The sequence below is a fragment of the Castellaniella hirudinis genome (assembly GCF_047468865.1).
GTDB lineage: Bacteria > Pseudomonadota > Gammaproteobacteria > Burkholderiales > Burkholderiaceae_B > Castellaniella > Castellaniella hirudinis_A.
The window spans coordinates 1-56,450 of the sequence record NZ_JBLGTV010000017.1 but is presented as its reverse complement, the minus strand read 5'-3'; the positions used below and the strand labels follow the sequence as shown (position 1 = coordinate 56,450).

Below are 56,450 nucleotides of genomic sequence, written 5' to 3'. Positions count from 1 at the left end.
GGCCCGTGCCGCTGTCTTCCAGGCGATCCAGCAAGTGCCGCAAAATCCGAAAACTGGAGGGCACCACCCCGCTGGAATCCCCCGAATGCACGCCTTCGTCCAGCACCTGGACTTCCAGCGTCCCCGTGACCAGGCCGCGCAGCGAATTGGTCATCCACAGCTGGTCGTAATTGCCCGCCCCCGAATCCAGGCATACTACCAGGGCCACCCGCCCCAGCCGGTCGCGCAGGCTGTCGATATAAGGCAGCAGGTCGTAGCTGCCGGATTCTTCGCAGGTTTCGATCAGCCCCACGCAGCGCGGGCGCGGCACGCCCTGGCGATCCAGCGCTTCGATGGCGGTGAGCGAGGCGTACACAGCATAGCCATCGTCAGCCCCGCCGCGGCCATACAGCTTGCCCTCCTGCATGACCGGCTGCCACGGCCCCAGGCCGGCCCGCCAGCCGGAAAACTCGGGCTGCTTGTCCAGGTGACCGTACATCAAGACCGCCTGGCCGTCATCCCGGCGCGTGGCGGGGGCCTCGAAGTACAGAACCGGCGTGCGGCCCGGCAGGCGCAGGATCTCGACCTTCAGCCCGGCGACCGGACGGCTTTCCAGCCACTGGGCGGCATCGCGCACCACGCGGTCGATGTGGCCGTTCTTGGCCCAGTCCGGGTCGAAGGCCGGGCTCTTGGCGGGAATCGAAATATAGCGCCGCAACGCGGGGACAATTTCGGCGTCCCATTGTTCGTCGACGAAATCCCGCAGCCGTTGAGGGTCGAGGCCGACGGGCGGGGTGGATGAAGGCATGTCCATGGCGAAATCCTTGGCGGCCGGCAGGGCCGGCCCGATGAAAACACAAGCGTCCATTCTACGCCGCCCACGTTGGGAATATCCCCACGCGACTGCGGCCCCCGGGTGCAAAACGCCCTGTTTCATGCCATGCTTGCACGACCCCAACCCTCAAGGAGGATCACATCATGGCAGACACCTGGCTGACCACCCTGATTACCGCCACCCCCCAGGAAGGCTACGAACTGGCCATCAAACTGTCGCGCATGGGCGTCAAATACACCCAGCCCTCGGCCGAGGTTCGCGACAAGCTGCGGCCAGTCTATGGCGAAGACGCCAACGCCCTGATCGCCTCGTCCCAAGTGGTGGCCCTCAACTTCCAGACCGTCGCCGCCGCCAACCACTACTGGAAATAACATGCGGTTTCCCTGTCCTTCCCATCCCGCCTGTACCCGATGCCCCAGGTAGACGCTTTAGTCCGGGCCGCCATGAGTCGCTGGCCTCAAGTGCCGGCGGCCTATGGCTGGCTGTCGCTGTCGCGCCGCGGCCAATGGCTGTTGCACCCGCGCGGCCAGGGCTGGGGCGTCCCCGGCACCGAGCCCGGCGAACCCATCACCAACGCGCAAATCACCAGCTTCATCGGGCGCAACTACCTTGCCGACGCCCACGGCCGGTGGTTTTTCCAGAACGGCCCGCAACGGGTATTCGTGGGCCTGGACGGCGCGCCCTGGGTTCTGCATACCCGGCCCGGGCTCGATGGTCGGCCGCAGCTGGCCACCCATAACGGCTTGGCCTACGCTTCGCCCACGCACTGGTGGATCAGTCCCGACGGGCTGCTGTATGTCCAATCCCCCCAGGGGGCCGGCCTGATCCGGGATCGTGACCTGGCCCAGGTCATCGAGCACCTGCGCCTGGCGGACGGCCAGCCACTGGCCGATTACCTAGACGCACAACCCGCCCGGCGGTCCACCGTCACCGTCCGCTTCGGGCCGGATCCGGCCGTCCCCCTGGCCTGGCTGGACGGCACGACGCCCGATCGCGCGCTGGGCTTCGTCCGCCATCCCCGGCCCGACGCCCCGGCCTGATGCGCGCCACCGTCCGATAGCGTCCGGCCCGGCCCCATTTGGCACACCAGTGCTTTAAAATCGCAGGATGAACCAGCCCGCCCCCAATTTCTACCACCCGGCGCCCCGCAGCCAACAGTTCTGTTCGCAGTGCGGCCATCCGCTCACACGCGAGACCCCCCCGGACGACAACCGCATCCGCGACCTCTGCACGCATTGCGGGGCGGTGCATTACCAGAACCCACGCAACGTGGTGGGGGTGGTGCCCATCCTGGGCAACCAGGTTCTGCTGTGCCGCCGCGCCATCGAGCCCCGCTACGGCAAGTGGACCTTGCCAGCCGGGTTCATGGAACTCGGCGAAACCACCGAACAAGGCGCCCTGCGCGAAAACCAGGAAGAATCCGGCGCCCGCATCCAGGTGCAGTCCCTGTATACGGTGGTCGATGTGCCTTCGGTCAACCAGGTGCACTTGTATTACCTGGCCCAGGTGCTGGGGCCGGAGCTCGACCCGGGCCCCGAAACCCTGGAGGCGCGGTTTTTCGACCTCGACCGCATCCCCTGGAACGAGCTGGCATTCCGCACCGTCAGCACCACATTGCAACATTATGTAAAAGATTGCCAACAGGGCCTGTTCACCACCCGGCACTACGCCATCGACATCCGGTTCCCGGACTGAGCCGGCAGGCGAACGCCCATGCCGACCGACCAGCCCGCCCTGACGATCCCCTGGCTCGACCCGGACAGCGCACTGCCCGACGCCAGCCAGGCCCTGCCGGGCGGCCTGCTGGCCGCCGGCCTGGACTTATCCCCCAGGCGCCTGCGAGAAGCCTACGGCAAGGGGGCCTTTCCCTGGTACAGCCCCGGCGAGCCCGTCCTGTGGTGGAGCCCGGATCCCCGGATGGTGCTGCAGTGCAACGACTTTCACATCAGCCGGTCACTGGCCAAGCGCATGCGGCAATTCCGCCACAGCGTTACCCTCAACCAGGCTTTCCCCCAGGTCATCGCCCACTGCGCCCGCCGGGGGACACCCCGGCTGCCGGTCGGGGCGGCCCGCACCGGCCAGGCCTGGCAAGCCCCCGGCCCCGCCGAAGGGCGGGACGCCACCTGGATCACGCCCGACATTGCGGCAGCCTACACCGCCTGGCACCGGCAGGGGCGCGTGCACAGCGTGGAGACCTGGATCGACGGGCGGCTGGCGGGCGGCTTGTACGGCGTCAGCCTGGGGCAGTGTTTTTTCGGCGAATCCATGTTCAGCCTGGCTGCCGACACCAGCAAGGTCGCCCTGGCGTTCCTGGTGCGCTACCTGCAGGCGCACGGCGTGCCCTGGATCGACTGCCAGCAGGAAACCCCCCACTTGGCCAGCCTGGGGGCCAGACCCATCCCCCGGGCGCGTTTCCTGGCCCTGCTGGCCGCCGGGCGCGACGCGCCCGCTCCGCCCTGGGGGGCGGGGCGTCTGGGCCTCGACGGACAGTGCCAGGCCATCGACCCGCCCGTGTGATCGCCACCCGCCGGGCCGGCCTGCGGCGATCACACGGGCGTCAAGAGCCGCCCGGTTTCCTGCCAGGCCACCAGATTATCCACCACCAGCCGGGACATTTTGTCCACTGTTTCACGCGTGCCGCTGGCGGCGTGCGGCATCAGCACCACCCGGTCGATCCCGGCCAGCGCGGCGGGCACCTCGGGCTCGTGTTCGAAGACATCCAGGCCCGCGCCTCCCAGCGCGCCAGATTGCAGCAAGGCGACCAGCGCGGCTTCATCGACCACAGACCCCCGGGCGATATTCACCAGAACCCCTTGAGGGCCCAAGGCCCGCAGAACATCGGCATCCACCAGATGACGCGTCCCGGCGCCCCCCGGGCAGGCCACGACCAGAAAATCGGCCCATTGCGCCAAATCCACCAACGCATCCGCATAGCCCCAGGCGGGATCCACCCCCGCCACCGGGCGCCGATTGTGATAGCGCAGCGACAGGCCGAACCCCTGGGCCCGCCGGGCAATCGCCTGGCCGATGCGGCCCAGGCCCAGCACCCCCAGACGCTTGCCCCAAACCTGGGTCGTCAGGGGAAACTTGCCCTGCGTCGCCCACTGCCCGGCGCGGACATAGCGATCGCCCGCCGGAATCTGCCGGGCCGCCGCCAGCAGCAGCCCCCAGGCCATGTCCGCCACACATTCACTGAGCACATCCGGGGTGTTGCTGACGGCAATCCCCCGCGCCCGCGCGGCATCCAGCGGCAAGGCATCGCAACCCACCCCCCAGCTGCATATCGCCTGCAGGCGCGGCAACCGCGCCACGGCCCGGGGGCTCAGGCCCACCCGGGCGGAGGTGACCACCAGGCGGATATCGGCGGCCTGTTGCAGCCACCGGCCATCGGCCCCGCCGTCCCGATAGACCGGGATGACGGGCCAGCGCGCCGCCAACCGGGCGTCGCAGTCCGCCCCCAGGGAGACCAGTTGCGCCAACGCCCCATCCGTTTGTTCCATGCGATGCTCCGATTTTTCATCCAATCCATGTTGTACGACAACTAAGCACCAAGCGTCCACTGGTTTTCCGCCACACGCGGTGTCACAATAAACCACATGAGCAAACCCAGCGAATCCGTATTCCAACGTCTGCAGTTCTACACCACCGCGGCCTACCCCTGCAGCTACCTGCCGGGCCGGATGGCGCGCTCCGAAGTCGCAACCCCAGCCTATCTGGTCGACGACGCGGCCTATTCCCGCCTGATCGAGCAGGGCTTCCGGCGCAGCGGCCTGTTCACCTACCGGCCTGCCTGCGGCGACTGCCAAGCCTGCATCCCCCTGCGGGTCGACACCCAGCGCTTCCGGCGGGATCGCACCCAGCGCAAACTGTGGCAACGCATGCAGGCCACCCTGTCGGTCAAGATCAACATCCTGCACTGGGACGCCCAGCATTTCCAGCTGTACCAGCGCTACCAGCAGCAACGCCACCCAGGGGCTGGGATGGATCAGGACGACCAGGCCCAATACACCCAGTTCCTGCTGACCAGCCGGGTGCGCACCGAAATGGCCGAATTCCACGACCCGGACGGTGTCTTGCGCATGGTGGCCATCATGGATCGCATCGACCATGGCATCTCGGCGGTGTATACCTTCTACGACCCCGACTGGCAAGGCAGCCTGGGCACTTACGGGATTCTGTGGCAGCTGGACTACTGCCGCCGCTTGGGGCTGCCTTGGCTGTATTTGGGCTACTGGATCGCCGAAAGCCGTAAAATGGCTTATAAATCCAGGTTCCAGCCCCACCAGATATTAAAAAACGGCACTTGGATGGACGCCGGCCCGACCCCGCCCGCCCAACCGCAACGCTAGTGTCGTGTTTGATTCATTCGCCCCTTTTTTCGACGCCCGGACTCGCCCCGCCGCGCAGCCGGCCGCCGCGCCACTCGCCGGCGGCGGCCCCACCCGCCGACTCCGTTTTTGACCACGACCGCCTATGTCTCTACTATTCAAAGCCTATCCGCTGGCCCGCCGCGCCTTGTTCTCGATGGACGCCGAACAGGCGCACGACTGGACGCTGAAAGCCCTGCAGCACAATCACCACTGCCGCGTCACCCGGCTGCTGACCAGCAGCCACCAGCCCACCCTGCCCGTCACACTGATGGGCCTGCCGCTGCGCAACCCGGTGGGCCTGGCCGCCGGCCTGGACAAAAACGGGGCCTATATCGACGCCCTGGCTGCCCTGGGCTTCGGCTTTATCGAAGTCGGCACCGTCACCCCCCGCGCCCAGCCGGGCAACCCCAAGCCCCGGATGTTCCGCCTGCCCCGCGCGCGCTGCCTGATCAACCGCATGGGCTTCAACAACGACGGCCTGGACGCCTTCGTGGCCAACGTGCAGCGCAGCCAGTGGCGGCGCCAGGGCGGCATCCTGGGGCTGAACATCGGCAAGAACGCCGCCACCCCCATCGAACACGCGGTGGACGACTACCTGCGCTGCCTGGACGGCGTCTATCCGCACGCCGACTACATCACGGTCAACATTTCGTCGCCCAACACCAAAAACCTGCGCAGCCTGCAAAGCCACGACGCGCTGGACGCGCTGCTGGCCGCCCTGCAGGCCCGCCGCCTGGCGCTGGCCGACCAGCACGGCAAGCGCATCCCGCTGGCCGTGAAAATCGCCCCCGATCTCAGCCCCGATGAAATCGACGCGGTGGCCGATCTCATCCCCCGCCACGGCATCGACGGCATCATCGCCACCAACACCACGCTGTCGCGCGACGCCGTGCGCGGCCTGCCCTACGACGACGAAGCCGGCGGGCTGTCCGGCCCCCCGGTGCATGCGCTGTCCCTGGCGGTCATCCAGCGGCTGCGGCGGCGGCTGGGCCGCGACACCGCCATCATCGGCGTGGGCGGCATAGAATCCGGCAGCCAGGCCCTGGAAAAAATCCAGGCCGGGGCCGATGCCGTACAGCTGTACACCGGGCTGATCTACCAAGGGCCCGGGCTGATCCGCGATTGCGTGCGGGCCCTGGACGGGGCCGCCGCCGCTTGACGGATCGGGCACACCCGGCGCGCAGACGGATCGGCTCACCCCATTGAACGATTGAGCAATCCAATCAGGCGGCTGTCCCGCCCTCGGGGCCGGTCAGTCCGCCGACCCGGGCAGGGGTTTGCGCCGACGCCGCACCCGCAGCCGGCGTGCCTGCTTCAACGCCCGGCCCCGCACATACGCGTGGTGCATCCGATCCAGGTACAAATACACCACCGGGGTGGTATACAGCGTCAGCACCTGCGACACGATCAAGCCCCCCACCATGGTATAGCCCAGGGGCTGGCGCAGCTCGGATCCCGCGCCCGATCCCAGCATCAGGGGCAGCCCGGCAAACAAGGCGCACAGCGTCGTCATCAAAATAGGCCGAAACCGCAGCAGGCAGGCCTGGTAAATGGCCTCGCGCGGGCTCAGGCCCTGTTCGCGCTCGGCGACGATGGCAAAGTCGATCAGCAAGATCCCGTTTTTCTTCACGATCCCGATCAGCAGCAAAATGCCGATCAGGGCGATGACGCTGAAATCCATGCCGCTGACCATCAGGATCAGCAAGGCCCCCACCCCGGCGGCGGGCAGCGTGGACAGGATCGTCAAGGGGTGGATATAGCTTTCGTACAACAGGCCCAGGACGATGTACACCGCCACCAGGGCGGCCAGAATCAGGTACGGCTGGGACGCCAGGGATTCCTGGAACGCCTGTGCCGTGCCCTGGAACGCCCCCTGCACCGAAATCGGCACGCCCATGTCGGCCTGCGCCCGCTGGATGGCGTCCACCGCCTGCCCCAGCGAATAGCCTTCGCGCAAGTTAAAGGAGATCGTCACCGCCGGGAACTGCCCCTGGTGGTTGATCGACAGATAGCCGGTGCCCGACGTATCCACCCGCACCAGGCTGTCCAGCGGCACCTGCTGGCCCGTTAGCGGCGACGTGATATACAGATGGGAAAACACATCGGGGTCGCGCTGCCATTCGGGGGTGATTTCCAGCACCATGTTATAGCTGTTGATCTGGGTATAGAACTGCGCCACCTGGCGCTGGCCCAAGGCGTTGTAGATCGTGCTGTCGATCAGCGCCGGGCTGATGCCGAACATCGCCGCGCGCGCCCGGTCGATGGTGACGACCGCCGTATTGGCGCGATTCTGCTGGTCGGTGGCCAGGTCGGTCAGGGGCGCCAGATCGGCGAAGCGTTCCAGCAGCCGGGGCGCCCAGGTGTTCAGTTCGTCCAGGCTGGCGCTGGTCAGCGTGTACTGATATTGGGTGCGCGACAGGCGCCCGCCCACATTGATGTCCTGGCCCGCCTGCAAGAACAGCCGTACCCCCGGCACCTGAGCCAGCTTGGGATTCAGACGGCGGATCACCGCGTCTGCAGAGGCCTTGCGCCCCTGGCTGCGCGGAACCAGACTGATGAAGAACCGCCCGGTATTGAAAGTGGGCGCGTTGCTGGTCATGCCAAAAGCCATGACGTCCGGGTCCTGCCGCAAGACATCGGCCAACGCCATCATGCGGCCGTTCATGGCCTCGAACGAACTGTCCTGGGCGGATTCGGCCAAGCCGAAAATGGCCCCCGTATCCTGCTGCGGGAAAAAGCCCTTGGGGATGGCGACCAGCAGCGCCACCGATGCGGCCAGCGTCGCCAGAAAGACACACAGGGTGGCCAGGTGATGCGTCAGCACGACATCCAGACTGCGTCGATAGGCCCCCAGCAGGGCCTCGAAGCCGCGCTCGAAGCGCTGCGACAGCCGCCCGCGCGGGGCATGCTGCAGATCCCGCAGGTAGCGCGAGCACAGCATGGGGGTCAGCGTCAGGGTAACGAGCACCGAGATCAGGATGGTCATCACCACGGTCACGGCAAACTCACGAAACAGCCGCCCCACGATGCCGCCCATCAGCAGCAGGGGGATGAACACCGCCACCAGCGACACCGAGATCGAGACAATGGTAAAGCCGATTTCACGCGCGCCCCGCAAGGCGGCCTCCATGGGCCGCATACCTTCTTCGATGTGGCGCCAGATGTTTTCCAGCATCACCACGGCATCGTCCACGATGAAGCCCACGGAAATCGTCAAGGCCATCAAGGACAGATTGTCCAAGCTGTAGCCCGCCAGGTACATCAGGGCGAATGTGCCCATCAGGGCCAGCGGCACCGTCACACTGGCGATCAGGGTGCCGGCCGTATTGCGCAGAAACAGGAAGATCACCAGGATCACCAGGGCAATCGACAGCAGCAGCGTGAATTCCACCTCGTGCACGGACGCCTTGATGTTTTGCGTCCGGTCGATCAGCGTGCTGACCTGGATGCTGGCCGGCATCGACGCCATCAGCGCGGGCAACGCGGCTCGGATACGGGCCACGGTGTCGATCACATTGGCCCCGGGCTGCTTGGTCACCCCCACCACCAGGGATCGGCCATCCAGCACGGCGTCGCCCGGCCCCGCCCCCTGGCCGGCGAACGCCCAGGCGGCCTGCTTGGCGTCTTCCGGCCCCGGCACGGCCTGGCCGATGTCGCGCACCCGCACTGGCGCCCCCTGGCGCCAAGCGATGATGGCATCGTTCCACTGCGCGACGCTGTCCAGTTGATCGTTGGTGTACACCGTGAAGCTTTGCCGCGCCCCGTCCACCGTGCCTTTGGGCTGGCTGACCGTGGTGGTGGCGATCACCCCCCGGATGGATTCCAGATCCAGCCCCAGGGCCGCGATCTTGCGCGGATCCACCTGAATGCGGATGGCCGGCTTCTGCTGGCCGAAAATATTCACCTGGCCCACGCCCTCCACGCGGGAGAGCTGCTGGGCCAGGATATTGTCGGCATAGTCATTGACCACCGTGATCGGCAGGACATCCGACTGCACCGACAGGATCAGAATGGAAAAATCCGCCGGATTCACCTTGCGGAACGTCGGCGGGCTGGGCATGGACGCGGGCAGTTGCCGGGTAGCTGCAACAATCGCCGTCTGCACGTCCAGCGCAGCGCCATCAATATTGCGATCCAGATCGAACTGCAAGGTGATGCGCGACGAGCCCAGCGCGTTTTCCGAACTCATCTGCACCAGGCCGGGGATGGTGGAAAATTCGCGCTCCAGCGGCTGGGCCACACTGGTGGCCATGGTTTCCGGGTTGCCGCCGGGCAGCTTGGCCGTGACCTGGATGGTGGGAAAATCCACCTGCGGCAAGGGGGCCACCGGCAGCAGGGGAAACAGCGCCAGGCCCAGCAGGAAAATCGCCACCGCCAGCAAGGTGGTGCCAATGGGCCGCAGGATGAAGGGCGTGGAAATATTCACCATGAACGCCCGTCAGGAAGCCGGCGATGCGGCGCGGCCCGCCGCAGCCTGATCCGCCTCGGCACCCTGAACGGCGGCCGGCGGCACGGCGGGCGGGGCATCGGCCGGCGCTTCGGCGTCCCGTATCTCGGCCACCAACGCGCCGGGCTTCAGCCGGTACTGCCCATCGACCACCACGCGGTCGCCCGCCGCCACGCCCTGGCTGATCAGGCTGCGGCCATCCTGGGACAAGGCCACCCGCACCGGCTGCAGGCGCACCCGGTCATCGGCCCCCACCACATACACGAACAGGCCATCGGCCCCGCGCTGCACGGCGGCGTCGGGCACCACCAGCGCCCCGGCGTGTTCACCCAGAATCAGGCGGACATCCACCGTCTGCCCCGGCCACAAGGCCAGGTCGGGGTTGTCCAGCCGCGCCTTCAGGCGCAGCGTGGCGCTGCTGTCGTCGATCTGGTTATCCACCAGCACCAGCGCGCCCTGGCCCAGCAGACGAGGCTGGCCCTGGGCCCGAACCTGAACGGGAATCTCCGCGGCGGACGGCGTCGCCAGCGCCGCGCGCACCTGATCGTAAGCGGTATCCGGCACGGTAAAACTGACCGCCACCGGATCCACCTGATTGATGACCACCAGGCCCTGCGCATCCGCTGCGCGCACCTGGTTGCCGACATCGACCAGCAAGGCCCCGGTGCGGCCGGTCAGCGGCGCCGTGATGCGGGCGTCGTCCACCTGCACCTGGGCGGCCTGCACCTGGGCCTGATCGGCCTGCACTGTGGCTTGCAGAACCGCCACCTGAGCCTGTTGGGCATCCAGAACCTGGCGTTCGATGGCCCCATGACGCGCCAGTTCGGTATAGCGCTTCAGATCCTGACGCGCGTTGTCCAGTTGCACCTGGCTGCGGCGCTGCTGGGCGATGGCCTGGGCCAACTGCGCCTGCGGGGCGCGGTCGTCCAGCTGCGCCAGCAACTGCCCCTGCTGGACGACATCGCCTTCCTGGAAGCCCACGGCCAGCAGCTGGCCGTCCCCGCGCGAGCGCACCGTGACGGTTTGCCAGGGCTGCACGACGCCGATGCCGGATAAGCGGATAGGCACGTCCAAGGCCTGGACCAGCCTGGTGTGCACCCGCACGGATTGACTGGCCTCCGGAGCAGAGGGGGCGGCCGCCGGGCGGCTAAGCCACCAGACGGCCAACAGCAACAGCACAAAAACAGGCAAGCCAACAGATAGCAAAATACGGCGCGTGGAAGACATAAGACCGGAGCATTTCCAGAGGGCTACGCGAACGCGCAGGGTTCCCGGCAAGTATACGGGGAAATCCAGGGTGAACAGGCCCTGGCCAACCCAGGAAAGGCGCGCCTCAGTTGCGCTGGCCGCCGGACGGCGAGGCTGCCGGGTCCAGGGGGAACGGGTCGCGCCGCGGCGACAGCGCCCACACCGCAAACACCAGCAGCGCCAGGCATATCCCGATGCTCAGGATGTTCGTCCCCGCCCAGCCCGGCCAGGACAGCAGAAAAGCCGGGGCGAACGCGCCCAGCGTCGCCATCATCGAAACGCCCAGATCATTCAGGCCCTGAATCTGGACGGCGGAACCCGGCATGCGCTCCAACCCCTGCGCCAACAAGGCGCTGCCGCCCACGTAGGTGAAATTCCAGCCCAGCCCCAGGATGACCAACGAGGCGACCAGGATCGCATAATCCTGCGTGACCAGATTGATGAGGCCGCTCAGGAGCAGCAGCACGATGCCGCCGAACACGATGACCCGCAGCCCAAGCGCCTGCACCAGGACACCCGTGAAGAACGACGGCGCGAACATGGCCAGCACATGCCACTGAATGGCGGCGCTGACATCGGAAAAATGCACCTGCATGCCCGCCATGAACATGGACGACTGGATCATCAGCAGATTCATCAGGCCATAGCCCGCCGCCGCCACCAGGATGGCCAGGGCGACCGTCTTGTTTTTCAGCGCCAAACGCCAGCCGCCGCCCCGCCCCGCCGATCCCTGGGCGGCGCGCCGCCGGACGGGGGCGGCCTTGATGGACAGATGCAGCACCAGGGAGACCAGCGCCAGGCCCACGAATGCGGCATAGCAGGCGGCAAACGCCGGCAGCGCCCCGAAGTCCTTCAGGCCGGCGGTCAGCAGCGGCCCGGTGATGGCCGCCAGCACGCCGCCGGCCACCACCAGTGAAATCGCGCGCGGCTTCAGGGACGCGGCCACATTGTCGGTGGCGGCAAAGCGGTTGAAATTGGCGAACGCGATATAGACCCCAAGCAGGACATGCGCGACCACCAGCAACAGGAACACCCGCATTTCAACCGCCAGATAGCCCGCAACCCCCGACCCCGCCAAAGGGACAGTCGCCCACAAGAATGATTTTTTCCTGCCGATGATCGTCATCAGCCGGGCCGCCGGATAGGTCGCCAGCATGACGGACAGGAACTGAAAGCCGTAAGGCACCGTGGACATCCAGGGTTCCGGCGCCAGGACTTCGCCCACCAGGGCCGCCATGGTCACCGACATGACCGCCGCCGTCAAATTGACCGACTGCGCCAGAAAATAAATATAAGTTTCAAAAGGTAAACGTTCTTTCATCTTGAAGTCCACTGAATTCCACTTGCCGCTTGCCACTCGTTGGTTGCTGGTTGCCAATCGCCAATCGCCAATCGCCAATCGCCGGTTGCCGGTTGCCGGTTGCCGGTTGCCACGCCCACATTCTGCGGCCGATCTCCCGCGCCTGTCTCGCACAGCGGCTGTGATATGCTGCAAACTGTTTGCTTATTTTTTCAAACAGTACGAAAGGGGGCCTATGGACTTCTTCGCCCAGGCCAAGGCCGCCATTCTGCGCGGCGAATGGACGGCGGGGCAGCGCTTGCCGTCCATCCGGCAAATGGCCGCCCTCAAGCGGGTCAGCCATCACACCGTGGTCAGCGGCTATGCGCGGCTGGTGGGCGAAGGGCTGCTGGAAGCCCAACAGGGCCGGGGCTACTTTGTGTCCCGCTGGGCCTGCGCGGCGGATCCCGCGCCCCCGCCCGAGGCCAGCCCGATGGCCGACCCGCTGTACAGACTGCTGCAGGCCACGCCCGACAAGATCAAGCTGGGATGCGGCTGGCTGCCGCCATCCTGGCGGGACACCGAAACCCTGGCCAGGGCGATCCGCAAGACCGCCCGCTCGGGGCAAAGCGCGCTGGTGGAATACGGCGACATCCAGGGCTACCCGCCGCTCAGAAAACAACTGTCGGCCCACCTGCGCAGGACGGCCCGCATTGAGGTCGCCCCCCAGCACATCCTCACCACGCTGGGCGCCACCCAGGCGCTCGACCTGATCCTGCACCGGCTGGTCCGGCCCGGCGACCACGTCCTGGTGGACGAGCCCTGCAACGGCAACCTGATCCAGCTTATCCAACTGCACCAGGGCATTCCGCTGGGTGTCCCCAGACGCCGGGACGGCCCGGATCTGGACAGCCTGGACAGGCTGCTGCAAGCCCGCCCGATCAAGGCATTTTTTTGCAACAGCACCTATCACAACCCCACCGGCGCGGGCCTGAGTCCGCAATCCGCCTTCCAGGTGCTGAAACGCGCCATCGAGCACGATTTCATCATCGTGGAGGACGACGTCTACGGCGACTTCCAGCATGGCCCGCGCCAGACTTTCGCGCAGCTGGACGACTTGGATCACGTCATCTACATCGGCAGTTTTTCCAAATCGCTGTCCGCCTCGCTGCGCATTGGCTACATCATCGGCGCCCGGCCCCAGGTCGACGCCCTGATCCAGTTGAAACTGCTGACGTCGGTGGCGGTGCCCGGGTTCTGCGAGCGCTTCGTCAACACCATCCTGGCCGACGGTTCTTATGCCCGGCATATCCAGGACATCCAGCGCAAGCTGATGACGCGGCAAAGGCTGGCCCAGGCCTTGCTGAAACGACACGGCTGGGCGTTCGACATCCAGCCGGACGGCGGCATGTTCCTGTGGGCCGGGCACCCGGATCTGCCGAATCTTTCAGGCTATATCCGGCAGGTCGAACAACAGGGCGTCCTGCTGCTGCCGGGCAGCGCATTCTCGGTGTCGGGGGGCTTCCAGGACAAAATCCGCATCAACGTGGCCCACCTGGGCCGGGATGCCGCGCCGTATCTGGATGTCCAGCGCGCCAGCCCGTCTGCCCCGCCCCGCCAAGCCGCCCAGCGGCGGGCATGAAAAAACCCGGCCGGCGCCCCGGGCATCGCCAAGCGATGCGGCGGGACAAGCCGACCGGGTTTTCCAGCCCTACGGAATTACTTCATGGCAATCGTAGTATTGATATCCGTGGGGTGCGCCTGCCAACGGGCGGTGATGGTCTTGGTCTGCGTCCAGAAATAAATGGACTGGCGGCCATTGGGGCCCAGGTCGCCCAGCTTGGACGCCCGCGAACCCGTAAAGCTGAACCAGGCCACCGGCACCGGGATGGGGATGTTGATGCCCACCTGGCCGACATCGACGTGATTCTGGAAATAACGCGCATGGCCGCCATCCTGGGTGAAGATGGAGGTGCCATTGCCATTGGGGTTGGCATTGATGAACTCGACGGCCTCTTCCAGGGTGTCCACCAGCACCACGGACAGCACCGGGCCGAAGATTTCTTCCTCGTAGAGGGACATGCCCGCCTTGACCTGGCTGAAGATGGTGGGGCCGACGAAATTGCCTTGTTCGTAGCCGGGCACCTGCACGCCCCGGCCATCCAGCAGCAGTTCGGCGCCTTCGTCCACGCCTTTCTGGATCAGGCCTTCGACGCGTTTTTTGGCGGCGGGGGAAATCAGGGGGCCGAGATCGGCCTTGCGGTCGGTGCCGACGTTGATTTTCAATTGGCGGGCGCGTTCGACGAAATCGGGCAGCCACTTCTGGGCCTCGCCCACCAGCACCAGCACCGAAATCGCCATGCAGCGTTCACCCGCCGCCCCGAAGGCCGCGCCCAGCATGGAGTTGAGCGCGGCATCGCGGTCGGCATCCGGCATGATGACGCTGTGGTTCTTGGCCCCCATCATGGCCTGGCAGCGCTTGCCCGCATCGGACGAGCGGCGGTAGATTTCGGTGCCCACGCGGGTGGAGCCGATAAAGGAAACGGCCTTGATGTCGGGGTGATCGCACAGCGTGCCGGCGACCTCGGGGCCGCCATGCACCACATTCAGCACCCCGGGGGGCAAGCCGGCCTGTAAGGCCAGTTCGGCCACCATCAGGGATGCGGTGGGGTCTTGCTCGGAGGGCTTGTAGACGAAGGTATTGCCCATGGTGACGGCAATCGGGAACATCCAGCACGGCAGCATCACCGGGAAATTGAAAGCGGTGATGCCCGCGCACACCCCCAGGGGCTGCAAGACGTTGTAGACGTCAATGCCGGTGGCGGCGTTTTCGGCGTAATCGCCCAGCTGCAGCACATTGGCCGACACGGCGTGTTCCACGCCCTCCAGGCCCCGCGCCACTTCGCCCTCGGCATCCGGCAGGGTCTTGCCGTGTTCGCGCGACAGCACCTCGGCGATCTTGGTGGTGTTCTCGCGCAGCAGACGGGCCAGGTCGGTCATGATCTGGCGGCGCTTGGCCTGGCTGACGCCGCGCCAGGTCTTGAAGGCTTCCTTGGCATTTGCGATGGCCCGCTCGACTTCCGCCGGCGTGGCAAAAGGCACCCGCGCCACGACTTCCTGGGTGGCCGGGTTGATGACGTCGCGCCATTCCTGGGTTTCGGACTGGATCAGTTTCCCGTCGATCAGCAGCGGGACGCGTGGGATATCGCTCATGCAAGTCTCCTGAATAAGCATAGATTTGCCAACCAGTGTAGTTGTGTAAAAAACAGATTGCTAGCAAAATATTTGCACATTGCTTGACGATTTTTGCACAACAACATCCCCCTGCCGCCAGGCAGCACAGGCCGCGCACATGAACGATTGGGACTCGATCCGTTATTTTCTGGAAGTCGCCCGCACCCAGCGGGCCAGCGCCGCCGCCGTGCGGCTGGGGGTGCGGCACAGCACGGTCACCCGGCGCATCCGCGCCTTGGAATCCGACCTGGGGATCAACCTGTTCGAGAAATCACGCGCCAGCGGCTTTACCCTGACCGAAGAAGGGCTGCAGTTCTTCGTGCATGCCGAACAGGTCGAAAGCACCTTGCTGGCGGCCCAGGAAGCCTTGTCGGGCGCTGCCCAGGGGCTGGCCGGACACCTGCGCATCGGCTCCACCGAAGGCTTCGGCAGCACCATCCTGACGCCGCTGATGGTGGACTTCCAGCGGCTGCACCCCGGCATCACGCTGGACATCATGCCGGTGCCGCGCTACATCAGCCTGTCCAAGCGCGAGGCCGACATCGCCATCGCCCTCGAACGCCCCCAGCGCGGGCCCTATCTGTGCACCAAGCTGGCGGACTACGCCCTGAAACTGTACGGCACCCGCGACTACCTGGGCCGCCACGCCCCAATCCGGCGGCCAGCCGATCTGGCCCGCCACACCTTCATCGGCTATGTGGACGAACTGCTATTCAGCGACCGGCTGCGCTACCTGGACGACTGGGTGCAGGCCAAGCAGGTGGTGTTTCGCAGCACCAGCGTGCTGGCCCAGTACCAGGCCGTCCTGGGCGGCCAGGCGCTGGCGATTTTGCCGTGCTTTCTGGCCGCCCAGGATCGCCGCCTGGCGCCGGTGCTGGATGCGGACATCCAGGTCGGCCGCAGCTTCTGGATGTACTGCCACGAAGACCTGCGCCAGACCCGGCGGGTCATGGCGATCTGGGACTACCTGAAACAGGCCATCGACCTGAACCGCGGCCTGCTGCTGGGCACGCAGCGCGCACTGCAGACCCCGAACCGGCCCGCCGTCCCGGGTTAGTCGGCCGGCCGCGCCGCGCGGCGCGGCCGGCGCAAGCGCGTGCGATACCACAGCATCCCCAGCCCCAAGGCCAGAAACAACACATGCACCAGCCAGACCCCCACGGCAAAGGACAACACCTCGTTGGCAATCCAGCCGCGCGAAAGATTGATCAGGTTCATGTACAGCAGCGCCAGCAGCCCGGCCAGCAGCAGATCGCCCGAGCGGCCCAGCCGGGGGTTGACGGCCCCCAGCGGCAAGGCGATCAAGGCCAGGTTCAGCACGGCGATGGGCAGCGCCAGGCGCCACATCAGCTGCGACAGGGACTCGGCATCGCCGCGCTGCAGCAGATCGAGCGTGGGCCGGGCCTTGATTTCCTGCAGCGCCTTCTGGCGGGCGGCTTCCAGGGCGCCCGGGTCGGTGCGGCTTTCGATGCGCACCCCGTAATTGTCGAAATCCAGCAGGCGCAGTTCCGGGGTGCCCGGCTTCAAGTCGTAACGGTGGCCCGGGCCCAGCACCAGGAAGCGGTCGCCGTTTTCTTCCGTGCGGATGGTTGCGCTGTCGGCGGTGAAGATACTGAGCCAATCGGGCTCGATGACCCGGGCCATCACCCGGCCCAGCTCATCGTCCGGGTTTCGGGGAGATTCGGCGAAGAACACCCGCTGCCCGTCGTCGGTTTCAATGAACTGCCCCGCCGTGACCTTGGACAGATCGGAGCGCTGCTCGAAGCGCTGGCGGTATTCGGCAATCTGGCCATACGCCCAGGGGGACGCCGCCAGGGTCAGCGCGGCGACCACCAGGGCCACCGGCACCGCGAACCACAGGATGGGACGCAACCAGCTGGCCAGGGACAGCCCGCTGGCGAACCACACAGCCATCTCGGATTCACGGTAGCTGCGGGTGACGGTGGTGAGCACCGCGATGAACAAGGCCACCGACAGGATCACCGGCAGTGCCGTCATGCTGGAAAACGCCGCCAGGCCCAGCACCACGTTGGCGCCGATGTCGCCCGCCGCCGCCTGACCCAGCAAACGCACGATCAGCACACTGAGCCAGACGACCAGCAAGGTGGAGAACACGATGCCGGCATGGCTGGTGATCTCTGAAAAAACGGCGCGTTTGAACAATGACATGGGAAAATGCGGAATAATGACCCGTCAATCCCGAAAGCGCGAGCGGCCGAAGCCGACACACACCGCTGGACCAAAGGAAATACGAATGGAATTTAGCACAAGCACCACCACCATCCTGCACACCCTGAAAACCCAGGCACTGGCGGTGGGGGTTTTCAAAGACGGCAGCCTGAGCCACGCCGCCGACCTGCTGGATCAGGCCGCCCAGGGGGCCATCCGCGCGGTCGCACAGACCGAGTTCGAGGCCGCCCCCGGCAACTGCCTTCCCCTGCACGCCCCGGCGGGCATCACGGCCGATCGCGTCATTCTACTCGGACTGGGCGACCCTGAAAAACTGTCCGCCACGACCCTGGCCCAGGCCCACCAGGCCTTCGCGGCCTACTGCGCGCGCGCCGGGGTGGCCACGGCCACCTCCACCCTATGCGGCCTGGATTGCCCCGGCGCCGCCGTCGCCGACCTGGCCCGCACCGCGGCCCGGCTGGTCAGCGCCGCCGCCTACCGCTACGACCGGACCTTCAGCCAGGCCAAGCCCGCCGTCAAACTGCGCAGCTTCACCCTGCACCTGTCGCGCAGCCAGGCCGCCCAGGCCAAGCCCGGCCTGGCCCAGGGGGCCGCCATCGGCGCCGGGGTCAACCTGGCCCGCCTGCTGGGCGATCTGCCGCCCAACGTCTGCACGCCCACCTACCTGGGCCAGACCGCCCGCGACCTGGCCAAGCAATACAAAACACTCAAGGCCGAAGTCCTGGATCAGAAAAAAATCGAAGCCCTGAACATGGGCTCCTTCCTGTCCGTGGCCAAAGGCTCGGTGCAGCCGCCGGCTTTCATCGTGCTGCGCCACACCCCTGGCCAGACGGCCGCGCGCAAGGCCGCCCCCATCGTGCTGGTGGGCAAGGGCATCACCTTCGACGCCGGCGGCATCTCGCTCAAACCCGGTCCGGCCATGGACGAAATGAAATTCGACATGTGCGGCGCCGCCAGCGTGCTGGGCGCCATGCGCGCCGTGGCCGAGCTCGACCTGCCGCGCGAGGTCATCGCCATCGTCCCCAGCTGCGAAAACCTGCCCAGCGGCGCGGCGCTCAAGCCCGGCGACATCATCACCAGCATGTCCGGCCAGACCATCGAAGTCCTGAACACCGACGCCGAAGGTCGCCTGATCCTGTGCGACGCCCTGACCTACGCCGAGCGCTTCAAACCCGCCGCCGTCATCGACGTCGCCACCCTGACGGGGGCCTGCGTCATCGCCCTGGGCCACGTCAACAGCGGCCTGTTCACCCAGGACGAAGCCCTGGCCGCCGACCTGCTGGCCGCCAGCCGCCAGGCCCAGGATCCCGCCTGGCGCATGCCCCTCGAAGACGCCTACCAGGATCAGCTGAAATCCAATTTCGCCGACATGGCCAATATCGGCGGGCGGCCCGCCGGGTCCACCACGGCGGCCTGCTTCCTGTCGCGTTTCACGGGCAAATACCGCTGGGCGCACCTGGACATCGCAGGCACCGCGTGGCTGGAAGGCAAGCAAAAAGGCGCCACCGGACGCCCGGTGCCCCTGCTGGTGCAATATCTGCTGGGCCAATCCCAGGCATGAGCCGCATCGACTTCGCCTATGGCGCGGCGCACCGCCTGCGGGCGGCGTGCCGCACCACGGCGCGCCACGTGCAGGCGGGCCACCGCCTGCTGGTCTACTGCACCGACCCCAAACGGCTGCGGCGCTTCGACAGCCTGCTCTGGGAATTCGATCCCATCAGCTTCATCCCCCACGCCCTGCCCGACGACCCGCTGGCGGACCAAGCCCCCGTCCTGCTGCTGCCCGATGCCGCAACCCTGGATCAGGCCCCGGACGCCCCCTGGCTGCTCAACCTGGATCTGGACTGCCCGCCGCAGGCCCGGCGTTTTGCGCGCATCCTGGAGATCGTTTCGGGCCACCCCGCCGACCAGCAGGCCGCCCGCCAGCGCTGGGCGCAATACCGCCAGGACGGGCATGACGTCCGCGGGCATCAGCTCGCCACCACCTGACCCGCCACGCCGTCATGCCGCCAGACACGGAACCTTGGCCCGCGATCGGTGTCAAACCCGTTGCGGCACAGCGACTGCACTGGACGCATGGATTCAGCTTCATGTAAGATTCCAGTAACCCGCTGGCTATCCTATACTGCGCCATCCCCTTGTTCCGACACTAGACAGGAAACCACCATGTCCGACTTTCGCCACTCCCTACCGCGTGCCGGCACCTATAACACATCGGTCACCGTCCGCAACCGCGTGCTGCGCAACACCTACTGGCTGCTGGCCCTCTCCCTGATCCCCACTGTGCTGGGCGCTGCGCTGGGCCTCACGTCCGGGGTCAACCAGTTCATGGCCGCCAGCCCCGGCGTCAGCACGCTGGTGTTCCTGGTGGGGGCCTTCGGCCTCATGTTCCTGGTCGAGCGCAACAAAAACTCGTCCCTGGGGGTGGTTCTGCTCCTGGGCTTCACCTTCTTCATGGGGCTGATGCTGTCGCGCCTGCTGGGGCATGTTCTGGGCATGGGCAACGGCGCCCAGCTGATCATGCTGGCCTTCGGCGGCACGGCGGCCGTCTTCGGCACCATGGCCACCGTGGCCAGCACCACCAAACGCGATTTCACCCACTTGCAGAAATTCCTGTTCGTGGGCGTCATCCTGCTGCTGGTGGCCATGGTCGCCAACATGTTCCTGCAGATCCCGGCCCTGATGCTCACGCTGTCCGTGCTGGCCATCGGTATTTTTTCCGCCTTCCTGCTGGTCGACCTGCAGCGCATCATCAATGGCGGCGAAACCAACTACGTTTCGGCCACCCTGGCGGTCTACCTGGATCTCTACAATATCTTCACCAACCTGCTGATGCTGCTGGGCATCTTCGGCGGCAGCCGCGACTAAACGCCACGGCCTTTTTCGCCGCGCCACCGCGCGGCGCCCCGCGCCGGCAGGCGATACCCCGCCGCCCCCTCGCCACCCCGAGAGGGCGGCGTTCCATTTTCAATACCGCTGCAAATCCATCAACACCTGGCGCGTGCGCAAAGGCGTTTCCAGCAACTGATCCAGGCGTTCGCGCAGGGCCTGCCGCAGGGCCGGTTCCTGCGCGACGTCGTCGAAATCCGGCGGCGGGCCATCCACCCCGTAGCCGGCCTGTTCCAGCAGCAACCACTCAAACCGCCGCAAGGCCGGGGCCAGGGGCTGCCCGGCCCCGAGCGCCAGGGCGTCCAGAGCCGCATCGTAGGCGTCATACACGCCGGGGTGCGGGTCTTCACGCCCCAACAGGCGCAGAATCAGCTCATTCAAGTACCAGGCCGACAGCATTGCGCGGCCCGCCAGCAGGCGCACCGGCCCGGATTCCGCCCGGGTCAGGGTATGGATGTCCCCCGTCCCCACCGACCACGACAGGCTCAAGGGCTGAAACGCCACCAGCACGGGGCGCAGCACCGAATACGGCCGCTTGGCCCCCTTGGCCACCAGCACCACCAGGCCGTGATCCCGGCTGAAGCACTGGGCCAGCAGCGAGGTTTCACGCCAAGGGCTGGCATGCAGCACATAGGCCGGCGCGTCCAGAACCCGAACACCCCGTTTGCTCATGGGCGGCCCCGGCCGATCCCGGGGAAGCCCGGCGCCCCGAAAGGCTGTCCGGGTTCAGTCATAGCCCAGTTCGCGCAGCGTGGCGTCGCGCCCGGACCAGCCCTTGCGCACTTTGATATAGATGTCCAGGTGGACGGCCTTGTCCAGCAGGCGCACGATGTCCTGGCGGGCTTCGGTGGCGATGCGTTTCATGTGCTGGCCGCCGGCCCCCAGCAAAATGGGCCGATGGCTGTCGCGCTCGATCACGACGCACGCGGCGATCCGCGCCCCGGCATCGTTTTCTTCCCATTGTTCGATGACCACCGTGCAGCCGTAGGGCAGCTCATCGCCCACCAGGCGGAAAATCTTTTCGCGGATCAGTTCGGATACCAGAAAACGCACCGGACGATCGGTAAACGCATCGGCTTCGAACAAGTGCTCGCCCGCGGGCAGATACTGGGCGATTTCCCGCAGCAAAACATCCAGCTGCACCCCGCGCAGGGCGCTGAGGGGCACCACGGCGGCATAGGGAAACTGCTGCGTCAGACGCGCCACATAGGCGAACAGGGCGTTCTTGTCCTTCAGGGCATCGACCTTGTTGACCGCCAGAATCACCGGACAATGCCGGGGCAGCAAGGGCACCACAGCCGCATCGCCGGCGGACCATTTGCCCGCCTCGACCACATGCACCACCACATCGACCTCGGCCAGCGCCTGAGTGACCACGCGGTTCATCATGCGGTTCATGGCCCCGCCATGGCGGGTCTGGAAGCCCGGGGTATCGACAAAGACGAATTGATCCGCGCCCTGCGTCAACACCCCGTGGATGCGATGCCGGGTGGTCTGGGCCTTGCGCGACACGATGGACAATTTGGCGCCGATCAGCGCATTGCCCAAGGTGGATTTGCCGACGTTGGGACGTCCCACCAGGGCCACGAAGCCGCAGCGGCCAGCCGCCTGCGCGGCTGGCCCGGACGGCGCCCGGCTCTCGGGGGTGAAAGAAGAATCCGACTGGGTCATGGGGACTCCGAAGCAGCGGGCGTGGCGGACGCGGATGTTTTGTGGTGCCGCCGCCGGGATCGCCGGATCGGCCCCAGGGCCTGCACGGCCGCAATCGCCCGGGTGGCGGCGGCCTGCTCGGCGGCCCGGCGGCTGCCGCCGCACGCCTGCACGTCGATCGCCAGCGCGGGCACCCGGCAACTGACCTCGAACGTCTGGTCGTGGGCCGCGCCGCGCACCGACATCACTTGGTAGCGCGGTAAATCCAGCCCCCGGCCCTGCAGAATTTCCTGCAGCTGGGTCTTGGGGTCTTTGCCGCTGGCCCGCACATCCAGGTGATCCAGCAAGGGGCGGTACAGGCGGGCGATCACGCCGCGCGCCTGCTCATAGCCACCGTCCAGGTAGACGGCCCCCAGGATCGCTTCGACAGCATCGGCCAGAATGGACGGACGGCGAAAACCGCCGCTTTTCAGCTCGCCCTCGCCCAGCCGCAAGTGCTCGGACAGGGCCAGCCGCTGGGCGATGCCGGCCAGCGCGGACTGCTTCACCAGATTGGCCCGCACCCGCGACAGATCGCCCTCGTCCATCTCGGCGTGTTCGGCGAACAACAGGGTGGAAACGACGAAATTCAGAATGGAATCGCCCAGGAACTCCAGGCGCTCGTTGTGCGGCATGCCATGGCTGCGGTGGGTCAGCGCCTGGGCCAGCAGGCCCTGATCCCGGTACTGATAGCCCAGGGCCTGCTGCAGCGTATCCAGGCCGGCCATCAGTGAAAGCCCCCGATGCGGCTGGGCGAACTGAAATTCATCCAGACGAAGAAGGCCCGGCCCACCAGGTAGCGATCCGGCACGAAGCCCCAATAGCGGCTGTCCAGGCTATTGTCGCGGTTGTCGCCCATCATGAAGTAATGGCCTTCGGGCACCGTGCAGCGCACGCCATCGCTGAAATACGTGCAGGCTTTGAAGTCGGGGAAGCGCGTAATGGGCATGATGTCCTGCGGCGCATTCACATTCAGCAGAATCCGGTGCGACACCGCCCCCAGTTGTTCCTGGTACTGCCCGACATAGTTTGCGCGGTCGGGCTCGTAGTAGTCGCCGTCGCGGGCATGAGGCACCACCTGGCCATTGATGGACAGCACCTTGTCGCGGTATTCCACCACATCGCCGGGCAGGCCCACCACGCGCTTGATGTAATCGACGTCGGGGTCGACCGGGTAGCGGAACACCACCACATCGCCGCGCTGAGGCACCCCCAGGGGAATGATTTTCCGGTCGACCACCGGCAGGCGGATGCCGTACTGGAATTTATTCACCAGAATCAGGTCGCCGTTTTCCAGCGTCGGCAGCATGGAGCCCGACGGGATGCGGAACGGCTCGACCACAAAGGAGCGCAGCACGAACACGAACAGGATGACCGGAAAGAAACTGACACAGTATTCGACCCACCACGGCGCCTGCAGCGCCCGGTTGTACGCCTGCTGGCATTCGGCCTGCAGCGCCTGCGGATCCAGGCCCGCCGCGTTGTTGCGGCAGGCCTGGGCGGCGGCCTGCGCGCGCGCGCGGCGCGCCTCGCGCAGGCGCACACGATCCCACAGCCAGACCAGACCCGTCACCACCAGGGCAATGAACAGCAAAAGAGCGAAATCCCAGCTCATGAATTATCCTTACTTATCGTCGACCTGCAAGACGGCCAGGAAGGCTTCCTGGGGGATCTCGACATTGCCGACCTGCTTCATGCGTTTCTTGCCGGCTTTTTGTTTTTCCAGCAGCTTCTTTTTACGCGAGATATCCCCGCCGTAACACTTGGCCAGCACGTTCTTGCGCAGGGCCTTGACGTTTTCCCGGGCCACGACCTCGACGCCGATGGCCGCCTGGATGGCAATGTCGAACATCTGTCGCGGGATCAGGCCGCGCATGCGCGTGACGACTTCCCGGCCCCGGGGCCGGGCGTTGGCCCGGTGCACGATCATGGACAGGGCATCCACTCGATCGCCGTTGATCAGGAGATCGACCCGCACCACGTCGGCGACCCGGTATTCCTTGAACTCGTAATCCATGGAGGCGTAGCCCCGGGACACGGATTTCAGGCGGTCGAAGAAATCCAGCACGATTTCAGCCAGCGGTATCTCGTAGCTGAGATGCACCTGGCGGCCGTGGTAGCTCATGTTGAGCTGCACGCCGCGCTTGGCCGTGCACAGGGACATCACCGGCCCGACGTATTCCTGCGGCATGAACAGCGTGACGGTCATGATGGGCTCGCGGATTTCCTGGATGTGGCCGACCTCGGGCATGCGCGCCGGGCTGTCGACCATCATCAGCGTGCCATCGCGGTGCAGGACTTCATAGACCACGGACGGCGCCGTGGTGATGATGTCCATGTCGAATTCGCGTTCCAGGCGCTCTTGCACGATATCCATGTGCAATAGGCCCAGAAAGCCGCAGCGGAACCCGAACCCCAGCGCCTGCGAGACCTCGGGCTCGAACATCAGGGAAGAATCATTGAGCTTGAGCTTTTCGAGGGAATCCCGCAACTGGTCGTATTCGCTGGATTCCACCGGATAGACCCCCGCGAACACCTGCGGCTTGACTTCCTTGAAACCCGGCAAAGGCGCGGCGGCGGGTTTGGCCGCCAGGGTGACCGTGTCGCCGACCTTGGCGTGTTCGAGTTCTTTGATGCCGGCGATGACGAAACCGACCTCGCCCGCCGACAGCGACGGGCGCGGCTGGGATTTCGGTGTGAACACCCCCAGCTGTTCGCACAGGTGCGCGGCGCCGGTGGCCATCAGCAGCAGCTTGTCCTTGGGCCGCAGCGTGCCGTTGACGATGCGCACCAGCATCACCACCCCCACGTAATTATCGAACCAGGAATCAATGATCAGCGCCTGCAGGGGGGCATCGGGGTCGCCTTCGGGGGGCGGCACGCGCGCCACCACGGCTTCCAGGATTTCGTCGATGCCCAGGCCGGTCTTGGCGCTGGCCTGGATGGCGTCGGTGGCGTCGATGCCGATGACGTCCTCGATCTCCGACGCGGCGGCATCGGGGTCGGCCGAAGGCAGATCCATTTTGTTCAGCACGGGCAGGACTTCGACGCCGAGTTCGATGGCGGTGTAGCAATTGGCCACGGTCTGGGCCTCGACCCCCTGGGTGGAATCGACCACCAGCAGCGCGCCCTCACAGGCCGACAGCGAGCGGCTGACCTCGTAGGAGAAGTCGACGTGGCCCGGCGTGTCGATGAGGTTGAGCGCATACACCCGCCCATCGGCGGCGGTATAGCGCAGCGCGGCCGTCTGGGCCTTGATGGTGATCCCGCGTTCGCGTTCGATATCCATGGAATCGAGCACCTGGGCCGCCATCTCGCGGTCTTGCAGACCGCCGCAGCGATGGATCAGGCGATCGGCCAGGGTCGATTTGCCATGATCGATGTGCGCAATGATGGAGAAGTTGCGGATGTGGTCCATAGGGCAGGAATCAGTGATATCAGATGGGGCGGGCGCCGCGGCGCCGCCAGCAAAAAAGGGGGCGCTTCCGGGCGCCCCCTTCCGTTCAGCCGGTATTTTAGCTTTTTCCCGGCAAAGGGTCGTGTTCAGGGTTTGAGGATGACCCACTGGGATTGCTGGTCGCGGCTGACCAGCAGCACGACCGGCTTGTCCTTGGGCAGCCCTTTGACGATTTTCTCGTACTGCTTGGGACTGGTGATGTCGGCGTCGTTGATGCGCAGCACGATATCGCCGACCTCGATGCCGGACTCGGCGGCGACGCCCTCGGCCCGGCTGACCTCGACCCCCTCGGAATCGGTATCCGCGGGCAGCGCCTTGACCGCCAGGCCCAGGCGATCCGTGCCATCGGCAGCGGCGGCTTCAGGCTCGTCCTGGCTCGTGGCCGGCTGTTCGAGTTCGGCCACCTTGGACTTGAGATCCAGCGACTTGCCCTTGCGCCAGACCTGGATCGTGGCGTGGGTGCCCGGCTTGGTCGACCCCACCAGACGCGGCAGATCGGACATATGCTTGATGTCGTGGCCATCGAACTGGGTGATCACGTCGCCGGGATGCACGCCCGCCTTGGCGGCCGGGCCGTCCGGGTCCACGCTGCTGACCAGCGCGCCGCGCCCATCCTCCAGGCCCAGGGCCTTGGCGACGTCGTCCTGGACCTCGGTGATCTGCACGCCGATGCGGCCGCGAATGACCTTGCCATGGGCTTTGAGCTGATCCACCACGCGCATGACTTCGTCGATGGGGATCGCCAGAGAAATCCCCATGAACCCGCCGCTGCGCGAGACAATTTGCGAGTTGATCCCCACCACCTGGCCTTCCAGGTTGATCAGGGGGCCGCCCGAATTGCCCGGGTTGACGGCCACATCCGTCTGGATGAACGGCAGGTAGTCGCCGGTGTCGCGGTTGATCGCGCTGACGATCCCCGCCGTGACGGTGGAATCCAGCCCGAAGGGCGACCCGATGGCCAAGACCCACTGGCCTTTTTTCAGGGTGTCGGAATCGCCGATCGGCAGGGGCTTGAGGTCGTCGGCGTCGATCTTGAGCAAAGCGATATCCGTGCGGGCATCCGTGCCGATGACTTTGGCCTTGTATTCCTTGCCATCGGTCATGGTGACGAAGATGCCATTGGAATTATCGACCACGTGGTTATTGGTCAGGATATAGCCATCCGCGGACAGGATGAAGCCCGAGCCGATGCCGCGCGGCACGGTGCGTTCCTTGGGGGCCGGTTGGTTGGGCTGCGCGTGCGGGCGCGGCGCCTGCCGGGGGTTCATCCCGGGCGGCATGAAGTCCGGGCCGAAGAACCAGCGGAACAGGTCGGAGGGATCGCCGCCCGGCGCGCCCGGGTTGCGGCCCACGGGGATGGTTTCAGTGGTGCGGATATTGACCACGGAATTTTCGGTGTCGGCAACCACCTGGGTGAAATCGGGCAGCGCCGCGACACGGGCGGACACGGCGGGCTGGGCCTGCGCCGCCCCCATCGGCAAGGTGGAAACCAGCAGCAGGCTGGTGGCGGCACACGCCGCAAGCCGCTGGATGCCCGAGGCGTTGGGCAGAGTAAAAGCCATGGAGTTCTCCTTGGAGAGTGTTTTTTTCAATGGGCGGCTTGCGGCACGTATTGTGCGGTGCGCACCAGCGCCTGAACCGTCTGCTCCGGCACTTCGCCCACAGCGGTCAGCCAGTAGGACGCCAGACGCATTCGGTAGATATTGACCGCGCCCTGTCGCAAGCCGCCCTGTCTGATGTTTTGATCGCGTTCGGGGTCAAAGGTTTCAATAAAAATTGAAATCGCGGCCAAACCATCGGAAATCACGAATTGATTGACGGCATGCCGCTGGCCGAACTGGCGCACCAACTGGGCCGCCGGCTCGAAACCGGCGGGCAGGCTGAAACGCCACCCCTGCGCTTGCAGATCGGTCTCGGCGCTGGCTTCGGTCACCAAACGCCAGCTGCGGGTATCCCAGGGCGGCACCAGATTGACGGGCTGCGCATCGGCCCCTTGCCGGATGCTGCTGAATGCCGTCTGGTCAATCAACTGCCCATCGGGCCCCAGGGTCTGGATTTTCAGCAACAGGTGGGTCTGGCTATCGGTGCAGATTCGGTAGCTGTAGCGCAGGTCGTCGCGCGCTTTCAGATCCGAGACCGCGCACTCGCGCCCCGCCACCCGGTCGGAAGCCACCGGGGGCTGCCAATCGTAGTGCTTGATGATCGACTGCGCATTGGCCAGCAGCAAGGCGGGAAAATGGTCGCTGCGGGCCTGCTGGCTGATGACCAGCTTGGGCTTTGGATACAGGCATTGTTCGATGCCGTTTTGGCGCAGGCATTCGCGGGGCGGGCCATCCAGCACCTGAAGCCGCTCGCGTTCGCCGGTGCCGTCCAGCACGTGGGTCAGCTGGAAAGCCAGCAGCTGATGGCCTTGCTGGTACACGTACAGCCCGGTGTAGTCCGTTTGGCGGGCCGAATCCTGCACTTGCTGCAAAAAGGCCAGCACATCGGGGGATGCGGACGGTGCGGGATCGAGGTCGGCGGCCTGCGCGCCCCCCAGCAGCAAGCCCAGCAGCAGGCCCCCCGCCCAGCGCGCCCTGGTCCAGCGGCGGGTGATCATTGGGCACGCCCCAGGCGGTCGAACGCGGCCTGGCGCATCGGCCCCGCCCCCGCCATGGCCTGGTGCGCGGCCATGTAGCTGTTCAGAGAGGGGTCGTCGATATCCGCATCACGGGCCTGCGCCAGGACGGTTGGCGACTCGGTGAGGACATCGGTGTCCGCCAGAAAAGGCCGGGCCACCCAAACCACCGACGCCACCGCCGCCGCCACCGCCAGGCCCGACAGCCCCAGGCGCCACGCATGGTGGCCCGCCAAGCGGGCCGGGGCCACGATGGCCGGTTCGGCGTCCAGCGCCGCCGACACCCGGGCGTAGAAGCGCTCGGAGGGCTGCAGGGCAAGATCCTGGCTGCGCATGACATCGCCAATCAGGTGATACGTGTCCCAGACCTGTCGGCCGTAGGGGCTGTCCAGTTCGTCGGCGCGCAAATCGGCCTCGCCGTCCACCCAGGAAGACACGGCGGCTTCCCAGTCGTGGCCGGCCAGGTCGGAATCAGTCTTGAGGTTCATAGGGGCTCCTTACCAACGCCGGGCCGAGTCTTGATCCATGACGGGACGCAGACGCGCGGCAATGGCCTCGCGCGCCCGGAAGATACGCGACCGGACGGTCCCGATGGGGCACTGCATGGTGTTGGCGATATCTTCATAACTCATCCCTTCGATTTCACGCAGCACGATGGCCGTCCGCAAGTCATCGGGCAAAGCCTCGATGGCCTGGTTGACGGTCTGGGCGATCTGGCGGCTGGCCAGGACGGATTCCGGCGTGCTGCTATCGCTTAGGCCATCAATCTGGTCAAAAGTTTCACCGTCTTCTTGCTCGGTCACGGAAACGGTGACCGGCCGCCGGAAACTGGCGGCCTGCCAATTGCGGGCGGTATTGATAGCGATCCGATACAGCCAGGTGTAGAAGGCGCTCTCCCCCCGGAACTGGGGCAAAGCGCGATAGGCCTTGACGAAGGCTTCCTGGGCGACATCCTCGATGTCGGCGGGATCGCGGATCATGCGGGACAGCAGGCGCATGATCTTGCGCTGATATTTGATCACCAGCAGATCGAAAGCATGCCGGTCGCCGCGCCGCACGCGCTCGACCAGCGCGAGGTCGACCTCGCGCTCGCTCATGCCGCCGCCCTTAGAGCCGCCCCACGATCATCGAACCGTTGGTGCCGCCGAATCCGAAGGAATTCGACAGCGCCACATCGATTTTCAGATCGCGGGCCTGATTGGCGCAATAATCCAGATCGCACTCGGGATCCTGGTTGAAGATGTTGATGGTGGGCGGCGACACCTGGCGCTGAACGGCCAGGGCCGTGAAGACCGCCTCGATCCCCCCCGCGGCCCCCAGCAGATGGCCCGTCATGGACTTGGTGGAATTGACCACCAGCCGGCGGGCGTGATCGCCGAAGGCCAGCTTCAATGCCTCGGTTTCGTTCTTGTCCCCCAAAGGGGTGGACGTCCCGTGCGCATTGACATAGCTGATCTGGTCGGGATTGACGCGGCTGTTGCGCAAGGCGTGCAGAATCCCCCGGCGCGGGCCGTCCTGATCGGGACTGGTGATGTGGTGCGCATCGGAACTCATGCCGAATCCCAGGAATTCGGCATAGATGCGGGCACCCCGCTGCTTGGCGTGCTCGTATTCTTCGAGCACCAGCACCCCCGCGCCCTCGCCCAGCACGAAGCCATCGCGGTCTTTGTCCCAGGGCCGGGATGCCGTGGCGGGGTCGTCGTTGCGGGTGGACAAGGCGCGCATGGCGGCAAAACCACCCATGCCCAGCGGGGACACCGAGCTTTCGGCCCCGCCGGCCACCATGATGTCGGCGTCGCCGTACTCGATGAGGCGGGCGGCATCGCCGATGCAATGCAGACCCGTGGTGCAGGCGGACACCACCGCGTAGCTGGGCCCTTTCAGCCCCAACCGGATGGAGAGCTGGCCGGAAATCAGGTTGATCAGGGAGGCGGGCACGAAAAACGGCGAAATCCGCCGGGCGCCGCGCTGCAGGAATTCGATCTGGGTTTCCTCGATGCGCGGCAGGCCGCCGATCCCCGAGCCGACGATGGTGCCGATGCGGTCGGCATCCTCGCGGTCGATGTCCAGGCCGGAATCGCGCCAGGCCTGAATGCCCGCCGCCACCCCGTAATGGATGAAGGTATCCATCTGCTTGGCTTCTTTGACGCCGATGTAGTCGGCGACCTGGAAACCCTTGACCTCGCCAGCGATCTGGCTGTTTAGCACGGAAGCGTCGAATCGCGTGACCTGGCCAATCCCGGATCGGCCATGAACCAAGTTGTCCCAGGCGGTTTCGACATCATTTCCCACAGGCGACACGATGCCCAGCCCGGTTATGACGACTCGTCGTTTCACATATGGCTCCTGAAATGAAAAAGGCAGCCCATGGCAGATCATCAGGTCGGACACGCCAGCGCCTGCCCGATGATTACCCGTCACGAACTGCCCGTGGCCCGAGCGCGGCCCATTGCCTGCGCCGGGTTGGAAAAAATTACTGTTTGCTATGCGAGGTGATGTAATCGACCGCCTGCTGCACCGTCGTGATTTTTTCGGCTTCCTCGTCGGGGATTTCCGTTTCGAATTCGTCTTCCAGGGCCATCACGAGCTCGACCATGTCGAGCGAATCGGCACCGAGGTCGTCAAGGAAGGAAGATTCGTTTTTGATCTCGGCTTCATTGACGCCAAGTTGTTCAGCGACGATCTTCTTGACGCGCTGTTCGATGCTTTCCATGCATATCTCCAGTTAGGGAAAATCCCGCGAATTATAGCCAAACGAGCACAGCTGGGCTGCGGGGTTGTAGTCAAAAAAAGCAGGTCGGGACCAGAAAAACAAAGGCTGGCTAAACAAACACCGAATACTGCCTACTGAGTCTGAACGGATTTTACCTTAGACGGCAGGCATCCGTTCTTAATGGATTACATGTACATTCCGCCATTGACGTGCAGCGTCGTGCCTGTTACATAACCGGCCTGCGGGCTGGCCAGAAAGGCCACCGCACTGGCGACGTCCTGGTCGGTGCCCAGGTGGCCCAGGGGGATTTGCTGCAGGATAGCGGCCTTTTGCGCGTCGTTGAGCGCACGGGTCATGTCCGTGTCGATGAAGCCGGGGGCCACGCAATTGACGGTAATGCCCCGGCTGCCGAGTTCCTGGGCCAGGGAACGCGACAAGCCCGCCACGCCGGCCTTGGCCGCCGCATAATTGACCTGCCCGGGGTTGCCGCTGTAGCCCACCACCGACGTGATGTTGATGATGCGGCCCCAGCGGGCTTTCATCATGGCCTTGGCCACCCCGCGAGACAGGCGGAACACGGCGGACAGGTTGGTGCCGATGACCGCCGCCCAATCGTCGTCTTTCATGCGCAGCACCAGGCCGTCGCGGGTGATGCCCGCGTTGTTGACCAGGATGTGCGGCCCGCCCTGCCCGGCCAGTTCGGCCAGCAGCGCATCGCAGGCCGCGGCGTCGTCCACATTGAGCACCGCGCCGCGCCCGCCGTGGGCGGCCAGCGCGGCGCTGATGCCTTCCGCCCCCGCGGGCGACGTGGCGGTGCCGACGACGGTTGCGCCAGCGGCGGCAAGCTGCTGGGCGATGGCCCGGCCGATACCGCGCGAAGCGCCCGTCACCAGGGCGATTTTGCCCGTCAGATTGGATGTTTCCATATCAGGCTCCCAGGGTGTCCAGCGTCTGCTGCAACGACGCCGGATCGGTAATATTGCAGGTAACCAGGTCGCGGTCGATGCGCTTGGCCAGGCCCGACAACACCTTGCCCGGGCCGCACTCGACCAAATGGGTGACCCCCTGCCGTTTCATGGATTGAATGGTTTCGACCCAGCGCACCGGATGCCAGGCCTGACGCACCAGGGCATCGCGGATGGCGGCGGGATCCGCGGGCATGGCCACGTCGACGTTATTGATCAACGGCACGGCGGGCGCGCGAACCGGGACGGCCGCCAAGGCCTCGGCAAGCGCCTGCGCCGCCGGCCGCAGCAGACGCGAATGGAAAGGCGCGGACACCGGCAGCGGCAGCGCGCGCTTGGCGCCGGCGGCCTTGGCGAGTTCGCAGGCTTTTTCGACCGCCGCCGCATGCCCGGCGATGACCACTTGGGCAGGGGCGTTGTAATTGACGGCCTCGACGATCAGGTCGCCACTGGCCTGGGCGCACACCTGGCGCACGGTGTCGTCATCCAGGCCGAGGATCGCCGCCATGCCGCCCTGCCCCACAGGCACCGCCGACTGCATGGCCTGGGCCCGCACGCGAACCGTGCGCACGGCATCTTCCAGGCCCAAGGCATCGGCGGCCACCAGGGCCGAGTATTCGCCCAGGCTATGCCCCGCCACCAGGGCGGGAACCGGGCCGCCCGCCTGCCGCCAGGCGCGATACATCGCAACCGAGCACAGCAGCATGGCAGGCTGGGTGTTGGCGGTGAGGTTCAGGGCGTCGGCCGGCCCTTGGGCGATCAGGCCGGCGAGGTCTTCGCCCAGCGCCAGATTGCCCTGCTGCAAAATGGCCTGCACCTCCGCATGATCGGCCCAGGCATCCATCATGCCCACGGCCTGAGACCCCTGTCCCGGAAAAATGAAAGCGATTTTCATGCGCGACCCCTAGATTTTGACGAGCACCGAGCCCCAGGTAAAGCCACCCCCCACGCCCTGCAGCAAGACCAGCTGCCCAGCCTGGATGCGGCCGTCGCGCAAGGCGACGTCCAGCGCCAGGGGGACGCTGGCCGCCGAGGTATTGGCGTGCTTGTCCAGGGTGACGATGAGTTTTTCCTCGGGCAGCCCCAGCTTGCGGCTGATGAAATTGAGAATGCGCACATTGGCCTGGTGCGGCACCATCCAGTCGAGGTCGGCCAGTTCGACCCCGGCCTCCTCGCAAACCTGCTGCGCCGAGCGCGTCAGGGAATTGACGGCCAGCTTGAACACCGCCTGCCCGTCCATGCGCAGGAAAGGATCGCCCGTGACCTGCCCGCCCGACACATGCCCCGCCGCGCACAGAATGTGCTGCTGACGGCCGTCGGCGTTCAGTTGCGCGGCCAGGATGCCGGGTTCTTCGGCGGCACTGAGCACCATGGCCCCCGCCCCGTCGCCGAACAGCACACAGGTGCGGCGATCCGACCAGTCGAGGATGCCGGAAAAGACCTCGGCCCCGATCACCAGGGCGTGGCGCGCCCGCCCGGCGCGGATCATGGCATCGGCCGTCGCCATGGCATAGACGAAACCGCTGCACACGGCCTGCACGTCAAAGGCGGCCGCCCCGCCCACGCCCAGGTTGGCCTGAACCAGGCAGGCCGTGCTGGGAAAAATAAAATCCGGGGTGGACGTCGCCACGATGATGAGGTCGAGATCCTCGGCCCGCAGATCGGCGTTTTCCAGGGCCAGCCGGGCCGCCGCCGTGGCCAGCGCGCTGGTCTTGACGCCCGGATCGGCGATATGGCGCTGACGGATACCAGTGCGTTCGGTGATCCAGGTGTCCGATGTTTCGACACCGCGCGCGGCAAGGTCGGCTGCCAATTCATCGTTGCTGACGACACGAGGGGGCAGATAACCGCCGGTTCCGGCAATCCTGGCGTATGGCATATCGGTTCCGAATTAAGGTCTAGGCGGCAGGGGATGGATCGCCCGAGGGCGAGGGCATCCGGCTGCGCAAGGCTTCCAGGCGTTGGATAGTGCCCTGAAGCAGGCCATTGAGGACGGCTTCGCGGGCGCGCTGCAGCGCCTGCCCGTAGGCATAGACATCTGCCGAGCCGTGGCTTTTGATGACAATCCCGCGCAGCCCAAGCAGTGCTGCGCCATTGTAGCGGCGATTATCCACCCGGGCGCGAAAACGCCGCAAGACCGGCGTGGCCACCAGGCCGGAGGCCATCGTCAACGGATTGCGGCGGAATTCCTCGCGCATCATGGTGCTGATCATGCGCGCCAGGCCTTCGACGGATTTCAGGACGACATTGCCCACGAAGCCATCGCAGACGACGACGTCGACGGTGCCTTTGAAGATATCGTCGCCCTCGACGTTGCCGTAGAAATTGAGCCCGCTGCCGCGCAGCAGGTCGGCGGCCTGCTTGACGACCTCGTTGCCCTTGATGAGTTCTTCGCCGATGTTCAGCAGGCCCACGGCGGGCTGCGCTTGCCGGTCGACCGCCGACACCAGGGCGGCCCCCATCAGGCCGAATTGCAGCAGATGATCCGCCGTGCAATCGACATTGGCGCCCAAATCCAGCACCGTGGTGGCGCCGCCTTTTTGATTGGGCAGGGCCGTGGCGATGGCCGGCCGGTCGATGCCGTCCAGCGTTTTCAGGACATAGCGGGAAATCGCCATCCAGGCGCCCGTATTGCCGGCGGACACGGCCGCATCCGCGCGCCCGTCCTTGACGGCCTGCGCCGCCACCCGCATGGATGAGTCTTTCTTGCGACGCAAGGCGACCTCGACCGAATCGTGCATCGTGACGACTTCGGAGGCATGCAGGATGTCGAGCTGCCCCAGCGGGCGGCCCGACGCGCCCAGCAGGGGGCGAATCTGGGATTCATCCCCCACCAGCAGGCAGCGCGTATCCGGGTAGGCCTGGGCAAAAGCCACCGCCGCCGGCACCGTCACGGGCAGACCATGGTCGCCGCCCATGCAGTCGATGGCGACAGTAACGATACGATCGGGCATTGAACGAATTGTGGCGAAGACGCCTGATTATTCGTCGTTCTTGGTTTTCAGAACCTTGCGGCCGCGATACACCCCGTTGGGGCTGATGTGGTGGCGCAGGTGTTGTTCGCCCGTGGTGGGCTCGATGGCCGTGGCGGGCGCGGAAAGGAAATCGTGCGAACGATGCATGCCGCGCTTGGACGGGCTCTTTTTGTTTTGCTGGACAGCCATGGTGACTCCTGAGATCGGGGCCGCTCATTTTAAAGTAAGCACGAGCCCGCGTGTTGAATGGGTTGTTAGTGTTTCCTGAGCTGTTCGAGAACAGCAAAGGGCGATGGTTTGTCCTGCCGCGCGGCGCCCGCCGCACCAGCCTGCCCGGACACGCCCGGGCACACGTCATGCCGGGGCGCATAAGGCAGAACCAGAATCAGTTCGTCTTCGACCAGGGACAGCAAATCCAGCCGTTGATCGGCCAGCACATACTCAATATCCGGGCCTTCGCCGCTGGATTCCAGGGTGTCCAAGGCATCCAGGCTGGCTTGGTCGGGCGCCAAACCCACGGTATTATCCACCCGCAGCATGACCGGCATGGTTTCCAGGCAGCGCTGGCACACCAGGCCGACCTGGCCCTGGGCCTGGATATCCAGCCACATCCGGCCGGTCGGGGCATCATGGCCGCCGGCCACTTGCCAGCTGATTTCAGCGGTTTGCGGTGTGGGCAGGCCCTGGCAAAGCCGGGTAAATTCGTGCGCCGCCGTGCGCCCCTCGGCCACACGCAAGGCCCGCGCAAAATCCTGGGCATCAATCTGCATGGTACTGGTCTCTAAGGGTTGGCTAAGGCGTACTGATTATTCTGGTTGCCAAGAAAACTCTAGATTTTAATTGACTTTCACAAGTTAAGTCAATTTGTTCACCAGGCATTAAACTAAGCGTTTTTCCCACGACACGACATGAGCCTTATCCTGGCGTCCAGTTCGCCCTACCGGCGCGAGCTATTGCAGCGGCTGCGGCTACCTTTCCAGTCGCTCGCGCCCGATATCGACGAACATCCCCTGCCCGGCGAGACCCCGCGCCTGCTGGCCCGACGCCTGGCGCAGGCCAAGGCCCGGCGCATCCTGGCCGACCATCCCGGGGCCCTGGTGATCGGCTCGGATCAGGTGGCCGACTTCAATGGCCGGCCGATGGGCAAGCCCGGATCCTACCCCGCCGCGCAAGCGCAATTGCAAGCCTTCAGCGGCCACACCGTGGTGTTTCACACCGCAGTATGCGTCTGCGCCGAAGACGACAGTCTGGTCGAGGACGTGCCCACCGAATGCCGGTTCCTGCCGCTGACCCCAGCGCAAATCCAGCACTACCTGCGCACCGAACAGCCTTTCGACACGGCGGGCAGCGCCAAAGCGGAAGCCCTGGGGATCGCCCTGATGGCGCAAATGCGCAGCGACGACCCGACCGCGCTGATCGGCCTGCCCTTGATTGCCGTGTGCCGGATGCTGCGCGCCTTCGGCATCGACCCCTTGAGCCCACCCCCCACCGCGCCGCAATAAAGCGGCCCTTTCATTCCGCCATGACTACCTTGCATCTCATTCCCGTCGGCCTGGGCGATTCGGACCCGGCGCGCTGGCTGCCCCAGGCGGCCCAGGACACCACCGCCGGCCTGCGTTTCTTCATCGCCGAAAATGCCAAGACGGCCCGAGCCTTCTTGAAGCAGGTCGGCACCTCGGCCCCGCTGCAGGACATCGTCATCCAGACGCTGCGGGCCGACACCACGGCACAGGAAATCAGCGCGTGGCTGGCCGCGGTGCCCCCGGATCAGGATCTGGGGCTGGTGTCCGAAGCGGGCTGCCCCGCCGTGGCCGACCCCGGCGCCCTGGTGGTGGCCCAGGCGCATGCGCGCGGGCTGCGGGTTCGTCCCTGGGCAGGGCCTTCGTCGATCATGCTGGGCCTGATGGCCAGCGGCCTGCAAGGCCAGCGCTTCGCGTTCCATGGCTATGCGCCGGTCAAGCCGCGTGAACGCGATGCGCAGCTGCGGGCCTGGGAATCCGCATCGCACAAGCAGCAGCAGACGCAAATCCTGATCGAAACGCCGTATCGCAACCCGGCGCTTTTCAGTGCGCTGCTGGCGACGCTGCGGGACACGACGCGGCTGTGCGTGGCCAGCGCGCTCACCTGCGAAGATGAATCCATCCGCACACTGAGCATCCAAGCCTGGCGCAAGGCGGGCGCCCCGGATTTCGAGCGGCGGCCGACTTTATTCTTGTTTTTGGCGGGGGCGTAGCCCCGCCCGCCCCCGCGGCGCGGGCCGTCAAACAAACCCGGGATAGATTCTGGACTTGATCCAGGATTGCATGGCGGGAACGGTATCGACCAGGGCGGTGGGCCGGGCGGACGCCAGCAGATCGGCGCGATGCGCGCCATAGGCAACCGCCAGGCTGTCCACCCCGGCGGCCTGAGCCATGAGGATATCGTGGGTGGTATCACCCACCATCAGGGTGCCTTCGGGGGAAAGATCCAATTCAGCCAGCAGCTGGTGCAGCATGTCGGGGTCGGGCTTGCCCCGGGCCTCGTCCACGGTGCGGGTGGCCTGGAATACACCGTGCAGGCCCAGGGCATCAATCGACTGATCCAGCCCCTTCCGGCTTTTGCCCGTGGCCACGGCCAGGATGGTGCCCCCGGCGCGCAGCTCGCGCAACAGCCGGGCCTGGCCATCGAAGAAGCGGATTTCGCCTTGCAGCCGCATGAAATGCGCCTTGTAGCGGGCCACGAAGGCATCCGCCTGCCCGGGCGGCAGATCGGGCGCCAGCTGATACAGGGCGGCCTGCAGCGACAAGCCGATCACCCAGCTGGCCGCCTCGCGCGTGGGCTCGGGCAGGCCCAAGTCCCGGCAGGCCCCGATCAAGGCCCCGACGATATGGTGGGTGGAATCCAGCAGTGTGCCATCCCAATCGAAGATGACGGCCCGGTATGCGGGGGCCTGGGCGGCGGCGGAAGACAAAGCGGTCATGCAATCACCTGATGCGGGCGGGTCGTTGGGCGGTGGCCGGGCCAGGCCCGCGGCGCTGGGCCAGGCCATCCAGAAAAGCCTGGCAGGCCGGGGGCAAGGGGGCCTCCAGGCACAGTAGTTCGCCTGTGACCGGATGCGCGATCTCCAGGCGGCAGGCGTGCAGGAACATGCGCCGCAGCCCCTGCGCGAACAAGGCCTGGCGCACGGCCTCCGGGCCGTATTTTTCATCGCCGGCGATCGGATGGCCCTGGGCGGCCAGATGCACGCGGATCTGGTGCGTGCGGCCCGTGCGCAATTCGGCCCCGACCAGGGAATAATCGCCGCCATAGCGGTGTTTCAGCGTCACGATGGTGTGCGCGGCCTTGCCCAGGGCATCCACCCGCACGCGGCGCTCGCCGCCGGGGGTCAGGTATTTCAGCAAGGGCAGACGGATGTGCTGGCGGTCGTTGACCCAATCGCCCGTCACCAGGGCCAGGTAGTGCTTGTGCCCCAGGCTGTTGCGCATCATGTCGTGCAGGGCCACCAGAGCCTTGCGGCTGCGGGCCACCATCAGCACGCCCGAGGTCTCGCGATCCAGCCGATGGGCCAATTCCAGCATGCGCTCGTCGGGGCGGGCGGCGCGCAGCTGCTCGATGAGCCCGAAGGACACGCCGCTGCCGCCATGCACGGCCACGCCGGCCGGCTTGTCGATGACCAGCAGATGGGCGTCTTCGTACAGCACGGGAAAACTGGCCGGCGGCACGGGCCGCCGGGCGCCGGGATCCGGCAGCCGCAGGGGCGGGATACGCACCTGATCGCCCGCCTGCAGCCGGGTATCGGCCCGGCAGCGGCCCTTGTTGACCCGCACTTGGCCATCGCGGATGGCTTTGTACAAGTGGCTTTTGGGCACGCCCTTGCTGAGGCGCAAGATGAAATTATCCAGCCGCTGGCCTTCTGATTCGGCCCCCACCCGCACCAGGCGCGCCTGGGGGGCGGGGGCGGCGGCCCGGCTGGATGCGATATCTATTTTGCGCATAGGGAAAAGCAGCATATAATCATTGCAGCCTTTTAAAGGCCGAGAACCGCCAACCGTAGAGACCCGACACACGCGTCTCCGGCCGGCCGCAGGGACACCATTGTACTGCCTGGATTTCGGCCTTCGGGTCCTTGGTCGCCGGCCTTGTCCTGGTTCCTCGCCTGCTCGATCAGGCTTGAATCGACACGACGCCGCGTGCGACGCCGCAGATTTCTGCTCGTTCTTCCGCACCGAACGCCGCGCTATGCGCGTTCGACGTTCCCAGCAATTTTTCGTCAACCACGACCGTGACCCTGACTCTCCTGCTGCCAGAACCCCGCGCCCACCAGCGCACCGTGCCACCCCCACCGGAGACTGGCGCGGCCTGAACACGTCCGTCGCCTCCCCTCCCCGCAGACTGCCGCACCGCAACCAAGTGGCCCGTGGTCGTGCGCCGAATCCGGCGCACCCTGACAACGGAGAAACCCACTCATGAAACGCATGCTGTTCAATGCGACGCACCAAGAAGAACTACGCGTCGCGATTGTCGATGGTCAAAAACTCATCGACCTGGACATCGAAACCGCCGGACGCGAACAACGCAAGGGCAATATCTACAAAGGTGTCATCACCCGCATCGAACCCGGCCTGGAAGCCTGTTTCGTCAACTACGGCGAAGACCGCCACGGCTTCCTGCCCTTCAAAGAGGTCGCCCGCAGCTACTTCAAAGAAGGCGTGGACGTGCGCACCGCGCGCATCCAGGACGCCCTGACCGAAGGCCAGGAACTCATCATCCAGGTCGAAAAAGAAGAACGCGGCAACAAGGGCGCGGCCCTGACCACGTTCATTTCGCTGGCGGGCCGCTATCTGGTGCTGATGCCCAACAACCCGCGCGGCGGCGGGGTCTCGCGCCGCGTCGAAGGCGAAGACCGCCAAGAATTGCGCGAAGCCATGGATCAGCTGGAGATCCCCGGCGGCATGAGCATGATCGCCCGCACGGCGGGCATCGGCCGCAGCGTCGAAGAACTGCAATGGGATCTGAACTACCTGCTGCAGCTCTGGACGGCCATCGACGGGGCGGCCCGCGAAAACAAGGCCCCCATCCTGATCTACCTGGAATCCAGCCTGGTGATCCGCGCCATCCGCGATTATTTCTCGCTGGAAATCGGTGAAATCCTGATCGACACCGATGACATCTACGACCAGGCCATGGCCTTCATGAGCGTGGTCATGCCCGACAACGTCAGCCGCGTCAAGCGCTATCGCGACGACGTCCCCCTGTTCTCCCGTTTCCAGATCGAACACCAGATCGAAACCGCCTATTCGCGCACGGTGACCCTGCCCTCGGGCGGCGCGATCGTCATTGATCACACCGAAGCCCTGGTCGCGGTAGACGTCAACTCGGCCCGCTCCACCCGCGGCGCCGATATCGAGGAAACCGCCGTCCGCACCAACGCCGAAGCCGCCGACGAGGTCGCCCGCCAGTTGCGCCTGCGCGACCTGGGCGGCCTGATCGTGATCGACTTCATCGACATGGAGGACAGCAAGAACCAGCGGGCCGTCGAACAGCGCCTGCGCGACGCCCTGCACTTCGACCGGGCGCGCGTCCAGATGGGCAAGATTTCGCGCTTCGGCCTGATGGAACTCTCGCGCCAGCGCCTGCGCCCGGCGCTCAACGAAGGCTCGCACGTCACCTGCCCGCGCTGCACCGGCACCGGCGTGATCCGCGATGCCGAATCCAGCGCGCTGCACGTGCTGCGCCTGCTGCAGGAAGAAGCCATGAAAGAAGGCACGGCCGCCCTGCACGCCCAGGTGCCCGTGGATGTGGCCACTTTCCTGCTGAACGAAAAACGCCACGACATCAGCCAGATCGAGGCCCGCCTGAAGGTCAACCTGGTTCTGATCCCCAACAAGTCCCTGGAAACCCCGCATCACCACATCGAGCGCCTGCGCCACGACGACCCGCGCCTGGACGACAACAAAACCAGCTTCGAGCTCGTCCAGGAACCCGAGGACAAGCTCGTCTGGCAAGCCAACAAGGCCCAGGACGCCGGCCCCCGGCAGGAAGCCCTGGTCAAAAGCATCCAGCCCGCGCAGCCGGCTCCTCCGCACGTGGATCGGCCCGCCAAAGCCATCGCCGCCAGCCTCCCCCCGGCCCCCACCGAACCCTCGGGCGGCCTGTTCAAGCGCATCCTGGCCTGGTTCTCGGGCGCACCCGCGCCGGTTGCGGCCGGCACTGATACGCCGCCGCCGGCCAGCCACGCCGGTGCGGACGACAAACCACGACGCGGCCGCCAGGGCCGACGCCCCGATGGCCGCGGCCACCACCGCACCGAGCGCACCGCGCGCGCCGAAAAACCGGACACCGCCGAAACCCGTCCCGAACGCGCCGAGCGCGGCAACGACGCGCGCCAGGCCAACCGCCGCGGGCGCAACCACCCGGAACGCACCCCGGAAGACCGCGACGCGCCGGTGACGGCCGCCAAGGTCGATCGTCCCGCCGCGTCCGCCGCCCCGGAAACCAACCCGGAAACCGGCGAACCGCGCCGCAGCCGCAGCCGTCGCGGACGGGGACGCGCCCGCCAGGATGACGCCCAGGATATCCACGCCACCGACGATCAGCTCACGGCCACAGACGTCAAGACGCCTGACCAGGCCTCCGCTGCGCTGGCCAGCGTCGACGCTGCTGCCACCCAGACAGCCCAGGCGGTTGCCGCCGCCGGCCCGGTCGGCGGCGCGGAAACGCCCGCCCACGAAGACCCTGCGCCCCAAACCGACGATACCGCCACGACGGCGGGGCCGGCCATCGACATGGACGGCGACAGCGACCTGGAAACCCCGGATACCGAGCGCAACAAGCGCCGCCGTCGCCGGGGCCGCCGAGGCCGCCGGGGCGCCGAAGCCAGCGATGGCGGTGTTCAGCACACCGACGCCGACAGCGCGGCCACGACGGCCGGCACGCCCGATCTCGAAACCCATGAGACCCCGCGCTTCGATCCACAGGCGCTGGATCAGGCCGGCGACGCGGTTCAAGCCGCCGCGCAGCCGCAAGCCGATACCCCGGACACGGCCAGCGTGCCGGCGGACGACGCCGCAGACACTCCGGCCAGCCCCGCCGCTGCACCAGCGGACGCCTGGATCGCCACCCCGGCCCACGCCGCGCCGACGGACGCAACGCCCCGCCCGCAGGCCGAGACCATAGCAGCGCCCGTCGCCGACACGCCCGCGCCGGGCCGCGCAGCAGCGGAAGCCGCCGTCCAGGCCCCGACCACCGTCGTGGACACGCCGGTGACCGCCGAAGCGGACGCAGCGCCCGCCGTTGCCGACACCGAAGCGGCACCCGTCGCCGACACGGCGCCGACACCGGACGACGCGCCCGCCACCGCCGAGCCGACCACCACACCGCAGCCGCCGCTGGCTGCGGAAGCGCCGGCTGCGCCACAAGAGGCCAATGCCCCGGCCGATGCCGGGGACGACGACGCCCCCGCACCGCAGGTCGGCAACAGCAGCCAGCCTATCGTCCTGCCGCCCCTGGAGGTCTCGCTGCAGGCCGCCGGCATGCAGATGGTCGAAACCCGGGCCGGCGCCAGCACCGCCGCAGCGCCGGCCACCCCGACGCCCAAGCTGGGACGCGCGCGTAAATCCGTGGCCCAGCCCGCCGAAGAACCCCTGCAGCAGGTGGAAACCACGCATTAAGCTCGGGCCTTGCCCGGGCCTGTGCCGGGCGCACAGGCCCGGCGCGGCAAAAAAACAGCCCAAGGCTTTGTCCCAAGCCTTGGGCTGTTTTTTTCGTGGGCCGAGCGTTGGGGATCAGGCCTCCTGGGCAACGACCTCGATGGGCTGGCGGGTAAACAAGGCCAGCAAATGGGCGACTTCGGCCTGCAGCTTGCGGCGATCCACAACCTGATCGATGGCCCCCTTGGCCAGCAGGAACTCGGCCCGCTGGAAGCCCTCGGGAAGTTTTTCACGCACGGTCTGCTCGATCACCCTTGGCCCGGCGAAACCGATCAGGGCATTGGGCTCGGCGATCACCACGTCGCCCATGAAGGCGAAAGACGCCGATACCCCGCCCATGGTGGGGTCGGTCAGGATACTGATGAAAGGCAGGCCGGCATCCGACAGCTGATGCAGCATCGCCGTGGTCTTGGCCATTTGCATCAGGGAAAACAGGGATTCCTGCATGCGCGCCCCGCCTGAAGACGACACGCAGACAAACGGCATGCGCCGCTGGATGGCCTCTTGGACGCCGCGGGCAAAGCGTTCGCCCACGACCGAGCCCATGGACCCGCCCATGAAGGCGAACTCGAAGCAGGCCAGCACGGCGGGCACCGACAGAATCGTGCCGCTGACCACCACCAGGGCTTCGGATTCACCGGTTTGCTTGGTGGCTTCGGAAACGCGCTCGGGGTATCTGCGCGAATCCTTGAACTTAAGCGGATCCATCGGGCGCGTCTGCGCGCCGATTTCGGTGCGGCCCTCCGGATCCATCAGGGAATCAATGCGCGCCCGCGCGCCGATGCGCATGTGGTGGCTGCACTTCGGACAGACATTCAGGGTCGCCTGCAGGTCTTCTTTGTACAGCACGGATTCGCAGGACGGGCATTTGACCCACAGCCCTTCGGGCACCCGCTTGGACGCCGCATCGCTTTGGCGGTTGATGCGCGGTGGCAGTATTTTTTCGAACCAGCTCATGGCTTAACCTTTTTTCACGTGATCGATGGCCTGGCGCACCTCCGCCAGCCACTGGGCGGCCGCCTGAACCGCCGCCCGAGGGCCATCGCGGCGCGATGCGGATTCGAGCACCTGGATGAGTTTGCTGCCGATGACGACGGCATCGGCATGGGCCGCCACCCGGGCCGCGCTGGCGGCATCGCGGATGCCGAAACCCACCCCCACCGGGATGGCGACGTGACAGCGAATGGCGGCCAGGTGCCGGGCGACATCGTCGGTATCCAGGTTACCCGCCCCGGTCACGCCCTTGAGGGACACATAATACACATAGCCGCGCGCCAGACGGGCGACATCCGCCATGCGGGCCTCGGTGGAGGTGGGAGCCAGCAGATAGATGGGGTCCAGGCCGGCGGCGGACAGGCTGGCGGCGAACTCGGCGGATTCCTCGGGCGTGTAGTCCACCACCAGGACACCGTCGACCCCGGCGGCGGTCGCCCGGTCGACAAAAGCCTGCCGGCCCATGCATTCGACTGGATTGGCATAGCCCATGAGCACCACGGGCGTGCGCTCATCGTGCCGGCGGAACTCGGCTACGATATCCAGCACACGGGACAGGCCGACCCCGGCGGCGATGGCGCGTTCGCCCGCCTGCTGGATGACCGGGCCATCGGCCATGGGATCGGAAAACGGCACGCCGAGTTCGATGACATCGGCCCCCGCCGCCACCAAGGCCTGCATGAGCGCGGGGGTGGACTCCGCCAGCGGATCGCCCGCCGTGATGTAGGGAATCAAGGCGGTGCGCCCGGACAGGCCGCCGAAACAAGCGGCCAGGCGCGGATTGGATGCTGCTGCAGTCAAGGCGGACTCCTAAAGCGTGATGCCGCTGTATTCGGCAACCGTATGCATGTCTTTGTCGCCCCGGCCGGAGACATTGACCAGGATGATTTGCTCGGGCGGCAACGTGGGGGCGAGCTTCACCGCATGGGCAATCGCGTGGGCGGATTCGAGCGCCGGCATGATGCCTTCGATGCGGCAGCAGTCGTGAAACGCCGCCAGCGCCTCGCTGTCGGTGACGCCCACATACTGGGCGCGGCCGGAATCCTTCAGCCAGGCGTGCTCGGGACCGACGCCGGGGTAGTCCAGCCCGGCGGAAATGGAATGGGTCTCTGTGATCTGGCCATCGGCGTCTTGCAGCAGATACGTGCGGTTGCCATGCAGCACCCCCACCACGCCCCGATTGAGGGACGCCGCATGGTGGCCGCTGTCCAGGCCCTCGCCGGCGGCCTCGACCCCGATCAAGCGGACGGATTCGTATTCGATATAGGGGTGGAAGATGCCGATGGCATTGGACCCCCCGCCCACGGACGCCAGGACGTAATCCGGCTGGCGGCCCGCGTCGCGCGGCATCTGCGTCAGGCATTCGCGCCCGATGATGGTCTGGAAATCGCGCACCATCTGGGGGTACGGGTGCGGCCCGGCCACCGTGCCGATGATGTAGAAAGTGTTTTCCACGTTGGCGACCCAATCGCGCATGGCCTCGTTGAGGGCGTCTTTAAGCGTGCGCGAGCCGGATTCAACCGGCACCACCCGGGCCCCCAGGAGCTTCATGCGATACACATTGGACGCCTGGCGGCGGACGTCTTCGCTGCCCATGTACACCACGCATTCCAGGCCGTAGCGCGCAGCCACGGTGGCCGTGGCCACCCCATGCTGGCCCGCGCCGGTTTCGGCGATGACGCGGGGTTTCCCCATGCGCGTGGCCAGCAGCGCCTGGCCGATGCAGTTGTTGACCTTGTGCGCGCCCGTGTGGTTGAGATCTTCGCGCTTGAACCAGATCTGCGCGCCGCCCAGTTGCCGCGACCAGCGCCGCGCATGATAGACGGGGCTGGGGCGGCCGACAAAATGTTCGAGCTCGTCGGCGAATTCGCGCAGGAATTCGGGGTCGTCGCGGTATCGCTGATAGGCATCCCGCAAGGCGTCCAGGGCATGCACCAGGGTTTCGGCCACGAACGAACCGCCAAACTGGCCGAAATGCCCCCGGGCATCCGGCAAATGATAGGGTTTCAAATTCAGACTCGCTTGTAAGGCGCCCAGATTGGGCAGACGGACCACACAGGCCGGCAAACGACCATTTTAGCAGCGCCCGGCGGACCGGGGCGGCCGCTGCGGCCCGCTGCCGCGCCGCCGCCGGGCGACGGCCCGGCGGCGGCCGGATCAGTGCCGGTTGGCCTGCACGCCGGGCAATTCGTTGACCGCCGCCAATGCCTGCCGGATTTGCTCGCCATCGCGAACCTCGATGGTGAAGACCATATGCGCCAGGGATCGGCGACTGTGGGTGGTCACCCGCACCACCCGCAGACGCAGCCGCGCAAAGACCTCGGACAGGTCGCGCAGCAGGTTGGGCCGATCCTGGGCATGGATGTTGAGATCGACCGGATACACGGCCTGGCCGGTATCGCCCCAATCGACCTGGATGCAGCGTTCGGGGTGGCGCTGGGCCAGCGCGGCCCAGGCCGTGCAGTCGCGCCGATGGATGGACACCCCCCGGCCCCGCGTGACGAAACCCTCGATGGCGTCCGGCGGCGCGGGGCGGCAGCAGCGCGCCAGCTGCGTCATCAGGGAATCCACCCCCACCACCAGCACCCCGCTCTTGCCGGTGCGCGATACGCTGCTGGCTTCGCTGGCATAGACACGCGCCGTGTCCGGCGCGGGCGTGTCCGGCGCGGGCTCACGAAAGATCTGGTCGATCTGGCGCAAGCTGAATTCTTCTTTTGCGGCGGCCACGTAAAGGTCGTCCGCACGAGCAAAGCCCAGTTGCTGGGCCAGGTTTTCCTGGTTGATGGCGGTCTTGCCCAGGCGCTGCAGTTCTTTTTCGACCAGGGCCTGGCCCTGGGCGATGCGCTGCTGCAGCTCGACCGCATTGAACCAGGCCCGCACCTTGGCCCGCGCCCGGGGACTGGCCAGATAGGCCAGTTGCGGGTTGAGCCAATCGCGTGACGGCCCGCCGGATTTCGCGGCGATGATTTCGACCGTCTGGCCCGTGCGCAGGCGGGTGGACAAGGGCACCATCTGCCCATCGACCCGCGCCCCCCGGCAGCGGTGGCCCAAATCCGTGTGCAGCAGATAGGCAAAATCCACGGGCGTGGCGCCGTCCGGGAGTTCGAGCACCCGCGCCTGCGGCGTCATGACGTAAATATGCCGGTTGGCGCGGGGGGCATCCGGGGCGGGCGCCGTCCCGCCGTCCTCCTTCCAGGCCAGCAGCTGGCGCATCCAGGAGATTTTCTGATCGTCAGCGCTGGCCGCCGCCACCTGCCCGCCTTTGGCGCCGGCCTCTTTGTAGCGCCAGTGCGCCGCCATGCCGTACTCGGCGAACTGGTGCATCGCGCGGGTGCGAATCTGGATTTCAAAAGCGCGGCCTTCGGCATCGGCCACCACCGTATGCAGGGATCGGTAGCCATTGGGCTTGGGCCGCGCGATGTAGTCGTCGAATTCCTCGGGCACCGGAGTCCACATCGCATGCACCAGCGCCAGGGCCGCGTAGCAGGCACGCTCGTCGGCCACAATGACCCGCAAGGCGCGCAAATCGAACAGCTGGTGGAACGCCAGATGTTTGATGCGCATCTTGTTCCAGATGCTGTAGATGTGCTTGGGGCGCCCGCTGATTTCCGCCGGGATATGGGCATCGTCCAGCGCCGCCCGCAGGCGCCGCATGACCGCGTCGATGAAGGCTTCGCGCTCTGTGCGTTTTTCCTCCAGTTGGCGGGCGATGGCCTTGTAGGTGTCCGGCTGCAGAAAACGGAAGGAGAGGTCTTCCATCTCCCATTTCAGCTGCCAGATCCCCAGGCGATTGGCCAGCGGCGTGTACAAGGCCATGGTTTCGCGGGCAAAGCCCACGGGGCACGGCGTGCGGCTGGCGGCATACCAGCGCAGGGACTGCAGCCGCGACGCCAGCCGCATCAGCACGATGCGCAAATCGGCCGCCATGGCCAGCAGCATCTTGCGCTGCATTTCTTTTTGATCGGCGCCGGACCGATCCTGGGCACGCCCGGCCACCGTCCCCAGCATCAGCAGGGCGCGCGCGCCCTGCACCAGCGTGGCGACCTCGGGTCCGAACGCCTTGCGCAGGGGATCGGTGCGGGACAATTCGCCGCCGGGCACCGGCTGAACCGCCAGCAGCGCGCCGGCCCGGGTCGCGGCATCCGAGCCCAATTCGCCGAGTATCAGGGCCACGGCGGCGCAATGGGCATCCAGGGGCTCGCCCGTGCTGGCCACCGCCTGCCGCAATGGGGCGCGCACCCATTCGACGGCCTGCCGCAGCAGGGCCTGGCCGGCTTCGTCCAGGCCATCGGCAGCCGCCCGGAACCAGGCCGCATCAAAGGGGTCGGGCGACGTGGAAAAAGAAGATTGGCTCATGGTGCTGAAAAACAAACGATCAAATCAGTCGGGGATCGACAAAAGGGCCTGGACGCCGTGCGGCAACCGCCATACTACAAGATACACCCGCCCGGCAGCCCTACCTGTGTATCAGGCTCTGCCTGTCTGAAACGGTAAATTAGGTAAAATCCCGGATGGCCTTATTGGCTTTGTTTTTTTGCCGGAGCACCCCATGACCCACGTCGTCACCGAAAACTGTATTAAATGTAAATATACCGACTGCGTCGATGTCTGTCCTGTGGACTGTTTTCGAGAAGGGCCCAATTTCCTGGTCATCGACCCCGAAGAATGCATCGACTGTGCCGTCTGTGTGCCCGAATGCCCAGCCAATGCCATTTTCGCCGAAGAAGACGTTCCCCAGGATCAGGTGGACTACATCCCGCTGAACGCCGAACTCGCGCCCACCTTCGGCCCGATCAACCGCTCCGTCACGCCGCTGGATGGCGCCGACGACTGGAACGGCGTGGCCGACAAGCTCAAATACCTCGAACGTCCCTGATCCGACTGTCTGCAAAAGACAACTCCCTCGACCAGGGATTCACTCACATCGGGTAATTCCGGTAGCGCATCGTCACGTTTACCGGTACTTTAGGTCTGCACAAACCATACCCCGGCGCATGATCTGCGCCGCTGCAGACCACTGGAACGCATTCTATGCTGTACGACCTACACGAACTCCAACGCACGATTCTCGCGCCCCTGACCGCCTTTACCGAAACCGGTTCGCAGCTGTTCTCCAATCCCTATAGCCCGCTGGCGTACACGCCGCTGTCGCGGCAGTTCGCCGCCGCCTACGAACTTGCCCACCGCATGGGCAAAGACTACGAAAAACCCGCCTGGAACCTCGCCGCCACCGTCATCGACGGGCAAGACGTCGCCGTCACCGAGGAAACCGCGCTGGCGCAGCCCTTTTGCCGGCTGGTGCATTTCCGCCGCGACACCTCGCGCCAAGACCCCTGTATCCTGCTGGTCGCCCCGCTGTCGGGCCACCATGCCACGCTGCTGCGCGATACGGTGCGCACGCTGCTGCCCGCGCACGATGTCTACGTCACCGATTGGATCGACGCCCGCATGGTGCCCGCCGACCAGGGCACGTTCAGCCTGGACGACTACGTTCATTACATCCAGACCTTCCTGCGCCACCTGGGCCCCGAGACACACGTCATTTCCGTGTGTCAGCCCACGGTGCCGGTGCTGGCGGCCGTGTCGCTGCTGGCCAGCCACAACGACCCCTGTCAGCCGCGCACCATGACCATGATGGGCGGCCCCATCGACACCCGAAACTCCCCGACCCAGGTCAACCGCCTGGCGACCACCAAGTCATACGCCTGGTTCGAAGACAACCTCATCCACCGCGTGCCCGCCCGCTACCCGGGCGCCGGACGCCAGGTCTACCCCGGCTTCCTGCAGCACGCCGGCTTCGTGGCAATGAACCCCGACCGCCACCTGAAATCCCACTACGACTTCTACCTGCACCTGCTGCGCGGCGACGACAGCGACGCCGAAGCCCACCGCCGCTTCTACGACGAGTACAACGCCGTCCTGGACATGCCGGCACAGTTTTACCTGGACACCATCCGCACGGTCTTCCAAGAATTCCGCCTGCCGCAGGGCACCTGGGTGATCGACGGCGACCGGGTCGAGCCCGCAGCCATCCGACGGACGGCGCTGCTGACCATCGAAGGCGAACTCGACGATATTTCCGGCCCCGGCCAGACCCACGCGGCCCAGACCCTGTGCAAGCACCTGCCGGACAACCTGCGCGAATCCTACACGGCGCCCCAATGCGGCCACTACGGGATTTTCTCCGGTCGCCGCTGGCGCGCCCTGGTCTACCCGAAACTCGCCGCATTCATCCGCGCGCACGCATAGTTCCGGCGCCGCCGCGGGCCGGCCCGCGGCGGCGCCCCGTGTTTTCCCGATTTGGCTGTTGCATGTCTTTCCTGATCGACACCCTGGATGCCCTCCTGCCCCAGACCCAATGCGGGCAGTGCGGCTACGACGGCTGTCGTCCATACGCCCGGGCCATGGCCGAAGGCCGGGCCGACATCAACCGCTGCCCCCCCGGCGGCCCCGAGACCATCGCCGCGCTGGCCCAAGCGCTGGATCGGCCGGCCCGGCCCCTGGATCCCGACTGCGGCCGCCACCAGCCGTTTCGCATCGCCCTGATCGACGAGGCGCACTGCATCGGTTGCACCCTGTGCATCCAGGCCTGCCCGGTGGATGCCATCCTGGGGGCCAGCCAAAGCATGCACACCATCATCGAGGAAGACTGCACCGGCTGCGAACGCTGCGTGACCCCCTGCCCGGTCGACTGCATCAGCATGGTGCCCGCCCGCCGAGACTGGACCCCGCAGGATGCCGCGCAGGCCCGCCAGCGCTATCAGGCGCGCAACCAGCGCCTGCAATCGCGCCACACCGAGGCGGGCAGCCCGGCGGCCCGCACCCTGGCCAACAAGCCGATCCTGGCCACGCCCGCCTCCACACACGACAAGCAGGATCGCATCGCCCAGGCGCTGGCCCGGGCCCGGGCGCGCCGATCATGAAACGCGCCGCCGTCGAAGAATGCTTTCGCCGCTGGCAAGCCGCCAACCCGGAGCCCAAGACCGAGCTGGAATACCACAGCACGTTCCAGCTGCTGATCGCCGTCATGCTGTCGGCCCAGGCCACGGATCGCGCCGTCAACCTGGCGACCCGGCGATTTTTCCCCGAACACGGCACCCCGGAAGGCCTGCTGGCCATGGGGCTCGAAGCGCTGACCGAAGCCATCCGCACCATCGGCCTGTACAAGACCAAGGCGCGCAACGTCATCCGCACCTGCGAACTGCTGCTGCAACACCACGACGGCCAGGTGCCCGACCGTCGGGAAGCCCTGGAAGCCCTGCCCGGCGTGGGCCGGAAAACCGCCAATGTGGTGCTGAACACCGCCTTTCGCCAACCGGCCATGGCGGTGGACACCCACATCTTCAGGGTCTCCAACCGCACCGGCATCGCGCCCGGCAAAACCGTGCTGGCGGTGGAACAAGCCCTGCTGAAGCGCGTGCCCAAGCCCTATCTGCTGGATGCCCACCATTGGCTGATCCTGCATGGCCGGTATGTATGCGTCGCCCGCAAGCCCAAATGCCCGCAATGCCCCATCGCCGACCTGTGCGATTACCCGGACAAGACACCAGGATGAATGGGGCAGGACATTGCAGCACACCATTTTTACCCAACGGCAAGACAACCCAGTAAAACCCCAATAGAAACCCCCTGCTCGACCTCGCATACTTAAAGTAATCCACGCCGCAGCCACGGGATACTTCAAGCCACCATGCGCACAGCCCCCATCCTCGAAACCCGTAATCTCACCAAGACCTTCCTGGGTTTCGTCGCAGTGGACGCTGTCAATCTGCAGGTGCAGCGCGGCCACATCCACGCCCTGATCGGCCCCAACGGCGCAGGCAAGACCACGTGCTTCAACCTGCTCACCAAATTCATCACCCCCACCCGGGGGCAAATCTTCTTCGATGGCCGGGAAATCACCCGCGACCAGCCCGCCGGCATCGCCCGCAAGGGGATCATCCGGTCATTCCAGATTTCCGCCGTCTTCCCCCAGCTGTCGGTCTTGGATAACGTGCGTATCGCCTTGCAGCGCAACACCGGGCTGTCTTTTCACTTCTGGCGCAGCGAAAACAGCCTCACCCACCTGAACCAACGCGCCATCCAGTTGCTGGACGAAGTCGGCCTGGGCGGCTTCGCCGACGAAATCACCGTCAACCTGCCCTATGGCCGCAAGCGCGCCCTCGAAATCGCCACCACCCTGGCCATGGAACCCAGCCTCATGCTGCTGGACGAACCCACCCAGGGCATGGGCCACGAAGACGTCGATCGCGTCACGCAGCTGATCAAGCAGGTCAGCGTCGGGCGCACCATCCTGATGGTCGAGCACAACATGAACGTCGTGTCCTCCATCGCCGACCGCATCACCGTCCTGGCCCGGGGGGCCGTCCTGGCCGAAGGCGACTACGCCGCCGTTTCACACAACCCCGCCGTCATGGAAGCCTACATGGGCACCGCCCAGGGCGAACTCGAAGGAGCCGAGGCATGAGCCATACGCCCGCCCTGGAAATCACCGACCTGCACGCCTGGTACGGAGAATCCCACGTCCTGCATGGCGTCAACATGCAGGTGCAGGCGGGCCAGGTGGTCACGCTGCTGGGGCGCAACGGCGCGGGGCGCACCACCACGCTGCGCGCCCTGCTGGGCCTGACCAGCCGCCGCACGGGCTCCATCCGTATCCAGGGCGCCGAATCCATCCACCTGCCCACCTACCGGGTCGCCCACCTGGGCATCGGCTACTGCCCCGAAGAACGCGGCATCTTCGCCTCGCTGTCCTGCGAGGAAAACCTGCTGCTGCCGCCCACCGTGGGCAATACCCTGGGCGGCGGCATGTCGCTGGCCGAAATCTACGACATGTTCCCCAACCTGCTCGAACGCCGCCACTCGCCCGGCACTCGGCTGTCCGGCGGCGAACAGCAGATGCTGGCGGTGGCCCGCATCCTGCGCACCGGGGCCAACCTGCTGCTGCTCGACGAAATCTCCGAAGGCCTGGCCCCGGTCATCGTCCAGGCCCTGGCCCGCATGATCACCACGCTCAAGACCAAGGGCTATACCGTGGTCATGGTCGAGCAGAATTTCCGCTTTGCCGCCCCGCTGGCCGACCACTTCTACATCATGGAACACGGCCAGATCGTCGAAGAATTCCCCGCCGCCCAGCTGGCCGAAAAGCAAAACAGGCTCGACAGCCTGTTGGGCGTCTGATGCCGATTCCTTTATTTGCCGGCGATACCGGCCACCACAGGAGACTTCCCATGAAATTGCGTACCCTATCCGCGGCCCTGGCCGTTGCTGGTCTGGGTCTGAGCCTATCCGCCCAGGCTGCCGGGATATCCGACGACGTCATCCGCATCGGCTTCATCACCGACATGTCCGGCGTTTATGCCGACGTGGACGGCAATGGCGGCGCCGACGCCATCCGCATGGCCATCGCCGACATGGGCGGCGAGATCGACGGCAAGAAAATCGAGCTTCTCACGGCCGACCACCAGAACAAGGCCGACATCGCCTCGGCGCGCGCACGCGACTGGTTCGACACGCAGCACATGGACATGCTGATCGGCGGCACCAATTCGGCCACCGCCCTGGCCATGGCGGGGGTCGCGGCCGAAAAACAAAAACCCTTCATCGCCATCGGCCCGGGCTCGTCCCTGCTGACCAACGATAAATGCACCCCCTACACCATCCACTACGCCTACAACACCACCGCCCTGGCCAACGGCACGGGCTCCGCCGTGGTCGAAGAAGGCGGAAAATCCTGGTTCTTCCTGACCGCCGACTACGCCTTCGGCCATTCGCTGGAAGAAGACACCGCCAAGGTCGTCAAGAACCATGGCGGCACGGTGGTGGGCCAGGTGCGCGCACCGCTGTCCACCACCGATTTTTCCTCGTTCCTGCTGCAGGCCCAGACCTCCGGCGCCCAGGTGCTGGGGCTGGCCAATGCGGGGGGCGACTTCATCAATTCCGTCAAGGCCGCCAAAGAATTCGGCATTACCCAGACCATGAAACTGGCCGGACTGCTGGTGTTCATCAACGACGTCCATTCGCTGGGGCTGGACAATACGGCCGGCCTCTACCTGACCACCCCCTGGTACTGGGATCGCACCGACGATTCCCGCGCCTGGGCCAAGCGCTTCTTCGATAAGCTGAACCGCGCGCCCTCGTTCGTGCAGGCCGCCGACTACTCCGCCGCGCTCAATTACCTGCAGGCCGTCAAGGCCACTGGATCGGACGATGGCAATACGGTGATGGCATACCTGAAATCCCACAAAATCAACGACATGTTCGTCAAAGACGGCTATATCCGCAAAGATGGCCTGTTCATGCACGACATGTTCCTGGCCCAGGTCAAGACGCCCGAACAATCCAAAGCGCCCTGGGATTACTACAACATCGTGCGCACCCTGCCGGCCGAAGCCGTCTATGGGGCGGAATCCACATCCACCTGCCCCCTGCTCAAGGGCTGATGCACCGTCCGGCCCCAATGGCCTTGCCTGCGCGGCAGGGCCATTCCATCCGGTGTCCCGGTTAATCGCCTTTGCTGCAGCGCTATGACAGAACTCTTTGGTGTCCCCATCCAGGCCTTGCTGGGCCAGCTTTTGCTGGGCTTGGTCAATGGCTCTTTCTATGCCGTGCTTTCCCTGGGGCTGGCCATCATCTTCGGCTTGCTCAACATCATCAATTTCACCCACGGCGCCCTGTACATGCTGGGGGCCTTCGTCGCCTGGCTGGGCCTGCAGTACCTGGGGCTGAACTACTGGATCATGCTGGTGGTCTCACCCATTGTGGTGGGCCTGTTCGGCATTGCCCTCGAACGCCTGCTGCTGCGCCGCCTGTACAAGCTCGACCCGCTCTACGGCTTGCTGCTGACCTTCGGCCTGGCCCTGATCATCGAGGGCCTGTTCCGCAGCATCTACGGCGTATCGGGCCAACCGTACTCCACGCCGACCCTGCTGCAGGGCGGGGTCAACCTGGGCTTCATGTACCTGCCCATTTATCGCGGCTGGGTCGTGGTCGCCTCCATTCTGGCCTGCCTGGCCACCTGGTTCCTGATCGAAAAAACCCACCTGGGCGCCCTGCTGCGGGCGGGGACGGAAAACGCCAAGCTGGTCGAAGCCTTCGGCGTCAATGTGCCCCTGATGATTTCCCTGACCTTCGGCCTGGGGGTCGGCCTGGCGGCCTTCGCGGGCGTGCTGGCGGCCCCCATCCTGCAGGTGTCGCCGCTGATGGGTTCCAATCTCATCATCGTGGTGTTCGCCGTGGTGGTCATCGGCGGCATGGGCTCCATCCTGGGCTCGATCGTCACGGGCCTGGGCCTGGGCATTATTGAAGGCTTCACCAAGGTCTTCTGGCCGGAAGCCTCCAGCACCGTGGTGTTCATCATCATGGTGATCGTCCTGCTGCTGCGTCCGGCCGGGCTGTTCGGGAAAGAATCATGAATCGTCAACGCATCGGCTACCTGATCGCCATCCTCGTGATCGCGGCACTGCCCGCCATTGGGGCCTACCCCATCTTCATCATGAAGGTCATGTGCTACGCCCTGTTCGCCTGCGCCTTCAATCTGCTGCTGGGCTATACCGGCCTGCTGTCATTCGGCCATGCCGCGTTCCTGGGGCTGGCGGGCTACACCTGCGGGCAAGCGCTCACCGTCTGGGGCTGGCCCACGGCCAGCGGCCTGCTGGCGGGCACGGCCAGCGCCGCCCTGCTGGGCCTGGTATTCGGGCTGCTGTCGATCCGGCGCAGCGGCATTTATTTCGCCATGATCACCCTGGCCCTGGCGCAGATGCTGTTCTTCTATTTTCTGCAAGCGCCGTTCACAGGCGGCGAAGACGGTCTGCAGGGCATCCCCCGCGGCAGCATCCTGGGCCTGGATCTCAGCCAGGATATCAATCTGTATTATGTCGTCATGGCGGTTTTCGTCCTGGGCTACGCCCTGATCTGGCGCACGGTGCATTCCCCTTTTGGCCAGGCCCTGAAGGCCATCCGCGAAAACGAGGCCCGCATGGTGTCTCTGGGCTACCATGTGGATCGCTTCAAGCTGCTGGCCTTCGTGCTGTCCGCCGCCCTGTCCGGTCTGGCCGGCGCCACGAAATCCGTGGTGTTCGTTTCGGCCACACTGTCGGACGCCACCTGGCAGATGTCCGGCATGGTCATCCTGATGACCTTGATCGGCGGCATGGGCACGCTGACCGGCCCCGTCCTGGGGGCGATCATCGTGGTGGCCCTGGAAAACAAGGTGGGCGACATCGGCCGCTTCCTGATGCAGGAAACCGGCATCGAGTGGTTCCGGGTACTGGGAGAATCGGTCACGATTGTGATCGGGTTCATTTTCGTGGTTTGCGTGCTGACGTTCCGCCGGGGCATCATCGGCGAATGGCTGCACCGCCAGCAATTGCGCCGCGCCAAGGGCTGAATCGGACGATTGCGAGGCTGGCCTTTCCGTTGTCAACCCCGAAACACGTCATCCAGTTCGGTGGCGTCCACGAAATTCAGCACCCAGGTTTCCAGCTGCGCCGCCGTGGCGGCCTGGATACGCTGGACGATGGCGTCGGGCTGCGGGCCGAAGCGGCGTTGCACCAGCAGCAGCAAGGTCTTCGCCTGACCCTCTACACTGCCTTCGGCAAGCCCTTCGGCGTGGCCCCGGGCATGGCCGGCGCGTTCGATCAGCGTGACATACGTCATCTCATTCTCCTTGGTCAGGGTCTCGACCGTCTGTAAAAAATCCGCTTCCAGGTCTTCGGGCAGCGCAATCATCCATTCGATCAGGCGGTACACTTGCATGGCCACCACGGGGTCGTAGCCATAATGCTGCAGCCGGCGTACCAGCTGAAATTTGGGCCCCAGCCGCGTGCGTTTGTCCCGGTGGCCGTTGGCCTGCAGCTGCGCCATGACGACCACGGCAAAGGG

General features: G+C 65.9%; 53 protein-coding genes and 1 pseudogene (1 of these 54 running past the window's edge). 23 read left to right on the top strand and 31 right to left on the bottom strand.

Annotated elements, in window-relative coordinates; translation table 11 throughout:
* Nucleotides 1–793, bottom strand: the 5' portion of a protein-coding gene (locus ACMHYJ_RS15420) for a M20 family metallopeptidase (protein WP_414247079.1). Its footprint begins 671 nt before the window's first position; only the first 793 of its 1,464 coding nucleotides appear in the window; its start codon is at nt 791–793; its stop codon lies beyond the left edge, outside the window.
* A 164-nt stretch (nt 794–957) separates the two neighbouring features.
* Between ACMHYJ_RS15420 and ACMHYJ_RS15415 the strand changes: the two genes are divergently transcribed.
* The 4 genes from ACMHYJ_RS15415 to aat all read left to right on the top strand — a co-directional run bounded on the left by ACMHYJ_RS15415 (nt 958) and on the right by aat (nt 3,331).
* A complete protein-coding gene (locus ACMHYJ_RS15415; protein WP_414247078.1) occupies nt 958–1,185 on the top strand; it encodes a hexameric tyrosine-coordinated heme protein in 228 nt (75 codons plus the stop codon).
* A gap of 39 nt (nt 1,186–1,224) precedes the next feature.
* Nucleotides 1,225–1,854 carry a DUF2946 family protein gene (locus tag ACMHYJ_RS15410; RefSeq protein WP_414247077.1) on the top strand — a complete coding sequence of 210 codons (630 nt, stop codon included), beginning with the start codon at nt 1,225–1,227 and terminating at the stop codon, nt 1,852–1,854.
* A 67-nt stretch (nt 1,855–1,921) separates the two neighbouring features.
* Nucleotides 1,922–2,509 (top strand): NUDIX hydrolase, encoded by a 588-nt coding sequence (locus tag ACMHYJ_RS15405; RefSeq protein WP_414247076.1) that lies wholly within the window; start codon nt 1,922–1,924, stop codon nt 2,507–2,509.
* A 39-nt stretch (nt 2,510–2,548) separates the two neighbouring features.
* On the top strand, nt 2,549–3,331 hold the full coding sequence (gene aat, locus ACMHYJ_RS15400) for a leucyl/phenylalanyl-tRNA--protein transferase (RefSeq protein ID WP_414247093.1): 783 nt from the start codon (nt 2,549–2,551) through the stop codon (nt 3,329–3,331).
* 29 nt (nt 3,332–3,360) lie between these two features.
* Here aat and ACMHYJ_RS15395 read toward each other — a convergent pair whose 3' ends face one another.
* Nucleotides 3,361–4,314: a 2-hydroxyacid dehydrogenase gene (locus tag ACMHYJ_RS15395; RefSeq protein WP_414247075.1), complete on the bottom strand. Its 954-nt coding sequence runs from the start codon at nt 4,312–4,314 to the stop codon at nt 3,361–3,363.
* 87 nt (nt 4,315–4,401) lie between these two features.
* Here ACMHYJ_RS15395 and ACMHYJ_RS15390 point away from each other — a divergent pair, with 87 nt between their 5' ends.
* Together ACMHYJ_RS15390 and ACMHYJ_RS15385 are read left to right on the top strand one after the other, a co-directional pair.
* On the top strand, nt 4,402–5,163 hold the full coding sequence (locus ACMHYJ_RS15390; RefSeq protein WP_414247092.1) for an arginyltransferase: 762 nt from the start codon (nt 4,402–4,404) through the stop codon (nt 5,161–5,163).
* A 124-nt stretch (nt 5,164–5,287) separates the two neighbouring features.
* Nucleotides 5,288–6,343: a quinone-dependent dihydroorotate dehydrogenase gene (locus tag ACMHYJ_RS15385; protein WP_414247074.1), complete on the top strand. Its 1,056-nt coding sequence runs from the start codon at nt 5,288–5,290 to the stop codon at nt 6,341–6,343.
* A 93-nt stretch (nt 6,344–6,436) separates the two neighbouring features.
* Here the strand turns inward: ACMHYJ_RS15385 and ACMHYJ_RS15380 are convergent, their stop codons facing one another.
* From ACMHYJ_RS15380 to ACMHYJ_RS15370, 3 genes are all read right to left on the bottom strand, one after another.
* Nucleotides 6,437–9,610 (bottom strand): efflux RND transporter permease subunit, encoded by a 3,174-nt coding sequence (locus ACMHYJ_RS15380; protein ID WP_414247091.1) that lies wholly within the window; start codon nt 9,608–9,610, stop codon nt 6,437–6,439.
* Nucleotides 9,611–9,622: 12 nt separating this feature from the next.
* A complete protein-coding gene (locus ACMHYJ_RS15375; RefSeq protein ID WP_414247073.1) occupies nt 9,623–10,699 on the bottom strand; it encodes an efflux RND transporter periplasmic adaptor subunit in 1,077 nt (358 codons plus the stop codon).
* 265 nt (nt 10,700–10,964) lie between these two features.
* Nucleotides 10,965–12,200 carry an MFS transporter gene (locus tag ACMHYJ_RS15370; RefSeq protein WP_414247072.1) on the bottom strand — a complete coding sequence of 412 codons (1,236 nt, stop codon included), beginning with the start codon at nt 12,198–12,200 and terminating at the stop codon, nt 10,965–10,967.
* Nucleotides 12,201–12,414: 214 nt separating this feature from the next.
* Between ACMHYJ_RS15370 and ACMHYJ_RS15365 the strand changes: the two genes are divergently transcribed.
* Nucleotides 12,415–13,800 (top strand): PLP-dependent aminotransferase family protein, encoded by a 1,386-nt coding sequence (locus tag ACMHYJ_RS15365; RefSeq protein WP_414247071.1) that lies wholly within the window; start codon nt 12,415–12,417, stop codon nt 13,798–13,800.
* A gap of 77 nt (nt 13,801–13,877) precedes the next feature.
* On the opposite strand, the gene ACMHYJ_RS15360 is transcribed toward ACMHYJ_RS15365, so the two are convergent.
* Entirely contained in the window at nt 13,878–15,371 is a 1,494-nt protein-coding gene (locus tag ACMHYJ_RS15360) for a CoA-acylating methylmalonate-semialdehyde dehydrogenase (RefSeq protein WP_414247070.1), read from the bottom strand.
* A gap of 139 nt (nt 15,372–15,510) precedes the next feature.
* On the opposite strand from ACMHYJ_RS15360, the gene ACMHYJ_RS15355 reads away from it, so the two are divergent.
* Entirely contained in the window at nt 15,511–16,449 is a 939-nt protein-coding gene (locus tag ACMHYJ_RS15355) for a LysR family transcriptional regulator (RefSeq protein ID WP_414247069.1), read from the top strand.
* Here ACMHYJ_RS15355 and lptF read toward each other — a convergent pair.
* Nucleotides 16,446–17,561 carry an LPS export ABC transporter permease LptF gene (lptF, locus tag ACMHYJ_RS15350; protein ID WP_414247068.1) on the bottom strand — a complete coding sequence of 372 codons (1,116 nt, stop codon included), beginning with the start codon at nt 17,559–17,561 and terminating at the stop codon, nt 16,446–16,448. The two genes, ACMHYJ_RS15355 and lptF, sit on opposite strands and share 4 nt — an antisense overlap.
* A gap of 85 nt (nt 17,562–17,646) precedes the next feature.
* Between lptF and ACMHYJ_RS15345 the strand changes: the two genes are divergently transcribed.
* From ACMHYJ_RS15345 to ACMHYJ_RS15335, 3 genes are all read left to right on the top strand, one after another.
* Nucleotides 17,647–19,143: a leucyl aminopeptidase gene (locus ACMHYJ_RS15345; protein ID WP_414247067.1), complete on the top strand. Its 1,497-nt coding sequence runs from the start codon at nt 17,647–17,649 to the stop codon at nt 19,141–19,143.
* Nucleotides 19,140–19,571: a DNA polymerase III subunit chi gene (locus tag ACMHYJ_RS15340; RefSeq protein WP_414247066.1), complete on the top strand. Its 432-nt coding sequence runs from the start codon at nt 19,140–19,142 to the stop codon at nt 19,569–19,571. Before ACMHYJ_RS15345 ends, ACMHYJ_RS15340 begins: the two co-directional genes overlap by 4 nt.
* A 177-nt stretch (nt 19,572–19,748) precedes the next feature.
* Nucleotides 19,749–20,450: a Bax inhibitor-1/YccA family protein gene (locus ACMHYJ_RS15335; RefSeq protein ID WP_414247065.1), complete on the top strand. Its 702-nt coding sequence runs from the start codon at nt 19,749–19,751 to the stop codon at nt 20,448–20,450.
* A gap of 99 nt (nt 20,451–20,549) precedes the next feature.
* On the opposite strand, the gene recO is transcribed toward ACMHYJ_RS15335, so the two are convergent.
* The 17 genes from recO to ACMHYJ_RS15250 form a co-directional block, all read right to left on the bottom strand.
* Nucleotides 20,550–21,143 (bottom strand): DNA repair protein RecO, encoded by a 594-nt coding sequence (gene recO / locus ACMHYJ_RS15330; protein WP_414247064.1) that lies wholly within the window; start codon nt 21,141–21,143, stop codon nt 20,550–20,552.
* Between the two features lie 54 nt (nt 21,144–21,197).
* Nucleotides 21,198–22,142: a GTPase Era gene (era, locus tag ACMHYJ_RS15325; protein WP_414247063.1), complete on the bottom strand. Its 945-nt coding sequence runs from the start codon at nt 22,140–22,142 to the stop codon at nt 21,198–21,200.
* Entirely contained in the window at nt 22,139–22,888 is a 750-nt protein-coding gene (gene rnc, locus ACMHYJ_RS15320) for a ribonuclease III (RefSeq protein WP_414247062.1), read from the bottom strand. Before rnc ends, era begins: the two co-directional genes overlap by 4 nt.
* Nucleotides 22,888–23,775: a signal peptidase I gene (gene lepB / locus ACMHYJ_RS15315; RefSeq protein WP_414247061.1), complete on the bottom strand. Its 888-nt coding sequence runs from the start codon at nt 23,773–23,775 to the stop codon at nt 22,888–22,890. The genes rnc and lepB overlap by 1 nt, the downstream gene beginning before the upstream one ends.
* A gap of 9 nt (nt 23,776–23,784) precedes the next feature.
* Entirely contained in the window at nt 23,785–25,578 is a 1,794-nt protein-coding gene (lepA, locus tag ACMHYJ_RS15310) for a translation elongation factor 4 (RefSeq protein ID WP_414247060.1), read from the bottom strand.
* Between the two features lie 125 nt (nt 25,579–25,703).
* Nucleotides 25,704–27,179: a DegQ family serine endoprotease gene (locus tag ACMHYJ_RS15305; protein WP_414247059.1), complete on the bottom strand. Its 1,476-nt coding sequence runs from the start codon at nt 27,177–27,179 to the stop codon at nt 25,704–25,706.
* Nucleotides 27,180–27,205: 26 nt separating this feature from the next.
* Complete coding sequence (locus tag ACMHYJ_RS15300) at nt 27,206–28,216, bottom strand: MucB/RseB C-terminal domain-containing protein (protein WP_414247058.1); 1,011 nt, start codon at nt 28,214–28,216, stop codon at nt 27,206–27,208.
* On the bottom strand, nt 28,213–28,722 hold the full coding sequence (locus ACMHYJ_RS15295; RefSeq protein WP_414247057.1) for a sigma-E factor negative regulatory protein: 510 nt from the start codon (nt 28,720–28,722) through the stop codon (nt 28,213–28,215). The genes ACMHYJ_RS15300 and ACMHYJ_RS15295 overlap by 4 nt, the downstream gene beginning before the upstream one ends.
* Before the next feature lie 9 nt (nt 28,723–28,731).
* A complete protein-coding gene (gene rpoE, locus ACMHYJ_RS15290; RefSeq protein ID WP_414247056.1) occupies nt 28,732–29,331 on the bottom strand; it encodes an RNA polymerase sigma factor RpoE in 600 nt (199 codons plus the stop codon).
* 10 nt (nt 29,332–29,341) lie between these two features.
* Nucleotides 29,342–30,571 carry a beta-ketoacyl-ACP synthase II gene (gene fabF / locus ACMHYJ_RS15285; RefSeq protein WP_414247055.1) on the bottom strand — a complete coding sequence of 410 codons (1,230 nt, stop codon included), beginning with the start codon at nt 30,569–30,571 and terminating at the stop codon, nt 29,342–29,344.
* 136 nt (nt 30,572–30,707) lie between these two features.
* Nucleotides 30,708–30,947, bottom strand: coding sequence for an acyl carrier protein (gene acpP / locus ACMHYJ_RS15280; protein WP_043680887.1), 240 nt, complete (start codon nt 30,945–30,947; stop codon nt 30,708–30,710).
* A 185-nt stretch (nt 30,948–31,132) separates the two neighbouring features.
* Nucleotides 31,133–31,873: a 3-oxoacyl-ACP reductase FabG gene (gene fabG / locus ACMHYJ_RS15275; protein WP_414247054.1), complete on the bottom strand. Its 741-nt coding sequence runs from the start codon at nt 31,871–31,873 to the stop codon at nt 31,133–31,135.
* 1 nt (nt 31,874) lies between these two features.
* Nucleotides 31,875–32,807 (bottom strand): ACP S-malonyltransferase, encoded by a 933-nt coding sequence (fabD, locus tag ACMHYJ_RS15270; protein ID WP_414247052.1) that lies wholly within the window; start codon nt 32,805–32,807, stop codon nt 31,875–31,877.
* A gap of 9 nt (nt 32,808–32,816) precedes the next feature.
* The gene (locus ACMHYJ_RS15265) at nt 32,817–33,791 is read right to left on the bottom strand and encodes a beta-ketoacyl-ACP synthase III (protein WP_414247051.1); all 975 of its coding nucleotides are present in this window, start codon (nt 33,789–33,791) and stop codon (nt 32,817–32,819) included.
* 19 nt (nt 33,792–33,810) lie between these two features.
* Complete coding sequence (plsX, locus tag ACMHYJ_RS15260; RefSeq protein WP_414247090.1) at nt 33,811–34,854, bottom strand: phosphate acyltransferase PlsX; 1,044 nt, start codon at nt 34,852–34,854, stop codon at nt 33,811–33,813.
* 39 nt (nt 34,855–34,893) lie between these two features.
* On the bottom strand, nt 34,894–35,076 hold the full coding sequence (gene rpmF, locus ACMHYJ_RS15255) for a 50S ribosomal protein L32 (protein ID WP_414247050.1): 183 nt from the start codon (nt 35,074–35,076) through the stop codon (nt 34,894–34,896).
* Between the two features lie 65 nt (nt 35,077–35,141).
* A complete protein-coding gene (locus tag ACMHYJ_RS15250; protein ID WP_414247049.1) occupies nt 35,142–35,657 on the bottom strand; it encodes a YceD family protein in 516 nt (171 codons plus the stop codon).
* 138 nt (nt 35,658–35,795) lie between these two features.
* Between ACMHYJ_RS15250 and ACMHYJ_RS15245 the strand changes: the two genes are divergently transcribed.
* Entirely contained in the window at nt 35,796–36,389 is a 594-nt protein-coding gene (locus ACMHYJ_RS15245; RefSeq protein ID WP_414247048.1) for a Maf family nucleotide pyrophosphatase, read from the top strand.
* A gap of 20 nt (nt 36,390–36,409) precedes the next feature.
* The gene (locus tag ACMHYJ_RS15240) at nt 36,410–37,120 is read left to right on the top strand and encodes an SAM-dependent methyltransferase (protein WP_414247047.1); all 711 of its coding nucleotides are present in this window, start codon (nt 36,410–36,412) and stop codon (nt 37,118–37,120) included.
* Nucleotides 37,121–37,147: 27 nt separating this feature from the next.
* Here ACMHYJ_RS15240 and ACMHYJ_RS15235 read toward each other — a convergent pair whose 3' ends face one another.
* Together ACMHYJ_RS15235 and ACMHYJ_RS15230 are read right to left on the bottom strand one after the other, a co-directional pair.
* Entirely contained in the window at nt 37,148–37,846 is a 699-nt protein-coding gene (locus ACMHYJ_RS15235) for an HAD-IA family hydrolase (RefSeq protein WP_414247046.1), read from the bottom strand.
* A gap of 4 nt (nt 37,847–37,850) precedes the next feature.
* Nucleotides 37,851–38,861, bottom strand: a complete 1,011-nt coding sequence (locus ACMHYJ_RS15230) for an RluA family pseudouridine synthase (protein WP_414247045.1) — start codon at nt 38,859–38,861, stop codon at nt 37,851–37,853.
* Nucleotides 38,862–39,332: 471 nt separating this feature from the next.
* On the opposite strand from ACMHYJ_RS15230, the gene ACMHYJ_RS15225 reads away from it, so the two are divergent.
* Nucleotides 39,333–42,536, top strand: a complete 3,204-nt coding sequence (locus tag ACMHYJ_RS15225) for an Rne/Rng family ribonuclease (protein ID WP_414247044.1) — start codon at nt 39,333–39,335, stop codon at nt 42,534–42,536.
* A gap of 114 nt (nt 42,537–42,650) precedes the next feature.
* On the opposite strand, the gene accD is transcribed toward ACMHYJ_RS15225, so the two are convergent.
* The 4 genes from accD to ACMHYJ_RS15205 all read right to left on the bottom strand — a co-directional run bounded on the left by accD (nt 42,651) and on the right by ACMHYJ_RS15205 (nt 47,924).
* Nucleotides 42,651–43,532, bottom strand: coding sequence for an acetyl-CoA carboxylase, carboxyltransferase subunit beta (accD, locus tag ACMHYJ_RS15220; protein WP_414247043.1), 882 nt, complete (start codon nt 43,530–43,532; stop codon nt 42,651–42,653).
* 3 nt (nt 43,533–43,535) lie between these two features.
* Nucleotides 43,536–44,369 carry a tryptophan synthase subunit alpha gene (trpA, locus tag ACMHYJ_RS15215; RefSeq protein ID WP_414247042.1) on the bottom strand — a complete coding sequence of 278 codons (834 nt, stop codon included), beginning with the start codon at nt 44,367–44,369 and terminating at the stop codon, nt 43,536–43,538.
* A gap of 9 nt (nt 44,370–44,378) precedes the next feature.
* Nucleotides 44,379–45,578 carry a tryptophan synthase subunit beta gene (trpB, locus tag ACMHYJ_RS15210; protein ID WP_414247041.1) on the bottom strand — a complete coding sequence of 400 codons (1,200 nt, stop codon included), beginning with the start codon at nt 45,576–45,578 and terminating at the stop codon, nt 44,379–44,381.
* A 147-nt stretch (nt 45,579–45,725) separates the two neighbouring features.
* Nucleotides 45,726–47,924: a RelA/SpoT family protein gene (locus tag ACMHYJ_RS15205; RefSeq protein ID WP_414247040.1), complete on the bottom strand. Its 2,199-nt coding sequence runs from the start codon at nt 47,922–47,924 to the stop codon at nt 45,726–45,728.
* Between the two features lie 193 nt (nt 47,925–48,117).
* Here ACMHYJ_RS15205 and fdxA point away from each other — a divergent pair, with 193 nt between their 5' ends.
* The 9 genes from fdxA to ACMHYJ_RS15160 all read left to right on the top strand — a co-directional run bounded on the left by fdxA (nt 48,118) and on the right by ACMHYJ_RS15160 (nt 55,956).
* Nucleotides 48,118–48,444: a ferredoxin FdxA gene (fdxA, locus tag ACMHYJ_RS15200; RefSeq protein ID WP_414247039.1), complete on the top strand. Its 327-nt coding sequence runs from the start codon at nt 48,118–48,120 to the stop codon at nt 48,442–48,444.
* Nucleotides 48,445–48,599: 155 nt separating this feature from the next.
* The gene (locus tag ACMHYJ_RS15195) at nt 48,600–49,817 is read left to right on the top strand and encodes a polyhydroxyalkanoate depolymerase (protein WP_414247038.1); all 1,218 of its coding nucleotides are present in this window, start codon (nt 48,600–48,602) and stop codon (nt 49,815–49,817) included.
* A gap of 62 nt (nt 49,818–49,879) precedes the next feature.
* A complete protein-coding gene (locus ACMHYJ_RS15190) occupies nt 49,880–50,491 on the top strand; it encodes an RnfABCDGE type electron transport complex subunit B (protein WP_414247037.1) in 612 nt (203 codons plus the stop codon).
* Nucleotides 50,488–51,123, top strand: coding sequence for an endonuclease III (gene nth / locus ACMHYJ_RS15185; protein WP_414247036.1), 636 nt, complete (start codon nt 50,488–50,490; stop codon nt 51,121–51,123). The genes ACMHYJ_RS15190 and nth overlap by 4 nt, the downstream gene beginning before the upstream one ends.
* A gap of 135 nt (nt 51,124–51,258) precedes the next feature.
* A complete protein-coding gene (locus tag ACMHYJ_RS15180; RefSeq protein ID WP_414247035.1) occupies nt 51,259–52,035 on the top strand; it encodes an ABC transporter ATP-binding protein in 777 nt (258 codons plus the stop codon).
* On the top strand, nt 52,032–52,748 hold the full coding sequence (locus ACMHYJ_RS15175; RefSeq protein ID WP_414247034.1) for an ABC transporter ATP-binding protein: 717 nt from the start codon (nt 52,032–52,034) through the stop codon (nt 52,746–52,748). The genes ACMHYJ_RS15180 and ACMHYJ_RS15175 overlap by 4 nt, the downstream gene beginning before the upstream one ends.
* 50 nt (nt 52,749–52,798) lie before the next feature.
* Nucleotides 52,799–54,010, top strand: coding sequence for an ABC transporter substrate-binding protein (locus tag ACMHYJ_RS15170; RefSeq protein WP_414247033.1), 1,212 nt, complete (start codon nt 52,799–52,801; stop codon nt 54,008–54,010).
* A gap of 84 nt (nt 54,011–54,094) precedes the next feature.
* Nucleotides 54,095–54,982: a branched-chain amino acid ABC transporter permease gene (locus tag ACMHYJ_RS15165; RefSeq protein ID WP_414247032.1), complete on the top strand. Its 888-nt coding sequence runs from the start codon at nt 54,095–54,097 to the stop codon at nt 54,980–54,982.
* On the top strand, nt 54,979–55,956 hold the full coding sequence (locus ACMHYJ_RS15160) for a branched-chain amino acid ABC transporter permease (RefSeq protein WP_414247031.1): 978 nt from the start codon (nt 54,979–54,981) through the stop codon (nt 55,954–55,956). The genes ACMHYJ_RS15165 and ACMHYJ_RS15160 overlap by 4 nt, the downstream gene beginning before the upstream one ends.
* Nucleotides 55,957–55,988: 32 nt before the next feature.
* On the opposite strand, the pseudogene ACMHYJ_RS15155 reads toward ACMHYJ_RS15160, so the two are convergent.
* Nucleotides 55,989–56,450: pseudogene (locus ACMHYJ_RS15155) on the bottom strand (hypothetical protein); the annotation flags it as partial.

Excerpts from the sequence above, each read along its gene's own strand:
- ACMHYJ_RS15415 (WP_414247078.1), top strand. The coding sequence starts at position 958 with ATGGCAGACACCTGGCTGACCACCCTGATTACCGCCACCCCCCAGGAA.
- ACMHYJ_RS15410 (WP_414247077.1), top strand. The coding sequence starts at position 1,225 with ATGCCCCAGGTAGACGCTTTAGTCCGGGCCGCCATGAGTCGCTGGCCT.
- ACMHYJ_RS15405 (WP_414247076.1), top strand. The coding sequence starts at position 1,922 with ATGAACCAGCCCGCCCCCAATTTCTACCACCCGGCGCCCCGCAGCCAA.
- ACMHYJ_RS15395 (WP_414247075.1), bottom strand. The coding sequence starts at position 4,314 with ATGGAACAAACGGATGGGGCGTTGGCGCAACTGGTCTCCCTGGGGGCG.
- ACMHYJ_RS15385 (WP_414247074.1), top strand. The coding sequence starts at position 5,288 with ATGTCTCTACTATTCAAAGCCTATCCGCTGGCCCGCCGCGCCTTGTTC.
- ACMHYJ_RS15370 (WP_414247072.1), bottom strand. The coding sequence starts at position 12,200 with ATGAAAGAACGTTTACCTTTTGAAACTTATATTTATTTTCTGGCGCAG.
- ACMHYJ_RS15365 (WP_414247071.1), top strand. The coding sequence starts at position 12,415 with ATGGACTTCTTCGCCCAGGCCAAGGCCGCCATTCTGCGCGGCGAATGG.
- ACMHYJ_RS15360 (WP_414247070.1), bottom strand. The coding sequence starts at position 15,371 with ATGAGCGATATCCCACGCGTCCCGCTGCTGATCGACGGGAAACTGATC.
- ACMHYJ_RS15355 (WP_414247069.1), top strand. The coding sequence starts at position 15,511 with ATGAACGATTGGGACTCGATCCGTTATTTTCTGGAAGTCGCCCGCACC.
- lptF (WP_414247068.1), bottom strand. The coding sequence starts at position 17,561 with ATGTCATTGTTCAAACGCGCCGTTTTTTCAGAGATCACCAGCCATGCC.
- ACMHYJ_RS15345 (WP_414247067.1), top strand. The coding sequence starts at position 17,647 with ATGGAATTTAGCACAAGCACCACCACCATCCTGCACACCCTGAAAACC.
- ACMHYJ_RS15340 (WP_414247066.1), top strand. The coding sequence starts at position 19,140 with ATGAGCCGCATCGACTTCGCCTATGGCGCGGCGCACCGCCTGCGGGCG.
- ACMHYJ_RS15335 (WP_414247065.1), top strand. The coding sequence starts at position 19,749 with ATGTCCGACTTTCGCCACTCCCTACCGCGTGCCGGCACCTATAACACA.
- recO (WP_414247064.1), bottom strand. The coding sequence starts at position 21,143 with ATGAGCAAACGGGGTGTTCGGGTTCTGGACGCGCCGGCCTATGTGCTG.
- era (WP_414247063.1), bottom strand. The coding sequence starts at position 22,142 with ATGACCCAGTCGGATTCTTCTTTCACCCCCGAGAGCCGGGCGCCGTCC.
- rnc (WP_414247062.1), bottom strand. The coding sequence starts at position 22,888 with ATGGCCGGCCTGGATACGCTGCAGCAGGCCCTGGGCTATCAGTACCGG.
- lepB (WP_414247061.1), bottom strand. The coding sequence starts at position 23,775 with ATGAGCTGGGATTTCGCTCTTTTGCTGTTCATTGCCCTGGTGGTGACG.
- lepA (WP_414247060.1), bottom strand. The coding sequence starts at position 25,578 with ATGGACCACATCCGCAACTTCTCCATCATTGCGCACATCGATCATGGC.
- ACMHYJ_RS15305 (WP_414247059.1), bottom strand. The coding sequence starts at position 27,179 with ATGGCTTTTACTCTGCCCAACGCCTCGGGCATCCAGCGGCTTGCGGCG.
- ACMHYJ_RS15300 (WP_414247058.1), bottom strand. The coding sequence starts at position 28,216 with ATGATCACCCGCCGCTGGACCAGGGCGCGCTGGGCGGGGGGCCTGCTG.
- ACMHYJ_RS15295 (WP_414247057.1), bottom strand. The coding sequence starts at position 28,722 with ATGAACCTCAAGACTGATTCCGACCTGGCCGGCCACGACTGGGAAGCC.
- rpoE (WP_414247056.1), bottom strand. The coding sequence starts at position 29,331 with ATGAGCGAGCGCGAGGTCGACCTCGCGCTGGTCGAGCGCGTGCGGCGC.
- acpP (WP_043680887.1), bottom strand. The coding sequence starts at position 30,947 with ATGGAAAGCATCGAACAGCGCGTCAAGAAGATCGTCGCTGAACAACTT.
- fabG (WP_414247054.1), bottom strand. The coding sequence starts at position 31,873 with ATGGAAACATCCAATCTGACGGGCAAAATCGCCCTGGTGACGGGCGCT.
- fabD (WP_414247052.1), bottom strand. The coding sequence starts at position 32,807 with ATGAAAATCGCTTTCATTTTTCCGGGACAGGGGTCTCAGGCCGTGGGC.
- ACMHYJ_RS15265 (WP_414247051.1), bottom strand. The coding sequence starts at position 33,791 with ATGCCATACGCCAGGATTGCCGGAACCGGCGGTTATCTGCCCCCTCGT.
- rpmF (WP_414247050.1), bottom strand. The coding sequence starts at position 35,076 with ATGGCTGTCCAGCAAAACAAAAAGAGCCCGTCCAAGCGCGGCATGCAT.
- ACMHYJ_RS15250 (WP_414247049.1), bottom strand. The coding sequence starts at position 35,657 with ATGCAGATTGATGCCCAGGATTTTGCGCGGGCCTTGCGTGTGGCCGAG.
- ACMHYJ_RS15245 (WP_414247048.1), top strand. The coding sequence starts at position 35,796 with ATGAGCCTTATCCTGGCGTCCAGTTCGCCCTACCGGCGCGAGCTATTG.
- ACMHYJ_RS15240 (WP_414247047.1), top strand. The coding sequence starts at position 36,410 with ATGACTACCTTGCATCTCATTCCCGTCGGCCTGGGCGATTCGGACCCG.
- ACMHYJ_RS15235 (WP_414247046.1), bottom strand. The coding sequence starts at position 37,846 with ATGACCGCTTTGTCTTCCGCCGCCGCCCAGGCCCCCGCATACCGGGCC.
- ACMHYJ_RS15230 (WP_414247045.1), bottom strand. The coding sequence starts at position 38,861 with ATGCGCAAAATAGATATCGCATCCAGCCGGGCCGCCGCCCCCGCCCCC.
- ACMHYJ_RS15225 (WP_414247044.1), top strand. The coding sequence starts at position 39,333 with ATGAAACGCATGCTGTTCAATGCGACGCACCAAGAAGAACTACGCGTC.
- accD (WP_414247043.1), bottom strand. The coding sequence starts at position 43,532 with ATGAGCTGGTTCGAAAAAATACTGCCACCGCGCATCAACCGCCAAAGC.
- ACMHYJ_RS15205 (WP_414247040.1), bottom strand. The coding sequence starts at position 47,924 with ATGAGCCAATCTTCTTTTTCCACGTCGCCCGACCCCTTTGATGCGGCC.
- fdxA (WP_414247039.1), top strand. The coding sequence starts at position 48,118 with ATGACCCACGTCGTCACCGAAAACTGTATTAAATGTAAATATACCGAC.
- ACMHYJ_RS15195 (WP_414247038.1), top strand. The coding sequence starts at position 48,600 with ATGCTGTACGACCTACACGAACTCCAACGCACGATTCTCGCGCCCCTG.
- ACMHYJ_RS15190 (WP_414247037.1), top strand. The coding sequence starts at position 49,880 with ATGTCTTTCCTGATCGACACCCTGGATGCCCTCCTGCCCCAGACCCAA.
- nth (WP_414247036.1), top strand. The coding sequence starts at position 50,488 with ATGAAACGCGCCGCCGTCGAAGAATGCTTTCGCCGCTGGCAAGCCGCC.
- ACMHYJ_RS15180 (WP_414247035.1), top strand. The coding sequence starts at position 51,259 with ATGCGCACAGCCCCCATCCTCGAAACCCGTAATCTCACCAAGACCTTC.
- ACMHYJ_RS15175 (WP_414247034.1), top strand. The coding sequence starts at position 52,032 with ATGAGCCATACGCCCGCCCTGGAAATCACCGACCTGCACGCCTGGTAC.
- ACMHYJ_RS15170 (WP_414247033.1), top strand. The coding sequence starts at position 52,799 with ATGAAATTGCGTACCCTATCCGCGGCCCTGGCCGTTGCTGGTCTGGGT.
- ACMHYJ_RS15165 (WP_414247032.1), top strand. The coding sequence starts at position 54,095 with ATGACAGAACTCTTTGGTGTCCCCATCCAGGCCTTGCTGGGCCAGCTT.
- ACMHYJ_RS15160 (WP_414247031.1), top strand. The coding sequence starts at position 54,979 with ATGAATCGTCAACGCATCGGCTACCTGATCGCCATCCTCGTGATCGCG.